Source organism: Candidatus Avoscillospira sp. LCP25S3_F1 (assembly GCF_052117125.1).
Taxonomy (GTDB): Bacteria; Bacillota; Clostridia; order Oscillospirales; family Oscillospiraceae; genus Avoscillospira_A.
Genome location: NZ_JBQKJT010000010.1, coordinates 1 through 57,671 on the forward strand (window position 1 = coordinate 1; position 57,671 = coordinate 57,671).

General features: G+C 56.8%; 54 protein-coding genes, 1 tRNA gene, 1 rRNA gene and 1 riboswitch (1 of these 57 running past the window's edge). Of the genes, 23 read left to right on the top strand and 33 right to left on the bottom strand.

The genetic code is table 11. The features are described 5' to 3' along the window. A 16S ribosomal RNA gene (locus tag ACTQ33_RS10150) occupies positions 1–214 on the bottom strand; the annotation flags it as partial. A 625-nt stretch (positions 215–839) separates the two neighbouring features. On the opposite strand from ACTQ33_RS10150, the gene ACTQ33_RS10155 reads away from it, so the two are divergent. The 4 genes from ACTQ33_RS10155 (at position 840) to ACTQ33_RS10170 (ending at position 5,821) form a co-directional block, all read left to right on the top strand. Continuing rightward, positions 840–1,772 (top strand): copper amine oxidase N-terminal domain-containing protein, encoded by a 933-nt coding sequence (locus ACTQ33_RS10155; protein ID WP_441464436.1) that lies wholly within the window; start codon positions 840–842, stop codon positions 1,770–1,772. Between the two features lie 184 nt (positions 1,773–1,956). Continuing rightward, positions 1,957–3,234: a hypothetical protein gene (locus tag ACTQ33_RS10160; RefSeq protein WP_441464438.1), complete on the top strand. Its 1,278-nt coding sequence runs from the start codon at positions 1,957–1,959 to the stop codon at positions 3,232–3,234. Between the two features lie 80 nt (positions 3,235–3,314). Then, positions 3,315–4,709 (top strand): MBOAT family O-acyltransferase, encoded by a 1,395-nt coding sequence (locus tag ACTQ33_RS10165; protein ID WP_441464440.1) that lies wholly within the window; start codon positions 3,315–3,317, stop codon positions 4,707–4,709. Positions 4,710–4,720: 11 nt separating this feature from the next. Then, positions 4,721–5,821, top strand: coding sequence for a DHHW family protein (locus ACTQ33_RS10170; RefSeq protein ID WP_441464442.1), 1,101 nt, complete (start codon positions 4,721–4,723; stop codon positions 5,819–5,821). Between the two features lie 83 nt (positions 5,822–5,904). Here the strand turns inward: ACTQ33_RS10170 and sepF are convergent, their stop codons facing one another. After that, positions 5,905–6,225, bottom strand: a complete 321-nt coding sequence (sepF, locus tag ACTQ33_RS10175; protein WP_441464443.1) for a cell division protein SepF — start codon at positions 6,223–6,225, stop codon at positions 5,905–5,907. Between the two features lie 565 nt (positions 6,226–6,790). Further along, positions 6,791–6,921: riboswitch (cyclic di-AMP (ydaO/yuaA leader) on the top strand. 132 nt (positions 6,922–7,053) lie between these two features. Between sepF and ACTQ33_RS10180 the strand changes: the two genes are divergently transcribed. After that, positions 7,054–8,526 carry a sodium:solute symporter family protein gene (locus ACTQ33_RS10180; protein WP_441464445.1) on the top strand — a complete coding sequence of 491 codons (1,473 nt, stop codon included), beginning with the start codon at positions 7,054–7,056 and terminating at the stop codon, positions 8,524–8,526. 45 nt (positions 8,527–8,571) lie between these two features. Here the strand turns inward: ACTQ33_RS10180 and rny are convergent, their stop codons facing one another. After that, positions 8,572–10,122 carry a ribonuclease Y gene (gene rny, locus ACTQ33_RS10185; RefSeq protein WP_441464447.1) on the bottom strand — a complete coding sequence of 517 codons (1,551 nt, stop codon included), beginning with the start codon at positions 10,120–10,122 and terminating at the stop codon, positions 8,572–8,574. Between the two features lie 690 nt (positions 10,123–10,812). Between rny and ACTQ33_RS10190 the strand changes: the two genes are divergently transcribed. From ACTQ33_RS10190 to ACTQ33_RS10200, 3 genes are all read left to right on the top strand, one after another. After that, positions 10,813–10,897: transfer RNA gene (locus ACTQ33_RS10190), tRNA-Leu, on the top strand. 165 nt (positions 10,898–11,062) lie between these two features. After that, positions 11,063–11,758 (top strand): DUF5986 family protein, encoded by a 696-nt coding sequence (locus tag ACTQ33_RS10195; RefSeq protein WP_441464449.1) that lies wholly within the window; start codon positions 11,063–11,065, stop codon positions 11,756–11,758. 17 nt (positions 11,759–11,775) lie between these two features. Continuing rightward, entirely contained in the window at positions 11,776–12,942 is a 1,167-nt protein-coding gene (locus tag ACTQ33_RS10200) for an ImmA/IrrE family metallo-endopeptidase (protein WP_441464451.1), read from the top strand. 45 nt (positions 12,943–12,987) lie between these two features. Here the strand turns inward: ACTQ33_RS10200 and ACTQ33_RS10205 are convergent, their stop codons facing one another. The 4 genes from ACTQ33_RS10205 to ACTQ33_RS10220 form a co-directional block, all read right to left on the bottom strand. Further along, the gene (locus ACTQ33_RS10205) at positions 12,988–14,283 is read right to left on the bottom strand and encodes a recombinase family protein (RefSeq protein ID WP_441464453.1); all 1,296 of its coding nucleotides are present in this window, start codon (positions 14,281–14,283) and stop codon (positions 12,988–12,990) included. Next, the gene (locus ACTQ33_RS10210) at positions 14,252–15,619 is read right to left on the bottom strand and encodes a recombinase family protein (protein WP_441464455.1); all 1,368 of its coding nucleotides are present in this window, start codon (positions 15,617–15,619) and stop codon (positions 14,252–14,254) included. The genes ACTQ33_RS10205 and ACTQ33_RS10210 overlap by 32 nt, the downstream gene beginning before the upstream one ends. A gap of 92 nt (positions 15,620–15,711) precedes the next feature. Then, a complete protein-coding gene (locus ACTQ33_RS10215; RefSeq protein WP_441464457.1) occupies positions 15,712–16,044 on the bottom strand; it encodes a plasmid mobilization protein in 333 nt (110 codons plus the stop codon). 2 nt (positions 16,045–16,046) lie between these two features. Next, positions 16,047–17,219 carry an AAA family ATPase gene (locus ACTQ33_RS10220; protein ID WP_441464458.1) on the bottom strand — a complete coding sequence of 391 codons (1,173 nt, stop codon included), beginning with the start codon at positions 17,217–17,219 and terminating at the stop codon, positions 16,047–16,049. Between the two features lie 148 nt (positions 17,220–17,367). Here ACTQ33_RS10220 and ACTQ33_RS10225 point away from each other — a divergent pair, with 148 nt between their 5' ends. Then, positions 17,368–18,444: a DUF6076 domain-containing protein gene (locus tag ACTQ33_RS10225; protein ID WP_441464460.1), complete on the top strand. Its 1,077-nt coding sequence runs from the start codon at positions 17,368–17,370 to the stop codon at positions 18,442–18,444. Positions 18,445–18,596: 152 nt separating this feature from the next. Here the strand turns inward: ACTQ33_RS10225 and ACTQ33_RS10230 are convergent, their stop codons facing one another. The 12 genes from ACTQ33_RS10230 to ACTQ33_RS10285 form a co-directional block, all read right to left on the bottom strand. After that, positions 18,597–19,562, bottom strand: a complete 966-nt coding sequence (locus tag ACTQ33_RS10230; protein ID WP_441464462.1) for a substrate-binding domain-containing protein — start codon at positions 19,560–19,562, stop codon at positions 18,597–18,599. Continuing rightward, on the bottom strand, positions 19,559–20,749 hold the full coding sequence (locus tag ACTQ33_RS10235) for a response regulator transcription factor (RefSeq protein ID WP_441464464.1): 1,191 nt from the start codon (positions 20,747–20,749) through the stop codon (positions 19,559–19,561). The genes ACTQ33_RS10230 and ACTQ33_RS10235 overlap by 4 nt, the downstream gene beginning before the upstream one ends. Then, complete coding sequence (locus tag ACTQ33_RS10240; RefSeq protein WP_441464466.1) at positions 20,742–22,529, bottom strand: cache domain-containing sensor histidine kinase; 1,788 nt, start codon at positions 22,527–22,529, stop codon at positions 20,742–20,744. The genes ACTQ33_RS10235 and ACTQ33_RS10240 overlap by 8 nt, the downstream gene beginning before the upstream one ends. 142 nt (positions 22,530–22,671) lie before the next feature. After that, positions 22,672–23,718 (bottom strand): substrate-binding domain-containing protein, encoded by a 1,047-nt coding sequence (locus ACTQ33_RS10245; RefSeq protein WP_441464468.1) that lies wholly within the window; start codon positions 23,716–23,718, stop codon positions 22,672–22,674. Positions 23,719–23,779: 61 nt separating this feature from the next. Further along, on the bottom strand, positions 23,780–24,784 hold the full coding sequence (locus ACTQ33_RS10250) for an ABC transporter permease (protein ID WP_441464470.1): 1,005 nt from the start codon (positions 24,782–24,784) through the stop codon (positions 23,780–23,782). After that, complete coding sequence (locus ACTQ33_RS10255) at positions 24,781–26,304, bottom strand: sugar ABC transporter ATP-binding protein (protein WP_441464472.1); 1,524 nt, start codon at positions 26,302–26,304, stop codon at positions 24,781–24,783. The genes ACTQ33_RS10250 and ACTQ33_RS10255 overlap by 4 nt, the downstream gene beginning before the upstream one ends. 365 nt (positions 26,305–26,669) lie before the next feature. Then, complete coding sequence (locus ACTQ33_RS10260) at positions 26,670–27,302, bottom strand: hypothetical protein (protein WP_441464474.1); 633 nt, start codon at positions 27,300–27,302, stop codon at positions 26,670–26,672. 105 nt (positions 27,303–27,407) lie between these two features. Then, on the bottom strand, positions 27,408–27,710 hold the full coding sequence (locus ACTQ33_RS10265) for a PadR family transcriptional regulator (protein ID WP_441464476.1): 303 nt from the start codon (positions 27,708–27,710) through the stop codon (positions 27,408–27,410). Continuing rightward, positions 27,704–28,468 (bottom strand): hypothetical protein, encoded by a 765-nt coding sequence (locus ACTQ33_RS10270; RefSeq protein WP_441464478.1) that lies wholly within the window; start codon positions 28,466–28,468, stop codon positions 27,704–27,706. The genes ACTQ33_RS10265 and ACTQ33_RS10270 overlap by 7 nt, the downstream gene beginning before the upstream one ends. Positions 28,469–28,604: 136 nt before the next feature. After that, positions 28,605–29,510, bottom strand: a complete 906-nt coding sequence (locus tag ACTQ33_RS10275) for a diacylglycerol/lipid kinase family protein (protein WP_441464480.1) — start codon at positions 29,508–29,510, stop codon at positions 28,605–28,607. A 188-nt stretch (positions 29,511–29,698) separates the two neighbouring features. Then, positions 29,699–31,366: a peptidylprolyl isomerase gene (locus ACTQ33_RS10280; protein ID WP_441464482.1), complete on the bottom strand. Its 1,668-nt coding sequence runs from the start codon at positions 31,364–31,366 to the stop codon at positions 29,699–29,701. A gap of 111 nt (positions 31,367–31,477) precedes the next feature. Beyond that, positions 31,478–32,623, bottom strand: coding sequence for a peptidylprolyl isomerase (locus ACTQ33_RS10285; protein ID WP_441464484.1), 1,146 nt, complete (start codon positions 32,621–32,623; stop codon positions 31,478–31,480). 180 nt (positions 32,624–32,803) lie between these two features. Between ACTQ33_RS10285 and ACTQ33_RS10290 the strand changes: the two genes are divergently transcribed. From ACTQ33_RS10290 to ACTQ33_RS10350, 13 genes are all read left to right on the top strand, one after another. Beyond that, positions 32,804–34,027, top strand: a complete 1,224-nt coding sequence (locus ACTQ33_RS10290; protein WP_441464486.1) for an aminopeptidase — start codon at positions 32,804–32,806, stop codon at positions 34,025–34,027. Positions 34,028–34,193: 166 nt separating this feature from the next. Next, entirely contained in the window at positions 34,194–34,988 is a 795-nt protein-coding gene (locus ACTQ33_RS10295) for a sulfite exporter TauE/SafE family protein (RefSeq protein ID WP_441464488.1), read from the top strand. 187 nt (positions 34,989–35,175) lie between these two features. Then, a complete protein-coding gene (gene recJ, locus ACTQ33_RS10300; protein ID WP_441464490.1) occupies positions 35,176–37,206 on the top strand; it encodes a single-stranded-DNA-specific exonuclease RecJ in 2,031 nt (676 codons plus the stop codon). Between the two features lie 2 nt (positions 37,207–37,208). Then, entirely contained in the window at positions 37,209–39,383 is a 2,175-nt protein-coding gene (locus ACTQ33_RS10305; protein WP_441464492.1) for a RelA/SpoT family protein, read from the top strand. Positions 39,384–39,405: 22 nt separating this feature from the next. Further along, complete coding sequence (dtd, locus tag ACTQ33_RS10310) at positions 39,406–39,855, top strand: D-aminoacyl-tRNA deacylase (RefSeq protein WP_441464494.1); 450 nt, start codon at positions 39,406–39,408, stop codon at positions 39,853–39,855. Positions 39,856–39,869: 14 nt separating this feature from the next. Further along, positions 39,870–40,484, top strand: a complete 615-nt coding sequence (locus tag ACTQ33_RS10315; RefSeq protein ID WP_441464496.1) for an MBL fold metallo-hydrolase — start codon at positions 39,870–39,872, stop codon at positions 40,482–40,484. Positions 40,485–40,487: 3 nt separating this feature from the next. Then, positions 40,488–41,954, top strand: a complete 1,467-nt coding sequence (gene hemZ, locus ACTQ33_RS10320; protein ID WP_441464498.1) for a coproporphyrinogen dehydrogenase HemZ — start codon at positions 40,488–40,490, stop codon at positions 41,952–41,954. Continuing rightward, complete coding sequence (locus ACTQ33_RS10325) at positions 41,951–42,874, top strand: uridine kinase family protein (RefSeq protein WP_441464500.1); 924 nt, start codon at positions 41,951–41,953, stop codon at positions 42,872–42,874. The genes hemZ and ACTQ33_RS10325 overlap by 4 nt, the downstream gene beginning before the upstream one ends. 33 nt (positions 42,875–42,907) lie before the next feature. Continuing rightward, a complete protein-coding gene (locus ACTQ33_RS10330) occupies positions 42,908–44,248 on the top strand; it encodes an amidohydrolase family protein (protein WP_441464502.1) in 1,341 nt (446 codons plus the stop codon). A 24-nt stretch (positions 44,249–44,272) separates the two neighbouring features. After that, positions 44,273–45,877 (top strand): putative polysaccharide biosynthesis protein, encoded by a 1,605-nt coding sequence (locus ACTQ33_RS10335; RefSeq protein ID WP_441464504.1) that lies wholly within the window; start codon positions 44,273–44,275, stop codon positions 45,875–45,877. A 35-nt stretch (positions 45,878–45,912) separates the two neighbouring features. Beyond that, positions 45,913–46,692, top strand: a complete 780-nt coding sequence (mazG, locus tag ACTQ33_RS10340; RefSeq protein ID WP_441464506.1) for a nucleoside triphosphate pyrophosphohydrolase — start codon at positions 45,913–45,915, stop codon at positions 46,690–46,692. A 40-nt stretch (positions 46,693–46,732) separates the two neighbouring features. Beyond that, positions 46,733–47,008: an HU family DNA-binding protein gene (locus ACTQ33_RS10345; RefSeq protein ID WP_441464508.1), complete on the top strand. Its 276-nt coding sequence runs from the start codon at positions 46,733–46,735 to the stop codon at positions 47,006–47,008. A gap of 1 nt (position 47,009) precedes the next feature. Beyond that, complete coding sequence (locus ACTQ33_RS10350) at positions 47,010–47,255, top strand: RNA-binding S4 domain-containing protein (RefSeq protein ID WP_441464510.1); 246 nt, start codon at positions 47,010–47,012, stop codon at positions 47,253–47,255. A 60-nt stretch (positions 47,256–47,315) separates the two neighbouring features. On the opposite strand, the gene ACTQ33_RS10355 is transcribed toward ACTQ33_RS10350, so the two are convergent. From ACTQ33_RS10355 to ACTQ33_RS10390, 8 genes are all read right to left on the bottom strand, one after another. Further along, positions 47,316–48,776: a hypothetical protein gene (locus tag ACTQ33_RS10355; RefSeq protein ID WP_441464512.1), complete on the bottom strand. Its 1,461-nt coding sequence runs from the start codon at positions 48,774–48,776 to the stop codon at positions 47,316–47,318. Between the two features lie 2 nt (positions 48,777–48,778). Further along, a complete protein-coding gene (locus ACTQ33_RS10360) occupies positions 48,779–49,516 on the bottom strand; it encodes an ABC transporter ATP-binding protein (protein WP_441464514.1) in 738 nt (245 codons plus the stop codon). 14 nt (positions 49,517–49,530) lie between these two features. Then, positions 49,531–50,037 (bottom strand): hypothetical protein, encoded by a 507-nt coding sequence (locus tag ACTQ33_RS10365; RefSeq protein ID WP_441464516.1) that lies wholly within the window; start codon positions 50,035–50,037, stop codon positions 49,531–49,533. Further along, positions 50,034–50,765 carry a hypothetical protein gene (locus tag ACTQ33_RS10370; protein WP_441464518.1) on the bottom strand — a complete coding sequence of 244 codons (732 nt, stop codon included), beginning with the start codon at positions 50,763–50,765 and terminating at the stop codon, positions 50,034–50,036. Before ACTQ33_RS10370 ends, ACTQ33_RS10365 begins: the two co-directional genes overlap by 4 nt. Next, positions 50,762–51,148, bottom strand: a complete 387-nt coding sequence (locus tag ACTQ33_RS10375; RefSeq protein ID WP_441464520.1) for a GntR family transcriptional regulator — start codon at positions 51,146–51,148, stop codon at positions 50,762–50,764. Before ACTQ33_RS10375 ends, ACTQ33_RS10370 begins: the two co-directional genes overlap by 4 nt. Before the next feature lie 167 nt (positions 51,149–51,315). Then, positions 51,316–51,486, bottom strand: coding sequence for a hypothetical protein (locus tag ACTQ33_RS10380; protein WP_441464522.1), 171 nt, complete (start codon positions 51,484–51,486; stop codon positions 51,316–51,318). A 72-nt stretch (positions 51,487–51,558) separates the two neighbouring features. After that, positions 51,559–52,077, bottom strand: a complete 519-nt coding sequence (locus ACTQ33_RS10385; RefSeq protein ID WP_441464524.1) for a nitroreductase family protein — start codon at positions 52,075–52,077, stop codon at positions 51,559–51,561. 13 nt (positions 52,078–52,090) lie between these two features. Further along, entirely contained in the window at positions 52,091–53,080 is a 990-nt protein-coding gene (locus ACTQ33_RS10390) for a biotin--[acetyl-CoA-carboxylase] ligase (protein ID WP_441464526.1), read from the bottom strand. Positions 53,081–53,172: 92 nt separating this feature from the next. Between ACTQ33_RS10390 and ACTQ33_RS10395 the strand changes: the two genes are divergently transcribed. Continuing rightward, a complete protein-coding gene (locus ACTQ33_RS10395) occupies positions 53,173–53,769 on the top strand; it encodes a biotin transporter BioY (protein ID WP_441464528.1) in 597 nt (198 codons plus the stop codon). On the opposite strand, the gene ACTQ33_RS10400 is transcribed toward ACTQ33_RS10395, so the two are convergent. From ACTQ33_RS10400 to ACTQ33_RS10425, 6 genes are all read right to left on the bottom strand, one after another. Next, positions 53,703–54,113, bottom strand: a complete 411-nt coding sequence (locus ACTQ33_RS10400) for a hypothetical protein (protein ID WP_441464530.1) — start codon at positions 54,111–54,113, stop codon at positions 53,703–53,705. The two genes, ACTQ33_RS10395 and ACTQ33_RS10400, sit on opposite strands and share 67 nt — an antisense overlap. 114 nt (positions 54,114–54,227) lie before the next feature. Next, positions 54,228–54,599 (bottom strand): hypothetical protein, encoded by a 372-nt coding sequence (locus tag ACTQ33_RS10405; RefSeq protein WP_441464532.1) that lies wholly within the window; start codon positions 54,597–54,599, stop codon positions 54,228–54,230. A gap of 74 nt (positions 54,600–54,673) precedes the next feature. Further along, positions 54,674–55,528 carry a metallophosphoesterase gene (locus ACTQ33_RS10410; RefSeq protein WP_441464534.1) on the bottom strand — a complete coding sequence of 285 codons (855 nt, stop codon included), beginning with the start codon at positions 55,526–55,528 and terminating at the stop codon, positions 54,674–54,676. Positions 55,529–55,586: 58 nt separating this feature from the next. Next, the gene (locus ACTQ33_RS10415; protein WP_441464536.1) at positions 55,587–56,309 is read right to left on the bottom strand and encodes a tyrosine-protein phosphatase; all 723 of its coding nucleotides are present in this window, start codon (positions 56,307–56,309) and stop codon (positions 55,587–55,589) included. A 75-nt stretch (positions 56,310–56,384) separates the two neighbouring features. Beyond that, on the bottom strand, positions 56,385–56,636 hold the full coding sequence (locus ACTQ33_RS10420; protein ID WP_441464538.1) for a hypothetical protein: 252 nt from the start codon (positions 56,634–56,636) through the stop codon (positions 56,385–56,387). Positions 56,637–56,730: 94 nt separating this feature from the next. Beyond that, a protein-coding gene (locus ACTQ33_RS10425) for an L-fucose/L-arabinose isomerase family protein (RefSeq protein WP_441464540.1) crosses the window boundary here: on the bottom strand, positions 56,731–57,671 show its 3' portion. 532 nt of this gene lie beyond the right edge of the window; the window shows 941 of its 1,473 coding nt (coding positions 533–1,473); the start codon falls outside the window, past its right edge; it ends in the stop codon at positions 56,731–56,733.

Consider the following 57,671-nt stretch of genomic DNA (forward strand, 5'->3'; position numbering starts at 1 on the left):
AGGAGATGCCTCCCCGGCACATTATGCGGTATTAGCAGAAGTTTCCCTCTGTTGTCCCCCACTGAAAGGCAGGTTGCTCACGCGTTACTCACCCGTCCGCCACTGTCCTCTGAATCAGTTGTCCGAAAACTCCGTCATCAGATTCTCGTTCGACTTGCATGTGTTAGGCACGCCGCCAGCGTTCGTCCTGAGCCAGGATCAAACTCTCAATAAAATGGTATCAAAACGACTCTTTCAAGCCGATTCAATCAATCATTCCATCAAGTATTTGCTCTAGCAATTACTCAAGAAATTTCGTTGGCTAAATCTTGTACTTTGAACAAAATTTATCCGCCAGTTTTACGAAACTGGCAAAATCAATTGTCCAAGGTGCTTCGTCATGTTTTCGCGTTGTTTAATTTACAAGGTACACACACCGCTGAGCGGTCGTTCGTGAGATTCATTTTATCACAACTTTTTACGTTTGTCAAGAACTTTTTTCAAAGTTTTTTCAAACTTTCAAGCCGTTTTCCAGTGAACTTCTCACTTTTTGTCGTTCGCGCCGTCCGGCGGAACTCGTTTATCTTACCACAGAGGAACTCGTTTGTCAAGAACTTTTTTCAAAGTTTTTTCGGAGTTCTTACTGGCCGCTTTCATCGGAACCGCTGTCCCTCAAGCGCTTGCATATAACATCAGACCGTCCATCATTTGTCAACAACTTTTTTTAAAATTCGACGTTTTTATTTGCTGCTTTCTTTTTTTATATTGTAACCGTGGTCATTTTGGCGGTTGCGCCTGTTTTAAAAGTGTGTTATTCTAAATTGGTAACAAATCGTAACCTTTTAAACTGGAGGGATTTTATGAGGCGATTGGCTGCACGGCTTTGTCTTTTGCTGCTCTCTCTGGCGCTTCTTGCTTGTTCAGCTGCGGCGGCCTCGATCAAGGTGACGGTTCGCGGCGTTCCTGTGATATGGAACGGCGCGGCGCCTTACATCAACGATCAAAACATTACACTGACGCCGGTACGGGATGTGGCGGAAGCCATGGGGCTGACGGTACGCTGGGTACAAGCACAACAGATGGTAGAACTGTCCCGTACCTATACGCCCGACAATTCCGTATATCAGGCAGAGCTGCAATCAGGACAAAAGGAATTCATTGCTTCCCGCACCGTTTCCCTATGGATTGGCCGCAACACCTTTTCAGTCGCCAATCAGTACGCCCTCTATGATGGCCGTACCATCGTCAACACTCGCACAGGCCAGACGAACAGTACATTTATTGCCGCCCCGGTGGTGCGCGACGGTCAGACCTTTGTGGCCATTCGGCCGGTGGCTGAACAGTTTGGTTTTGATGTGCTGTGGGACCAGACCTCCCAAACGGTCCGTATTGTCAACGGTCTGGCTTCGGACTGGGGCTATGCCTGGACCGTCACGCAGGATGGAACCGGCGGGCTGCTGGTTGGCATCCACTCCCCGGTGAATCTGGTGAACGCCACCATTACAGGCATCACAGTGAAAAGCACCACGGCTCGCAGCGGTTCCGACGGCAATCGCTCCATTCGGCCCGCCACGGCTCAGGAACTCGCCACCCTACAGACTGCTGCCGGCGTGGCTCTGTTGGATGCCGTCCGGGTGGAGTATCCCTTTGCCGCCGGGGAATCCTACACCATCACCGTATCGCTACAAGTAACCAAAACCAACGGTGCTTCGGCTGCTGCCAACGGTTCCTTTCAGATCAATCTTCCCGCTTCTGACGAGGCTGCCGACTCGGACATGGCCGGGGTTTCCTGAACAGACATTCCAAATAAATCAAGAGACGCCTTCGCGGCGTCTCTTGATTTATTTGGAATACATCTCTCATATTTTTTCGCATATACGGGAACAAATAGGGAAAGGCGGCGTCTAACCAATCAGAAACCACGCGGCACCGCCGCTCCCGCTTCTGGGAAACGATACACGAAAGGAATCGAGAACTATGAAAAAGCTGATTGCTCTGCTGCTGGCGCTGACCCTGGTATTCTCCATGGCTGCCTGCGGCTCTAAGGAGGAGACCCCCGCCCCCGACAATAACGCCTCCAACACCGAGACCAACGACACCACCTCCGATGATACCAGTAAGGATGATGAGACAAATCCCATCGATGAGATGAATTTGACCACCGTCATGGAAGACATTCTCAAGGGTGTGGAGAACCTGCCCATGTATGAGATCATGGAACTGACGGAGGAGAACTTTGAGTTTATGACCTTTATTCCCTATGCGGACGGCTACGAAGCGGTCTCCGCCGATGCGCTGATTGGCTCCATTGCCCACAGCGTCGTTCTGATCCGCGTTCCCGACGGCACAGACGCCGCCCAGGTAGCCGCTGATATGGAGGCCAATGCCAACCCTGCTAAATGGGTCTGCGTTACCGCCGAAGCCACCCATGTGCGTCAGCACGGCAACACCATTTTGCTGGTCATGTCCACTGTGGACACAGCCAACGCCATTCTGGTAAACTTTGATTCCCTGGCCGGTGAAGCCACACCGGAGAGCGATCTGGCTGAGGTCGTTGTTCCCGAGGAGGAGGAAGTGCCTGAGAACCTTGACGATCCCGTTGCCGCTCCTGTGGGCGGCAATGCTGAGACGCCTGTAGCCTCCAAGCCTGACAACACCGTCAACACCAGCACCGGTTCCAACACCAACAACAGCTCCTCCAACACGAGCAGCGGTTCCAGTAACGGCTCTGGTACTGGTGCCGGCAATGGCACTGGCGGCGGCACCGGTAACGGTTCCGGCAGCGGCTCCAACACCAGCAGCAAGCCTGAAACGCCCACGCAGCCCGAAACCCCTGCCACGCCGGAGGAAAAGCCCACGGAGCCCGAGACTCCCACTACCTCTGGGACCGATCTGTCCGCTGTCCTGTCCACCGTCACCGCCGGTATTGCGGATTTGCCCATGTGCGCCAGCGACATGCTGACGGCCGACAATTTTGAAGCCTTTACCTTTATTCCCTATGCCGACGGCTACCGGGCCATCACCGGCGACTCCCTGATCGGCTCCATTGCCCACAGTGTCGTCATTGTGGAGGTTCCCGAGGGCACCGACGCCGCCACTGTGGCCGCCGACATGAAGGCCAACGCCAACCCCCGCAAGTGGATCTGCGTGGAAGCCGAAAGCGTCCAAACCGCTTCCAAGGGCAACCTGGCCATTTTGGTCATGGCGACCCAAGACCGGGCCGACGCCATTATTGCCAACTTCAACGCCATGTAATCGACCCTTTGACCGGGCGCACCGAACCGGTGCGCCCGGTTTTTGCGTCCAAAATGAATTTGCAATCGAGGTGACTGCCCATGCTGTTTTCCAGCATAACCTTTCTATACGGCTTTCTGCCCCTGACGCTGGCCCTGTATTTTCTGGCGCCCAAGTCGTGGCGCAACGGCGTACTGTTGGCGGCCAGCCTGTTGTTTTACTTTTTTGGAGAGCCCGTTTACGTCTCTTTGCTGCTGATTTCCTCCATCAGTGATTACTGCTGGTCCCTGCTCATTGAAAAGCACCGGGACCAACCCAAGCGGACGCGCCTCTATCTGATCGCTTCCATCGTCATCAATTTGGGCCTTTTGGGATTCTTCAAGTATACCGACTTCCTGATCGGCACGGTCAATGATCTGCTGGGTACCGCCATTCCCCTGACCGGCATACCTCTGCCCATCGGAATCAGCTTTTTTACCTTCCAGACCATGTCCTATACCATCGACGTGTACCGGGGCCGGGCCTCGGCACAACGGAATCTTGCCACCTTTGCCACGTTTGTCTGTCTGTTTCCCCAGCTGATTGCCGGTCCCATTGTTCGGTACACAGATGTGGCCGCCGAACTGGAACACCGTAAAAGCACGCTGGAGGGCGTCGCCCTGGGTCTGCGGCGCTTTGCCTTTGGCCTGGGCAAAAAAGTTTTACTGGCTAACGCCATGGGTGAGCTATGCACCGCTTTCCGAGACGCCCAAAGCCAGAGCGTTCTGTTCTTCTGGCTGTATGCCGTGGCCTTTTCCCTGCAAATCTACTTCGATTTCTCCGGCTATTCCGACATGGCCATCGGCCTGGGCCGCATATTCGGTTTCCAGTTCCCGGAGAATTTCAATTACCCCTTTATTTCCAAATCCATCACGGAGTTTTGGCGCCGCTGGCATATGACCCTGGGCAGCTGGTTCCGCGACTACGTCTATATTCCCCTGGGCGGCAACCGTTGCTCCAAAGCGAAATGGCTGCGGAATTTGGCGGTCGTCTGGCTGCTGACCGGTTTGTGGCACGGCGCAAGCTGGAACTTTGTCCTCTGGGGCGCGCTGTTTGGCGTGCTGCTGATGATTGAAAAGCTGTGGTTGGGGAACCTTCTGGAAAAACTGCCCGCTGTGGTACGCCATCTCTATGTGGTATTCCTGGTAATCATCAGTTTTGTGATTTTCAACGCCGACGGTCTGGCCGGTGTGCTGACCGATGTGGGCGGACTGTTTGGTGCGGGCGGACTGCCGCTCTATACCAGCGAGGCCCTCTACTATCTGCGCAGCTACGGTGTACTGCTGGTGGTCTGCCTGATTGCCGCCCTGCCTCTGGGCAAGCGCTGCTATGAGCGCGTCCAGAACAGCAAGATTATGACCGTTTTGGAGCCTGCGGCCGTTGCCGCTTTGCTGGTGGCCGTAACGGCCAGTCTGGTGGACGGTTCCTTTAACCCCTTCCTCTATTTCCGTTTCTAAGGAGGTACGCCATGCAGAAAGTCAAATATATTGCCATTGCGGCCGTCTCCTTTGTGATGCTCTTCGGCATTGCCGTCTGGCATCTGATTTTGCCCGATCAGGAAACCTCCCGGTCGGAACGGCGCACTCTGGCCCAGGCGCCGGCCCTGACGGCGGAGGGCATTTTCTCCGGCGACTATATGAAAGCGCTGGAAACGTATCTGTTGGACCAGTTTCCCGGCCGGGACGGCTGGCGGACCATCAAAGCTGTGACTCGTTTTGATCTGTTCCGGCAGCTGGACAACAACGACGTCTATCTGGTAGGCGACAGCGTCTTTAAGATGGAATACCCGCTGAAAGAAGAGCAGGTGGCTTACGCCGCCAACAAGATCAATGAGGTGGTCTCCACCTATGTGCCCAGCGACCGGATTTACTATTCCATTGTGCCCGACAAGAATTACTTTGTAGCCGAGGCACACGGCTATCCCCATTTGGACTATGACCGTCTGGTGGAGATCATGACCTCCACCGTCAACGGCCAGTATCTGGACATCCTGGATCTGCTTTCGGTGGACGATTACTACCGCACCGACACCCATTGGAATCAGCCCGACATTGTAGGCATCGCCCAGTTCCTGGCCGACGGCATGGGGTTGGGCGTCAGCCTGACGCCGGAGGGCGGCTATACAGAGAATACCCTCTCCCCCTTTTACGGCGTCTACTGCGGCCAGTCGGCCTTGCCGGTAGAACCGGATGTGCTGACGTACCTGACCTCCGATGCCACCAACGCCGCCTCCATGACCGGTGTGGAATTCGAGGGCAAATGGCCCGTATACACCACCACCAAGTTTGACGGAATGGACGGCTATGACGTCTTTGCCGGCGGCGCCCAGGCGGTACTGACAATTGAAAGTCCCCTGGCCAAGACTGACCGGGAATTGGTGATTTTCCGGGACTCCTACGGCAGCAGCATCTCTCCCCTGTTTCTGGAGGGCTACGCCAAGGTGACCCTCATCGACTTGCGGTATATTGCCGCCAAGCTGCTGCCGGACTTCGTGGAGCTGAACGAAAATCAGGACGTCTTGTTCCTCTACTCCACCAGTCTGCTGAACTCCGGTATGCTTTTGAAATAATGCAATTTGCTATAGCTTCCAGCAGATAGGATACCAAAAAATTACGGGATCGCCCACAGTCCAATGTGGGTGATCCCGTTTTTTTATGGATTTTGTGGGTCTTGGTCGTCCAGATCGGCTGTGGTGTCGAGAATCGCGATGATCTGCCAGCGTCCAGACCGCTGCACCATGCCGCCCAGAGCAAACACCACGCCGGAGAGAAAATAGAGAATCCGGTTGGCCGCCATGGTATCCAGTCGCTCCAACCGCACCTCCACCGCACCGTAACGCATCAGCTCCTGGGCAATGTGCGCGACTTCTTCATAACGCTTCGGACAGCTTTTAATCGGGTGCTTTCTGGTCCAGCGTCTCATGGATATGACGTTATCTCGCTCCAACGGTCTGGCCGCTGTCTCTCGCTCCATACCCAACCTCCTTCTCCCGGCTCTGAGACTAGACTCATTATACCATTGCCATAAAACACCTGGGCCGATTCTGCAAAATCTGTCGATTTTTGCGCAGAATCAGCCCGCATATAAAAGAAGTAATTCCCTGTCAACATCTGTTTTGCAGGATTGCATCTTTACCTCTCTGGTTCACTGGTGTATACTCAAAAAAAGAGGTGATTAACATGGCGACAAGTAGACCCAGATATACGGTGTCTGTGGACAACGACCTTTTTCAAAAAATTGAGGACTTTCGGTATGAGCGGCGATACCAAACCCGTTCCGAAGCAACGGTAGAGTTAATCCGATTGGGTCTTGCGTCCCTGGAAAAAGAACGCAGCGCGGAAAAACAGTCCCAGAACACAAACGCCGACACGATGGATTCCTCCAAAGCATAAGCGCTTTTCCTGGAGGATTGGGCAATTTTACCCGCATGAAATCGGAGGCAGCATTTGCTCCTCAATCTTTTGTATAAATTTTACAAAATACACTGGAAATCCAACCACGTTTATGCTATACTAATACCAATCAAATATCTGAAACTGGATGCAATGCGCTGAGTGCCGCCAGAGGCGGCAGCGGGAGAACCAATTTTGGGGTGAATCGGCTGTAGCCGACGGGAACTTCCTTTTCCGAACCCGACAGCTAATCTCGTAAGCGGAGGAAGGTCGATCATTGCCAGGTCAGGAGTTCTATTCTGTGATTGGAAATTATTGGCTATTTTTCGCCGCCTATGCTTTGCGTAGGCGGCGATTCCTGTTTTTGCATCCGCCGGGGCCGGTAGCGGCGGAAAGGAGCATGCAAACTATGACCATGGGTACCTTGTTCTGGATTTTGACGGTAATCGTCTGCGGCGTGTTTCTCGTGATCTCCTGGAAAGTGCAGGGGCAGGCCAATGAAAGTTTCTCCCACTATGCCATCGGCGGCAGCAGTTTTCCCATGTACCTGATCTTTTTCACCCAGTTTGCCACCATCATGGGCGCAGGCAATTTCATCGGCCATGCCGGCAGCGGCTACGAAAACGGCATCGGTTGGCTGGCGTTTATCCTGGGGGAACAGGGTTCCAAAATCGTCTTTGCCCTGGTTTTTGCCGGTCTGGCGGGCCGCTTCACCTATAACACCATGCCGGAAATGATCGATGATCTCATTGTCCGCGATAAGCTGACACGGATTCTCTGCGGCATTCTCAGCGCCTGTATCATGGTGGCCTGGGTCGGCGGTCAGGGCAAAGCCTTCGGCGAGATTTTCCAGGTGTTCACCGGTGCGGACCCGCTGCCCATTATCCTGCTGTTCTCCGCGATTTTCATCGTTTACACCTTTATGGGCGGCGTCTACAGCGTCGTTTGGACCGATTTGTTCCAGGGCATTTTGTGCGTGATCTTCGGCATTATTTTCTATCTCTTTGCGTTCAGCAAGGTGGATTTCAGTCTGGTGGAGCTGGGCAACCGTCTGGAAGCCGTGGGCAAGGGCGAGATGTGGACCTTTGCCAACCTGGATTTCCTGGGCACCCTGAACACGTTCCTGACGGGTCTCGTGGGCGTTCTGGTGGCGCAGACCTATTGGCAGCGCTGCTACGCCTGTAAAACCTCCAAAACCGCCCGCAACGGCCTGCTCTACAGCGGTATAATCTGCGTCATTATGACCATGCTGACGGCTTTGGTGGGCCTGATTATCCTCACCATAAATCAGGACCTCGACGCCGGTTCGGCCATGCCCTGGTTTATGATGTACTGCACCCCCATGCTGGTGGGTGCGGGTATTTTCGTGCTGATTCTCTGTGCCGGTATGTCCTCGGCAGACTCCTGCCTCAACTCGGCGGCGGTGCTGGTGGTCAACGATCTGGTGCGGCCTTTCGGCAAACACAATGACCGACAGCTGGTAAAGCTGGCCAAGTGGGCTACCTTGTTGATCGGTGTGGCATCCTCTGTGGCGGCTATCTATGCCAGTTCCATCATCTCCCTGTTCTCCCGGGCCTACTCTATGGCAGGCGCCGGTGTGGCGCCGCTGCTGTGCATTGGCTTCCTCTGGAAAGAGCACAAGGGCCAGCGGCCGGAAATGAGCCGCTGTAACAGCAAGGTCACCGCCTGGGGCGCCCGGGTGGGCATTGTGGTCGGTGCGGTGGTGTCGCAGCTGCCCATTCCCAACGCCGTCCTGGTGGGTCTGGTGGCCTCCTCCATTGCCATCGTTGTGGTATCCCTGCTGACCCGGAACGTTCCCGTGGAACGCTGCTTCCGCAGTGAGGGCGACGCCCACCCCATTCCCAAGGATACCGCCGGATGATCAGACAAAAACCCGTCGGATTGGCTCCGACGGGTTTTACTGCAATTATTTGGCGTAATCCACCGCTTTGGTCTCACGGATGACGTTGATCTTGATCTGTCCGGGATATTTCAGCTCGCTCTGAATCTTGGTGGCAATATCATGGGCCAGAAGAATCATGTTGTCCTCGCTGACCTCCTCGGGCTTGACCATGATGCGGACTTCGCGGCCGGCCTGGATGGCGTAAGCCTTGTCGACGCCGGGATAGGAGCCGGTGAGTTCCTCCAGCTTTTCCAGACGGCGAATGTAATTTTCCACATTCTCACGGCGGGCACCGGGACGGGAAGCAGAGATGGCGTCGGCGGCCTGTACCAGGCAGGCGATGACCGACTGGGGCTCCACGTCGCCGTGGTGGGCTTCGATGGCGTTGATGACGATGGGGCTTTCCTTGTACTTTCGAGCCAGTTCCACGCCCAGCTGCACGTGGCTGCCCTCTACCTCATGGGTGACGGACTTGCCCAGATCGTGGAGCAGACCGGCCCGCTTGGCCAACGTCACATCGACGCCCAGCTCGCTGGCCATAAGACCGGCAATGTGGGCCACCTCGATGGAGTGGCGCAGGACGTTCTGGCTGTAGCTGGTGCGGTAGCGCTGACGGCCCAGGAGTTTCACCAGCTCCGGGTGCAGGTTGTGGATGCCGGTCTCGTAGGTGGCGCGTTCGCCTTCCACCTTGATGGTGTGCTCCACCTCGCGGCGGGCCTTCTCCACCATGTCCTCAATGCGGGTGGGATGGATGCGGCCATCGACGATGAGTTTTTCCAGCGCCATACGGGCCACTTCGCGGCGGATGGGGTCAAAGCTGGAAACAGTAATGGCTTCGGGGGTATCGTCGATGATGAGATCGACGCCGGTAATGGTCTCCAGGGTGCGGATATTGCGGCCCTCGCGGCCGATGATGCGGCCCTTCATATCGTCATTGGGCAGGGGGACCACGGAAACGGTGGCTTCGGCCGTGTGATCGGCGGCACAGCGCTGAATGGCGGTGGCGATGATCTCACGGGCCCGCTGATCGGCCTCCTCCTTGAGCTGGGTCTCCACCTCGTTAATCTTCATGGCCGTCTCATGACGGATTTGGGATTCCACATTCTCCAGCAGATAGGTTTTGGCCTCCTCCTGGCTGAGACCGGATATCTTTTCCAGGACCTCCATCTGACTGCGCTTGAGCTGGTCCGTCTCCTCCTGGGCGGCGGCCACCTTTTGCAGTTTGTGGTTCAACTCCTCCTCCCGCTTTTCGTGGGCGTCCAGCTTGCGGTCGAGGGTTTCCTCCTTCTGTTGCAGGCGGCGCTCCTGCTTTTGCAGGTCGGCGCGGCGTTCCTTTACTTCTTTTTCGTATTCGGTACGAGATTTATGGATTTCTTCCTTGGCCTCCAGCAGCAGCTCTCGGTTCTTGTTCTCCGCCGCCTTGATGGCTTCATTGATCAGGCGTTTTGCCTCCTCTTCGGCGCTGCCGATCTCTTTTTCGGCAACCTTTTTCCGATAGGTTACGCCGACAAAAAAGAACACCACCGCACAGACAATGCCGACGATGACCGGAAGAATGATTTGTATCGGTTCCATAATTCTGCGAACACACCTCCTTGATCTAAGATCTGAAAAAATCGGGTATGCGCGGAAACAGCAGCGGCGGCGCAGGCCCCCCAAGCAGCTGCACCGGTCGCACTATAATCCAGAATCTATTGTACCGATGGATGGTCAATGTGTCAAGACAAGTTTCATCCGGTGTCGTTTGGTACGGGACCATCTCTGTGTAAACCTTACAAAAGCCCGTCTTTTGCTATTGACCCATCGGACCGGGTATGGTATTATTATATAGTATCTGCGGATACAACCAACCGGTAAAAACAGGTCCATTTTGTTTTTACCGTTGCGGATGCAGCGATTGGCTCCGCCTCGGGTCCCCTCCCCGTGTAAAAATAGAGGGTTTCTTCCTGATACGGGCATAGTGGAAGCGGTAGACCTATGAGATACAGGTGCTGTCGTCTCCCGGAAGAGTTCCCGGTCCAGTCCCGGCTCCCGTATCCTGTCAAGTGAATGTGCGCCTGTGATGGAATTGGTAGACATGCGAGATTTAGGTGCTGTCACCTCAGTGAATCTTTTTGAGTTAGCGCAGCTTCCTTCTTGGCTGACCAGATCATCGGCGTGCTCAATCAGGTAAGAACAGGGTTACCTGTTTTTATAGTTGCGGACTAGGCTGTGTGCCCCGCCTCGGCTTCCTCGCCGTGTAAAAACAGAGGACAAATCGAATATGCGGGCGTGGTGGAACTGGTAGACTCGAAGGATTTAGGTTCCTTTGTCGAAAGGCGTGCGGGTTCGAGTCCCGCCGCCCGCACCAGACTAATGTAATCCGAATTTGTTTCCGATGGGAGATAAGTTCGGATTATATTTATTTCCTTCCATTAATCCGAGATTGCATAATCTAAAAGAGATTGTAATTTCACTTGACTTTTATTATGCAATATGTAAAAATAGAAGACATACAAGAAAGGATGTGTATATTATGATTGGTTCCCAGAAGAATTTCAGCTTTAATTTGGCGCTGATTGACCATGCTATCGTCAGTGCGCTGCAAGAAGCGTTAGAATATATCATGCCTGAAATCATGAGTGACCACCATTTGTCAGAACGCAATGGCTATGGTCAGTTCCGTTGGAATCCAATCATAGCTCAACTTCGTGACAAATGTCAGCACTTGGGATGGCTGGAATTGAATATCTGCCCACGAGGCGGCTGGAAAACCCCCGTATTATTCCACCATGCCTCTGGTTATATTTTTACCCTAATGACCGAGGATACATTTAAGGGTATTCAGCAGCGCAAAGACAAAGGGAAACATTACCTGTGTGGAGCTGCTTATTTTAACGAAGAACTGGAAGCTCAGTACGAACAGTTGGAGTTAGCGCTACCCGGTGTATCTGCTGACTTAGAAGAGTGTGTCTACCGTTCGCAAGAGCAGCTTGCACAGGCCGTTCATGCTGAGGTGGGTGAAATTAAAGGACATATCTTGGTGTTGTTCGATACTTATAGTGATCGGCTCTTAGGAGTCCGAGCAGTTCGTCTTACACATTCACTTGAAATCTCCAACGAGGAAGAAAACTGGTCTCATCTTATAGGTGTTCCTTACGCTGCTGCCTTGACCGTTATTCCCCAGCAGAATGATACCGAAGAAGAGGAAACTCTTGTTGAACTTTTGTAATTAAAGGATTGGTTATTGTGCAGAAAGGAAATAGGGTTAATAGTGAGCGGATAAAAGAAGCACGCTTATTTAGAAAAATGACCATGGCGGATTTGTCTGAATCCATCGGAATAAATAAGCAAGCTATTTCCCAATTTGAGAACAATAAAGCAACACCTGAACCTTTAACGCTTCGCAAAATATCAGAGGCATTGGATTTTCCGTATTCATTTTTCTTAGAATACGATAAGCAGTCAACCATAGGTAATACATATTTTCGAGCGTTGTACTCCAGCAAAAAGAAAGATTTGGTGGCGCAGAAAATTCGAGCCAAATATTTGGTGAAAATTCATTCTGTTCTATCAACGAAAGTTAGATTTAAGCCACTTAATCTTCCTGTGTTTACTGACGAAGAACAACTTTCAATTGAAGAAATTGCACAACGAGTCAGAACTCATTGGGATTTGGGGGATGCTCCAATTTCCAACATGGTCTCACTGTTGGAAAAGAACGGAATTATTGTGGGAGAATTTGCAACGGGTAGTAGAGACATTGATGCCTTTTATCAATATTATGAGGAAAATAATTGCCCGACATATTGCATTATACTAGGGGCAGATAAGAAGAGCTTTTTCCGAAGGCAGTTTAACTGTGCCCATGAATTAGGACATATCATTCTACACGAACGATATCCAGACTTAAACGAAATCGATAGAGAAGAGTTTCGAGAGCGTGAAAATGAAGCAAATGCCTTTGCTGCTGCACTGTTACTGCCTGCTGCTGCTTTTGGCGCTGATGTGTCTATATATCCTAACCGGCTCAGCCATTATATTGAATTAAAGCGGAAATGGCATGTATCTGCTATGGCAATGATAATGCGTGCATATTCATTAGAATATATAACTTCTAATCAGTATTCATACCTAATGCGACAAATGAGTATGAACGGTTATCGCCAGAAAGAGCCATTAGACGATGCGATTGAGTACAAGCATCCTGTTGCGCTCAAGCAAGCAATTAACCTCCTTATGGCTAAGGGAAACATGACCAGCCAAGATATTATGGCATTGTTTGCTGCAAATAAATTTTCTGTTTCACCCAATGTAGTAGAAGAACTATTGGATTTAGAAGTTGGAACACTAACCACGTATAAAGAACCTCCAAAAATAATTGAGTTTCCAGCAATTCAAAAAGGAGAAGAATAAAAATTTATAGATAGCAAGGGCTTGGCTCCATCGTATAAGATTTCTCTACTGCCAGCTAACAATACGAGAGATTTTTGTAGCTTCTATTTTTTCTATGATAAGCTCATCTATCTCCCTCTCTAGCTCCTGAATCCTTTTCTGCAACGATAAAATGTGGGCGTCGAGGACCGGTTTCCTCAACGCCCATATTTTTTGCTTCTGTTTCAATTCCTTTTGCTCCTCGGCCATCCTGATGCGCATGGTCTGGATAAACTCCTGTACCGCTGTATCCAGTACCTCCTCATGGATTCGGTGAGAACTGCAATAGCTTTTCCCATTCCGATGGTAGCCCCGACAGACATACTCCACACGCCGATTACCGTTCCAGTACCGTATCATCGGCACAAAGGGACTGCCGCACTCTTTGCAGAGAATCAGTCCAGCGTAGCGGTGTTTAGCCTTGTTTCCATTGGCTGGGCGGGCCTGCTCTTTTAACCTCTGCTGAACCTGCGCCCAGATACTTTGCTCCACGATGACCGGGAAGAAATGCTCGTGGCGAATCCATTCCGACTGCTCTACCCGTTTTGCCTTACCGCTGTTGGTTTCCGACCGGTGATTGATGAGAACGCCGGTATAGGCCTCCTCCGTCAGCACATTTTTTACACTGGCGTACGTCCAAATATAGTGGCCATCTCTGGTTTTATGTGCGGCCCGCACCTCCCGCCCACACTGTTCAGCTCGTAGTTGCGCCGGCGTCTTTCGCCCCAGCTCGTTGAGCCTGCGGGCGATTTCTTTCTGCCCACAGCCTTGTAAGTACAGAGAATAGATGAGCTTCACCGTTTCCGCCGCCTCCGGGTTGACCACAATTTCATCGGTGTTTCGGTCCTTTCGGTATCCAAAGGGCGGTGTGATCACAATGCCCTCCCGCTGCTTCTGGCGGTACCCGGCCCGGATCTTTTTCCCGATATCTTTGGCGTAATAATCATTCATCAGGCCACGGATGCCAATGACCAGGTCATCCTCTTCCTGGGCCGTGTCCAGCCCTTCCGTGACGGAGATCACACGAACGCCGCATTCCCGCAGGTAGTCGATGAACAGGGCCGTCTGCGTCCTGTGACGCCCCAGGCGGGAGAGGTCTTTCACAAGGACGGCATCCAACTTTCCCGCATCCACGGCCGCCGTGAGCACCTCCAGCCCACGGCGGCTGAACTCCATGCCGCTGATGTTATCATCCGAAGATTGCCCAATCACCAAATCCCCCCGTCCGGCCGCAAATTCCCGGCAGATCCGCATCTGATTTTGCAGAGAATCCCGATTGGGATCGTCATCGTTAGACAGCCTGGTATAAATCCACACCCGCATGGTTTTCTTCCTCCACTTCCATTGTCTTCAGTGGTTCAAAGTCCCCATCCTGCAGTACCAGGCACTCTGTCCGCCGGCCGTTTTCGTAAATGTCCAGGTGATCCCGGAACGGTGCTTTCAAGTGGATATCCAGAGATAAGCGCCCTTCCTCTTCGTGGACATAAATTTTATCCACCAGCATCCGTAGATTGGCCTCTGACAGCGTCCCTTCCTTCAGAATGTCATCCATCATGCGGATGTCCTTCTTCAGCATGTTCTGCCGCTCCCGCAGGGTAGCTTCCATATTTTGCAGCTCCTCGATTTGCTTCCGGGCCGCTGCAATCTCCGTCTCCCGCTTTTGAATCATCCGGTCGTATCGCTCGGCGTTGGCTTTGTCGTGAATCCGTTCCATTAGAATCGCCTCCAGCTCTTCCTCCAGCAGCGCAATCCGCTCCTGTTGTTTTTTGATTTGACCGGCAGCAGCACTGGCTCTGGGCCGCCACTGGTCAATCAGGCCCTCCATGGCCTGAAAGTTCGCTTCATACATCTGCTTTGTTCGCAGCAGTTCCTTGGTGATGAGCTGATCCAGGACACGCTCCTCCACGGTATGGGAGGAGCAATACTCCTTCCCGTACCTGTGGTAGGTGTCACAGTGATATTCCACCCGCTCTCCCCTTTTTAAATGGATGCGTTTTCCCACAAAGGTTCGGCCGCAGTCCTCACAGCGTAGGAGACCGCCATACCGCAGAATGTTCTGATTGGTGCCAGCACGGACATTCCGTTCCTTCCGCTCCGCCAGCAGTACCTTAACCTGTTCCCAGATTTCTCTGGATAGGATGGGCGGGAAGAAATTCTCGTGCCGGAATTGCTCCTCAGGCTCAGTGAAGCGGAAGGTTTTATTGATCTTGTTGCGCTCGCTTTTGTGGCAGATCAGTGTACCGATGTAACTCTCGTCCTGTAAAATGCGGCTCACCATTCTTCCATCCCAGAGGTATTTTTTCAAGATGCCCGTCTGAGTGTTGGGCAGGCGCTTGCGCAGGAGCCCCAGCTGCGTCAGCGCCGGTGTTTTCCGTCCCTGCTCGTTGAGCATTCTGGCAATGGACTTCAGGCCATGACCGCTGGTATCCTGCACACCAAAGGACTGAACAAAGTGATAGTACTGGCGGCCGTCCGTCTTACAGAACCGTTCCTTGGTAAGCTGCATTTCAGTGCAGGCACTTAGGGCAGTGCAGTTCCAGCCGGAAACCAGCCGCTGCTCTCCCCAGGTAGTTTTTTCCTTCTGCTGGACGTAGCGCAGCACACCGCCCAATGCACCTCGGCTGCCGCCGCGATTTTTAATCGCGGTGAAGGTTGCCATCTCGTCGACACCTCCTCCATATCATTCGCTTCCAGCCTTATCGGCTGAAAGCTCACTCATTCCAGGGTGTCTCCTCTCCCCACAAAAGCGGTTCACCGCTTTTGTGGGGCCCCATTTACCGTCTTTAACAATTCCCGAAGCTGCTCATAAATTTTTCCGTAACTTTCTACCAAGGTGTCACCGTTGAGTACGGTCAGTCTGCCCATATTGGCCAGCGTAGTGAGCTGATTCAGATTCCGCCCCTGGACTTTCAACTCAGATAGCATCTGCTCCAGACCCTCTACCCGTACAATCTCTTTTCCCAAACCGCTGTAACACAGGTAGTCGGTAATGGTCAGGTCCGCAGCTTTCGCCTTCTCCCGAATAGCTTCCTTGGTGTGTGGTGTTACCCGCAGGGTGATGATCTCCGTCTTTTTTATTCTCACGATTAGCGTCTCCTCCCGTTCTCTGCACAAACAACGGGGTACGGGGCAGCGCCCCGAATCTGTGCGCGGCGTATAGCCGGGCGCGATGCTTGCCCTCCCGAACGGGAGGAATCCGCCTCCCCGGCCCGCTCCACTTCCCTTTCAGCCGGTCTGTCATCGGAGGCAGGGTCGATAGGGTCAATTTCAGGGGTACCCTCCAGATCGGCACTTTCGGCACGGTGCAGCTCGATAATCCGTCTGCCATTGCTGCGGCGGCTGATCGCTGTAATCCCAGTTTTCCTTAGAGTATCAGCACTTTGCAAGATCATTCGGACTACTTTTTTCGGTGTTGCCCCCGCGCTTCCATCCGGGTCGATTTGCTGAGACAGCTCCGTAGGAGTGCCGATAAATGCTTCCCGGTCATCCATGAACGCCGTAAGCAGAGTGACAATCCGGTCCTCCCGCAGTGCCGGCTCCACTCTGCTGTCCGATACCAGTTCCCATACGTTCTCCGGACTGCGGCAGAGTTCCAATTCCCGGTATTCGATGTCCCGTCCAATGCAAGTCAGCCTAGCCCTGCCGCTGCCGCGTTTCTCCTCTACCAGAGTGAAGCTGGAATCCACCGCGCCGCTGATGGCCGTGGTGCCGGAGATCCGATGGAATACATCCTCCGCCTTTTCTTTCCGCAGATGGTGAATAAGCAGGATGGCAATGCCGTATTGATCCGCCAACCGTTTTAGCACAGACAGGTCCCGGTAATCGTTGGCGTAGGTGGCGTCGTGGACTGGACGGATCATCTGAAGCGTATCGATGATGACCAGCACCAAATCGGGATGGGCTGCCAGGAATGTGCGCAGTTGTTCTTCCAGTCCCTGGCCAATAGGAGCGCACTCCGTACAGAAGTGGACACAGTTGGGCGCATCCTCCGTGATTTCGAATAGCCGATTCTGAATACGGAGAACAGAGTCCTCCAGGCAGAGATAGAGCGTGGCGCCTTGTTTGGTGGCCAAATTCCAGACCGATTCTCCCTTGGCCACCGTCACAGCCAGCCACAGGGCCAGCCAGGACTTCCCCACTTTGGGGGAGCCTGCCAGGATGTGTAATCCCTGGCCGAGCAGCGTGTCCACCACAAAATTCGGTGGACGGAGCGGCTGGTTCATCAAAGTCGCACCATCTACGGTTTCCAATTTTCGCATTGCAGCCCTCTCCTTTCGATATTGTTTTTATCTTATTTATTATCTAATTCTACTCTAGCATGCACGTTGACTTTCTGCAATAGTTAATGTATAGTTTAAATACATACACTATATTGATTGGGTTAGATTCTCTATTGGAGGCATTGCCATGGGTGTTCTGGGAAAAGACATATTTGATCTGCATCGGCCGCATACGCATACAAAGATTCAGTTTGGCGAGAAGGGCTATTGGGTGGAATGGGTTCCTGACTGTCTGCCCTATGGCACAACGCTGACCACTATTTTGAATTGCAACATTGAGGATTACTGCACCAAGTTGGATGCCATGGAACAGGCCGTTGCTACCGGTGATCGGGAGTTGGTAGCAACGCAGCTGAACGCACTGCAGTGCGGATTTATGGCGCTTCCACTTTATCGACTGTATATTCTGGAGCCGGAAAGCGTGGAATCCGATCGGTTTTGGAATCTGGTAGAAGCCGGAGAGAACCCGGACATAGCGGCCGAAGTATTAAAAAATCCGGATGCATTTCTTTTGAAATACATCCGGGCTAAAGAGGATATTCTCTATATTCAAGAACGCTACACTTGGTTTCTGGACTCTCTGCTGGAAGGACAGCCCTTTGAAAAGAAAAAGGGCCAGAGGAAACTTCCTCTGGCCGCGCAGATTACAAAACGATTTTTGGAGCCGTTTGTCAGCGGCGTCAGTCTTGGTGAGGACGATCATGTGGATGCTCCCCAGGTGAATGTGCAGTATGCGGTGATGCAGCAGGCAGGGCGGGAACCGGAACTGGTGGAAAAGATGTACTTTGACCGTCTCCTGGACTTTGTCTATGTAGAGCTGATGCGTGGGATGCAGAAGGGGTTTGTCCCAAAACGGTGTGCAAACTGCGGCAGATGGTTCCTGCAACACCCAGGGGCCACCTTTGCGTATTGCGATGAACCGGCACCCGGCCAGGAAGATAAGACTTGCCGGGAGATTGGCGCAACTGCCAGTTTTCAGGACAAGGTACGCAACAATGAGATTTGGAAACTGCACCAGCGGGCCTATAAAAAATACTTTGCCCGCACCCGTAAGGGTACTATGAGCAAGTCGGAGTTTGAAGCCTGGGCACGGGAAGCCGAGCAGTTGCGGGATGCGGCCCTCGCAAAAGATCAGAAGGCAGCTACCCCCGAGGAGAAAGAGCAGATTCTGAAAAAATTGCAATCAGAATTAAATCGAGCGTGAGCAAATATAAAACCTGGGCTGAGAAATTGCTTTCTGCTGAAGCACCGGCGGATTGCAAAACAAAAATATAATGCGGGTTTACCTGACCACGGCAGATGCCGCGGTTCTTCTGCTATGCTGGGTTTGACGTTACATTCAAATGTAAGTGTTCCTTACTTTCCTTTGTCTGATGCCGACGTTCTGTTGTCTGGAAACGGTTCACACGGCAAAATAACCTCCCGCGGTAAATTCGGTTCCTGTTTTAAAATCCGAAGCGCATAGGATACCGCTTCTGTACCCCCTGTCGGACACAGAATGGTACCTGCCAGCACGCCGTCATGAACGGCCTGAAGGCCGCCGGCATTTCCTGTGGCACCGCCAGCACCAACTATGGGAATTCCCGTCAAACTACGCATTTTTTCACAGGCCAGAGCAGCTCCCTGCGCCATACTGTCTGTCTGCGCCACGATTGCATCCAGCTGTGGCTGCTGCTGCACAAGAAATTCCTTGAGTTTGTCTTCTGCGCTGTCCTGTGTCCACTTGGCCGTTACGGTCTGCACAATCTCCAGATTCTGCTTCCCTTGGAGAATGGCTTCATACAGACCTTGCTGGCGTTGTCGGGCCGCCGGTGAAACAGCCGTATCCGCCAACTCTAAAATGGTGCCCCCCGACGGCAATAGTTCCTGCAACAGCAGCCCCTGCATCTGTCCTACTGCATAATGGTCCGGCATAATTGACATGGTGTAGTCCTCGCCAAACACCCCCGGCGAAAGAACAATTACCGGGATTTGCGCGTACACCTCTTTCAGCAGCTCTGTCATGGCCTGTCCATCCTGGGGAGACAATATCAGCAAGTCAATGCCATAGTCTAACAGGCGATCAATGTCCTCTTGCTGGCGCTGGACGCTGTTGGCGGCATCCGTAAAAATTACTCGCAGCTCACTATGCGCCCGCGCCTCCTGTTCCACGGCCTTCTGCATAGCAATATTCCAGGGATCAATCAGATTACCCTGGCTCATACCCACCAAGTATTTCACTTCCGGCACCACCTCAGTCGGTGACAGAAAAAACAGGCCGTTACCCAGCAGCAGCAGAATCAGCAGCACCGCAGCAGCCGGTCCAATGATTCGTCGTTTCATCTGCCCTCCATCTCCCTGATAAAGTTTGCTGGAGAGCGCCCCATGGCGTTTTTAAACGCAGTACTAAAATAAAACTGATTGCTGTAGCCAACCATGGATGCGATCTCTTTGATCCGTGTATTGCCTGATTGCATCAGCTCCACTGCCCGCCGAATACGGGTGCTGGTCAAATACTCCATAAACGCTGTACCAAGTTCCTGTTTCATCAGGCGGCTCAAGTAGGCTGCATTGACCCCCACAGCCCCTGCCACATCCGGTAAACTCAGGTCTGAACGGCTCAAATGGGCCGTGATATACTGTAAGGCCTGCTGAACTGGTTCCGAACGCTGCATCTGCTGCGTCGTCTGTTGAACCAACTGCCGGTAACATTCCGGAAGCGCCATGGGCTCCGTGAGTTCCATGCAGCCCGTCAGAAAATGGCGCTGCAAACTCTGTTCCAACGTTGCCGCCATTTGTTCCATCTCTTGCTCTCCCACAGTATCCTGGTCCACCAGAGCCAGAATCTTGCCATGGCTGTCATGGAACAGGCATAGTGGGCGTGGCGCCATCAGTTCTTCCAGGATATTGCCTACGGCATACCGCAGCAGCTCCGGCGCCCAGCGGGACAGCTCACTGCTTTGCTGCATTGGTACCAACATCCAAAGCGTGGGACGGTGCCCCAATTCAACGGCAAACTGTCCCAATCCCCGCTCCAGGTCTGCCGGCGGCAATTTACCTTCCAGCCACTCCTGTAAAAACTGTTCCCGCAGGATGTCCATGCGCTTTTCCAATTGGCTCTGAACCCAGTGATACTGTCCCCGCTTTTCCTGCTCCGTCGTGCATTCTGTCAGTATCGTCTCCAGCACCCGGTACAGTTCCTCCGTATCCACCGGCTTGAGCAGATATTCCCGTACCTGCAGCCGCAGGGATCTCTGTGCATACTGAAACTCGTCATATCCCGAAAGAATGATAATCCGAGGATGGCATCCGCGTTTTTGCAGCTGTTCGACAAAATCCAGTCCGTTCAAAAACGGCATACAGATGTCGGCAATGATCACATCTGGCTCCATAGCCACCGCCAATTCATAGGCCATTTCGCCATCCTCCGCTTCTCCGCAGATCTCCAGCGGTAACCCCATGGATTCAATCTGTTTCCGCAAGCCCCGGCGGATTTTCGGTTCATCGTCTGCCAGCAACAGCTTAAACATAAGTACCTCCTTTTTCTGTAGGGTCGTAGAGCATGGGATGCCGGATTTCCGCCAGCACACCACCCGGATCATTGGGCGCAAAACGTAAGCCGTATTCTGCGCCATAGGACAACGCAATGCGGTCATTCACATTGAATACACCATAGCCCCCCTCTTCGGGGCGTGTCTTGGCTGCCAGCAGGTCGTTGAGCCGCTGCATCTGCTCGGCTTCCATGCCAATCCCATCATCTTCCACTTGCAGCAGCAAATCCGTGCTGCATCGCTGAACCTTGACGATAATACGGCCCGGCCCTCGCTTTTGCTTGATTCCATGATAGATGGCATTTTCGACCAGCGGTTGCAGAATCAGCTTTTTGACACAGCAGCCTTGCAGGGCCTCCTGGCATTGAATCTCATAGGTAAGCTTATCCTCATATCGTACTTTCTGAATATAGAGATAACTCTCCACATGGGCCAGTTCTTCTTTCAGCGCTATGGTGTCCCTTCCCCGGCTCAGCGAAATACGGAACAGTTTAGTCAAGGCACCTACCAGCTGTACAATCTGCTCCTGCTCCGCCTCTACCGCCATCCAGCGGATGGTATCCAACGTATTATAGAGAAAATGCGGCTTAATCTGGGCCTGCAAGGTTTTCAATTCCGCTTCTCTCTTGCTACGCTGTTCCCGATATACCATCTGTAATAAATGCCGCATGTTCTCAATCATGCGGTTAAAACTCCTGCCCAGCTGGGCAAATTCTCCCACATACTCGCCGGTAAACGCCACGTCGAGATTGCCGTTCTCTGCCTCCAGCATCAGGGCGCGCAGTTGGCTGATGGGGTCGGTAAACAGTTTGGAATATTGCAGCACCAACAGCGTAGCCACAGCCAACATCACCACCAGCACCATAGCAGTAATGGTACGGACCTGATGTGTAGGCTCCATCAGCTCTGTGTAGGAGAAAGCCGCCATAACCGTCCAGCCCGTTTGTTCCGATGGCATTCCCAACAGTTGGTATGTCGTACCGCCAACCCGATACAACTTGCCATTCACCTCCGGCGTATACTGGTGCGGCAGTCTGTACACCGTATTGTTGGCCGGGGCATAGACCACACTCCCCGTTTCATCCACCACATAGAGAAAACCAGCATTGCCCAGTTTGACGGGCCGGAACATGGTTTCCAGGGCAGACAGCTTTAAATCCACTGCCACCACTCCCAGGACCTGCTCCCCGGCTTCATCCGTAATGGCACGGGCCAGCATAACGATGTCGTTGGTACTGAGACCATGGCCGATGGTAACGTTTCGCCCAATGGGCTGGGAGATCATTTGCAGGGCACCCGCCGCCTCTGCTGCTTGTTGATACCACGCATCTCTCGTCAATGAGGTCCGGGACATTCGGTAAATCTCGTTAGATGCATACAGATCGTGGGCGTTGGCTACGATAATGCCGTTGATGGTTTCATTGCCCTGGCTGTACATCTGCATCCGCTGACGCACTGCCGTTTCCAAGTCCAACCGCCGTGCATCATAAAAGCTCTCAAGCTGTAAATATTCCTGTACCACCGGGTCCTGAATCAGATAGCGAAGAATGTCGTCTGTCCGTTCAATGGTCAAATCCAGGTTGGTCTGTGTCTGGCGAAGGAGCTGCTGATTATATGCGTCTGCCTGCCCATGGGCCGTATAGGTAAAAATCACATTAAACACCAGCAGCAGCGTCAGCATAGCCAGGGAAATGGACAGCAGTTCGTGGGCCAGCAGCTTTCCGCGAAGACTGCCGTGCCGAAAACGTTGCCACATCATGGCAGTTCCCTCCTAATTCAGGATGGTAGTACAGATATTATATCGGTTTGGCAGGCCGGATGCAATTCTCACGTCCAGGAATACCGAAAACGTTCAAAAGCGGATGCCGCACTTTGGCGGCACCCGCAGAAAAACAGACCTTTTATTCGCCGCCGTACTTGACCAGCAGATCGGGCGCCGTCTCCGGCGTGATGACTTCGCTTTCCAGTGTGATGGTCTTTTCCAGCTCTTTGCCTTCCACCAACAGCTGGTAGGCACTCTCGATGGCCTCACGGCCGCCGGTGGGATAGACCATGGACATGCTCAAGCGACCGTCGATGACGCTTTTAATGCCGCCGTCGGGCGTGGGCAGACCATCAACGCCCACAAACAGGATATCCTCTTCCCGCCCAGCATTCTGGGCAGCGATGAATGCGCCTTCGGCCATGGGGTCATTCAGAGCAAAGAACAGGTCGATGTCATCGTGGCGCTGGAGCATTTCCTCGGCTACGGTGATGGCCTTTTCACGGAGCCAGTCGGCGTTGTTGGCGTCGATGATCTCCACCTTGGGGTTAACCTTGATGCCTTCGCGGAAGCCGTTGTCACGGTCCACGCCGCCGGAGGTGCCTTCCAGACCCTTGATCTCGCAGACCTTGCCGCCGTCGGGCAGCAGCGTCTCCGCTACATACTTGCCGCACTCGTAGCCGATCTGCACATTGTCGGCGCCGATAAACTGCGTATAGGTATCGCCTTCGATCTTACGGTCCAGCAGGATGACGGGGATACCTGCATCATAGGCCTCTTTGATGACGTTGGTCAAAGGCTTTGCCTCATTGGGAGAGGCGATGATCAGATCCACACCCATCTGGATGAAGTTCTGAATATCAGCAATCTGCTTGGAGTTGTCCTGGGCAGCGTCGGAGTAAATGACCTCAAACATGGGGTACTCCTCTGCGGCGGCAGCAATCTGGTTGTTCATGGCCACACGCCAAGGCTCGCCCAAGTTACACTGGCTCATACCGATGATGTATTTTTCTTCTGTCGTGCCGGAGTCTTCGGTGGATTCGCCTTCTGTCGTGGTATCTGGAGTGGTAGTTTCTTCCTGTTCCTGGTTGTTCGCGGTATCCGACGGGGTATCCGAGGTCGTGCCGCAAGCCACCATGGTCAGGGTCATGGTCAGAGCCAGAAGCCAGGTAATCCATTTTTTCATAGCGTATTCCTCCCGTAATTGTTTAGTTTCAGGAACATTCTATTTATTTGTCAGACTGCCGTCAGTCCCGCTTCCGGCCAGCCTGTGCAAATACTGCAATGATGATCAGCAGGCCCTTGATGACCAGCTGCAAGTTGGAGTCCAGTCCTTTCAGACCCATGACATTGTCCAGCAAACCCAGAATCAGTGCGCCCACGAAGGTGCCGAACACGGTGCCTTTGCCGCCTGCCAGGCTGGTGCCGCCGATAGCCACTGCCGCCACAGCGTTCAGCTCGTAGCCGATGCCTTCATTTGGACCGCCCTGGCTGATCTGTGCACTGTGGATCAAGCCAGCCAAAGCTGCCAGCGTACTGCATATCATAAAAGCTGCAATTTTTACCCAGTCCGTATTGATACCGGACAAATGGGCCGCCTGCTGATTGCCGCCCACAGCGTAGATATGCCGTCCGAAGCGGGTTGTCTTCATCAGAACCACAAACACCAGCATCAGCACTACCATAATCAGCGCCGGTGATGGAACCACATCGCCAATGCGGGTATAGAAGATGCGATACAGAGGTGGTGCATATCCCTCTCCCTCGCCATACGTCAGGGGAATGCCGATACCGCCAGACCAGAACCGTGCCAGGCCACGGGCAATGTTCATAGAAGCCAGCGTCACAATAAACGCCTGCATCTTTAGTTTGGTAATGACCAAGCCATTAAAAAGGCCATATGCCGCACCGATCAAAAGGCTGATGAGAACCGTTGGGAAAAACCCCAGTCCGTTTTTCACCATCAAGGCCGCCGAGCCGGTGGACACCAGGCCCAGAACCGAACCCACAGACAAATCGATGTCTCCCAGCAGAATGACCAGCGTCATTCCCAGGGCGATGATGCCGTTTTCCGACACCGCCCGCAGTACATTCATCAAGTTATTGGGCGTCAGAAAGATGTTTTTTCCGTCTTTCACACAGATAACCGACGCGATTAGCACAATGGCGATGAGTGCGATATAACTTTGGAACTGCCGCAGAATTGAGCCTATGGACCGACGGTTTTCCAAGGTTGGCGCCTGGACTTTCATGCAATTCCCTCCCTCATTGTTGCAGCTGCAAGCAGCTTTTCCTGAGTAGCCTCTTCTCTGGAGAACTCACCAGTCAGCCGGCCTTCGCAGAATGTGACAATCCGATCACTGATACCAATGACCTCCGGCAATTCCGAAGAAATTACCAGAATCCCCATGCCGCTCTGGGCCAGCTGGTTGATCATCTGGTAGATCTCTGCCTTGGCGCCCACATCGATGCCCCGGGTGGGTTCGTCCAGCAGCAGGACCTTGGGCTTGGACATTAGCCAGCGGCCCAATACCACCTTCTGCTGATTGCCGCCGGAGAGGTTTCCTGCCATGGTAGCATAGCTGGGCGCTTTGATCCGCATGGCCTGCATCTGCTGCCGCCACTCCACCTTTTCTGCCGATTGGCGCATAAAAAAGTGAGGACTGAATTTCCGCAGCAGCGGCAAAGACATATTTTCTCCAATGGAGCGCTGGAGCACCAGACCGGTGCCTTTCCGGTCTTCTGTAGCAAACGCCAGGCCAGCAGCAATCGCATCTGCCGGTCGCTGGATGTGTACTTCCTTGCCATCCACATAGATGGAGCCGGTGGTGGCACCGGGATGCATGCCAAACAGGCATTCGAAAAATTCGCTGCGTCCCGCTCCCATCAGTCCCGCAATCCCCAGGACCTCGCCCCGGCGTACTTGCAGACTGATACGCTCAATGGGCCGTTTGTAACTTCCTGCAAACGGCCGGAAGGACAGATCCTCAACCCGCAGTACCTCCTCGCCCATGGTGGCTGTCACCTTTGGAAACTGATCCTCCAGCTTCCGGCCCACCATCAGCGCAATGATCTCGTCACGGCTGGTGGTTTTGGCATCACAGGTGGCGACATAGGTGCCGTCCCGGAACACCGTGAGCCGGTCCGCCAGACGGGAAACCTCCTCCATGCGGTGTGTGATATAGATAATTCCCACACCATCGGCTGTAAGACGTTCAATCACGCGGAACAATACCTCCGATTCCGCCTTGCTGATCGCAGAAGTGGGTTCATCCATAATCAGAATTCTGGCATTCAGAGACAGAGCCTTGGCAATCTCCACCAGCTGTTGTTCACCCACCCGAAGGTCCTTGAGTTTGCGGGAAGGCGGTACGGACAGCTCCAGCATTTGCAGATATTCCGCTGCTTTCGCCTCCATGGCCCGCCGGTCCACCGCGCCGAAACGGTTGCAGATCTCCCGTCCCAGGAAGATATTCTCTGCCACTGTCATCTCGCTCACCAATTGCAATTCCTGGTGAATCTTGGCAATCCCGTGCTTTCTGGCGGAAAGCGGTCCTTGCAGCTGCACTGGGGTGCCGTTGAGCCGGATCTCTCCGGAATAGTTCTGTATGGCGCCGCACAGTATGTTCATTAGTGTGGACTTGCCCGCACCGTTTTCTCCCATCAGCGCCAGTACTTCTCCGGGATACAGGTCCAGCTGTACGCCTTTCAACGCCTGCACCGGGCCAAAGTATTTCACAATGTCCCTCATTTCCAGCAGTGGTTGTGCCATGGGTCTCCACCCCTTTCCATCGGTGTGTTGTTGGCTTCATTATAGAAACTCGTCGCCGGAAAGTACATACAGAAATCGTATATGTATTTATAAAAAAGTAACCGATGACATCCATTTCTAGACACTCCACTGAGGTGACATCACCTTTAGGTTCTCGTGCAGTGATGCGTGTGGGTTCGAGTCCCTTCAGGCGCACCAATGGAAAGGCCCCGCCCGGCCGAAACAACTGTCAACCGGGCGGGGTCATGTTATACCCGAAACCCTTTTGATCACAAGGGTTTCGGGTTTTTTCATATTTGCAGCTGCTGTCAACCAACGATAGTGCAGTTGATCGGCGTACACTACCCACGCAGCCACACCGTATCTTACTCAGATTCCGGCATCGTTTCCTCTGCGGGTTCCTCTGCTGCCTCTCCGTAGCCTTCCATGGAGCCATGGGTCTCCCAATAATCCAGACGTTTCATGGTTTCCTGGTAGGTGTCCTGACAGATCTGGGGAAGACTTTCCAGGTCGCCCACGGCTTCAAAGCCTTTGCGGATTGCTTCCCGCATCTCGCCCACCATCTCGGGGTCGCCATTGGTCAGCGACATGGCCATATCAATCAAGCGGGTAGAGACCGCGTCAACACCCCACATACCGTTTTCACCGATTGCCTCGGCTGCGGCTTCCGGCGTGGTGCCAATCCCCAACTGCTGTGCCAGTGCGTCAAAATCAACGGAGCCGTCGGGCAGTTTGGCAATTTGGGCCTGCGTGCCCAGCATATCCTCCACCAAAGCGAGCATGCTCTCCTGGACCTGCTGCTTGAGAGTGTCCACCTGCTCTGCCGACAGTTTGGTGGGGCGCTGGTATGTCACTTCCTCCGTAGTATCGGTGGGCGTACTGCGGGTAAACGTATCCTGTTTGCGAGTGGGCGTACTGTCTTGGGCCGCCCGGTTCTGTTGCGCCGGCTGGTACTGATTCTGGGGAATCCCTACCCCACTGATCGTAGAAATGCTCATAATAGGACCCTCCTTATCAACAGTTTTTTCCTATATTTACAATATCGGCAAAAGTATGGAAAAATTAAGGAAATTCCGCCGTTAATCAGGCTTGCACGCTATTTTTTATTCGATGCCCAGAGCCGTCAGGCCGTCCCGGAGGCAGCGCCATTCTTCCAGCAGCTGCCCGTGCCGCTCCCGGCCCGCCACCGTAATCCGGTAGTATTTCCGCGTGGGGCCGTCGGAGTTCCGACCCTCGTACTGCTCTGTACACCCGGCCTTGCACAGTCCCCGCAGCAGGGCGTAAACGGCGCTTTCCTGAGTCCCCGGAAAACTGCGATGGATTTGGCTCAAAATCACATAGCCGTATTGGTCCTCTGCCTTCAGCAGCTGTAACAAGCACAGCTCGATCAAGTCTTTTTTCAGCACAGTGCCACCCCGGTCCCCACCAGACCGATGCCACCCACCACGGCCCAGCGGACGAAGTAATGCGTCAGCCAACCCTGCGCATCCAGAGATAGCCCATCCAAGCTGTAAAGGGCAGCAAGAATTTGCAGACAGAGCACCACCATTGAAAGCCCTAACACATAGAGGGCACTCCATCGCCGGTCGTTCATTCTGGCCCGTACCGCACCGAACAGCCCTGCCGCTGTCGCCACGGTGCTGGACACACATAGAATCCACCGCGCAGTCGGGCCGTAGGAATCCAGCGGCCCGTCCCATGCTCCGGTGAACAGACCGGCAAGCATTGCGCCCGCTGTTATGCAGCACACCGCAAGCCCGGCCAAAGCCCACAGTACGCCCCGCGGCAGGGGCATTTTTTGGCCATGAAACTGCGGCCGAAACCAGACCAGTGCCAGCACCAGTCCCACCACAAAGGGTCCATAACCCACCAGCAGGTACCGATTGTACATGTGTTGTGCTCCCAACACCAGAACTTCGGACAGCAGCAGGCAATCCGCCAGAATCGCAAACACCCACAGCCAGCGGCGGTAGGACTTTGGTTCCGTCAGTAGTCGGGCCGCTGCACCGGGCCTTCCCAGGTCCTCTACCAGGGTATCGTCCCGGTCCGGCGGCCGCTGGTCCAGCAATTCCGCATAATCGGCCACCACCTCCACCGCCTCCGGCCCACCCAACTGCCAACGGGCCGCCCTGGAAAAGTGTTTTAAATACATCTGCTTGTCCATACTGTTCCTCCTCTATTGTAAAATTATCTATTGTAATTATATCAGTAGTTTTATAGTCATACTACCACAGGTGTGTAAAGCTGTCAAGGCAAACGCCGGGACCCGCTGCGGTTCTCTGGCAGCGGGTCCCGGTGGGTCACGGTATGAAGCTGTCGTTGGGCACCATGATCTGCAATGCCTGTCGGTGGTTATGGATTTCCGCCCGACGGATATTGCCGCCGAATTCGCCGTCCAGGGTCCAGGCCACCGGGTCCTCAAAGGAGATCACGGCCTCGGACGCCTTGAAGGAGTGGAAATACTCCCCCGTAAAGTCCTGGCGCAGAATGGCGGCAGCCACGGCGTTCAGGTCCACCAGATTTTTGATGCGGCGCACCAGAATAATCTCCGAAAGGCCATCCGTCAGGGAGATTTCCAGCTCCCGACGGGCCTTGAAGCCGCCGACGCTGGTGGTGCTGCCCACCAGGCCCAGGATGACCTCATCCCGGATGGTCTGTCCGTTGACCTCCACAGTGACGGGGATGGGCCGGATTTCCGTAATGGCCTGGACGCCCCGCAGCAGATAAGCCATTCGGCCCAGAATGCGCTTGTCGTTCTGGGCCGTCCGGTAGGACACATCGGTAAACGCGCCGAAAGCCGCCACATAGGCAAACCACCGGTCGTTGATGCTGCCCACATCAATGGACACCGGCCGCCCCGACACAACGATTTGAGCCGCTTCCAGACAGTTTTTCGGCAGTTGGAGGGTGGACGCCACATCGTTGACGGTACCGCCGGGCAGATAGCCCAGCACCGGCGGCTGGCTCAGCTGCATCAGGCCCGTCACCGACTCGTTGAGCGTACCGTCTCCGCCGGCGGACACAATCCTGTCATATCGGTGTCCCTCTGCGGCAATAACCTGGGGGATCTCTCCGGGCCGGGACGTGGGATGGACCGTCACATCATAGCCGCCTCGGGTGAAAATAGCCACCACATCCATCAGATGGGTGCGAATTTCTGCGTGACCGGCGTTTGGGTTGACAAAAAAGAGCATTTGCTTCTGCATCCAATTCCCTCCTGTTCGAAATGATTCAGATTCGTTCTTGATAAAACGCCATGGGACGACTTTTACGGTTTTTCCCGCAAAAGGGCAATGCCACAAGGCGGCGTCTATCTCATAAAAAATTTTATGAGATCATAGTATCAAAAAGGAGCCCCGGCGGGGCTCCTTTTTGCTGGGTTGCATGGTTAGACTCAAAGGAGTCCATTCTCTGTCAGTTTGGCCTTGCTGTAGTCCACTTCCACAGTGGTGGCGTTGACGATGTCGGCCAGGGCCTGCTGCTGGCGGGCGGCCAGGCAGTCCTTCTGGGCCACCTTATACCAATAGGGGTGATCGCAGACGCCGGAGAAGTACATGATATGATAGCCGTAAGAGGTCTTGACCACCGCCGTATCGCCCACCTGGCGGGCTTCGTCAAAGCACCAGTCGTTGAATTCCTGCACCATCTGACCGGGATAGACCTCTTCATAGAGGCCGCCGGTGGACATGGAGCCGGGGTCTTCAGTATACTCGGTGGCCAGGGCGGCAAAGGTATCTTCCGTGGCGTCGCCATCCTGCCACATCTTGTAGATCTCGTCGGCTTTCATCTGGGCGTTGGTCCAGTTCTGTTCCGTCAGCACCGGCTGGCCGTTTTCGTCCGTCTCGGCATTCTCATCGGCCTGGGGCGTGATGAGGATATGGCGGACGTTGACCATATTGGGATCATCCTTGGCAATATTACTCGCCGCATATTTGGCGGCATTCTCGTCAAAATAGGCGCTGATCTCCTCGTCGGTCAGCTCAATGGAGCCGTAGACGGTGTTCAGGTAACCGCTGGCCGTCATCATTTCCCGGGCAAAGCTCGTATAGCTTTCCATGGTGGAATGGGGGCCGTAGGCCGCCTGGATATATTCATCCACCGACGCGTATTCGTTGGCCTCAGCCTCCTGGGTCATGGCATCGGTGAGACTTGCCAGATAGTCCTCCGTCTCGCTGTCCAGGACATAGCCGGCTTCCTTGGCAGCGGCGTTGATGGCCTCCGTCTGCCAGAAGGTGCGGACAGCGGACTGGAGGAGAAAGTCCTCCCAGGTGTGGGTATCATCGTACATCTGCTCCGACAAAGGCTGCGTGGTGTCCAGACCCATCATGGCGGCGTAGGAGCCATACAGGCTCATAAAGTTATAGTACTGCTGCCAGTAATAGTAGGACAACCGGCTGTTGGTTAGTTCGGCGTCGCCGCAGGTGGCCACCACGGCGGCGGCGTCCTCAGCGGTAAAGGCGTCGTTTGCCACGGTGTAGCTGTGCTCAATGAAATTGCCCGCCTCGTCCACGTTGTTCATGGCCGTGGGGTCCGTCTCGTCGGTGGTGTTGAGGGCGGCGTTTTCGCTGGTGGTCTGCGTGGAGGCATCGGCGGGATTCTCCGCGCCGCCGTCCTTCTTGCCCAGAGAGGTGACCGCAAACACCAGCACCGCCACGGCCAGCACTACCACGGCGGCAAAAAGAGCCACCCGGCCCGTCTGCTTCTTGGCGGGGGGTTCCTCGGCGGTTGCTTCCGTGGTCTTCTCAAAGGACTCCCCGGTAAGCCCCTCCACCGGCTGGGCGACCGGTGCTTCGTCTGCCGGTTCCGCCGGCTGGGCGGAGGTCTCTTCGACCGCTTCCTTCACCGGCTCTTCCGGCGTCTCTTCCGCGGGTTCCTCCACAGCCTGCGCGGCGGGCTCGGTTGTCTGCTCCTCCGCAGGCGTTCCGACGGCGGTTTCTTCCACAGATGCCTCCACGGCGGTGTGCTCCGACGCATCCCCAGCCGCGCCCTCCACAGGCGCGCCGCACAGGGGGCAGCGCTCCATTTCCGGTTCCAGCTGCGCGCCGCATTTGGTACAATTCATGGCATTTTTCTCCTTTGTCCATCGTATCCCGTTCCGGGCAAACCGCCGCAGAATGGGAGTATTTGCATATCTTTCCGCTATTTTATCACGTTTGGCACGTGGTTGCAATCGTTATCCGTCGGACGGCGTCAGGGCCTGGGGCGTCACCAAAGTGACGGCGTCCCGGTCGATGAGAAATTCGTACTGCTCTCGAATGGTACGGGCTTCGGTTTCATACGTCTCCTTCCGCAGGTCCTGTTGGGCCTGCTTCTGCCAGACGGTGCGCTCCGACGGTTCCAGCGCATAGACCACATTCCACCCCTCGTCGGACCGCAGCACCGCCGTGTCGCCCGGGCTCCGCTCCGGATCAAACAGCCAGTCGGCCAGTTCCCCGCTGCAATCCGACGGCGACACGTCCTGCCGCAGTCCCGGCGTGGCAGAATGGCTGTCGGCCAGGGTGGCAAAATCCGCCTCCGCGCCCGATTCGGCCTGCCAGGTGGCGTAGAGCGTGCGGGCCGCGGTCTCGGCTTCGTCCCAGGCCTCTTCGGTGTTCCCGGCGGGCTTACAGAGCAGAACGTAGGCGTTTTGCAGCCGGGTCTCGCCGCCGTTCTCGTTGAGCCGTGCGTAATCTGCCTGATGAAGCGTACAGTACGCAGCGATCTCCTCCTCAGTGAACTGGGGACGGTTGTACAGCTCGTCGGTATAGGCTGCCGCCAGATAGGTGTCGGTCAGATAGGCCCGGAAGGATTCCTCTGTAGCGCCGGGACCATAGGACGCCTGCAAATAAGCCGTCACGCCGTCATAGCCCCGGGATTCGGCATCGGCCGCCAAGCCGTCCACGACCGTCTCCATGGAGGCCGCGTAGGTGTCGCCCATGGTAAATCCGGCCTCCTCCGCCGCAAACACCATGGACATGGTATCCCGGATGGTGATCATGGTCTGGTCCAGCAGATAGTCCTGCCAGGTACGGTCCTCGTCGTATTGTTGCTCATCCAGAGGTTGGGTCGGGTCCAGGCTCTCGGGGAGGTTCTCTCCGGCGCTGCCCACCAGATAAAAATATTCGCTCCAGTAATAATAGTTGAGGGTGGTGTTGTCCATGGACCAGTCGCCGCAGACCACCACTGCCTGGTCCATGGCGCCGGCCGTGGCCCCTTCGCCCGCTTCGTGCCGGCCCGGCCACAGGGCCAGAGCCGCGCCCAGAACCACCACAGTTGCCAGGGTCGCCGCAATCACTCGTTTATGAGGTAAAGTTTTCAATTTGTCGGAAAATGTCTTCAAATCTGCACTTCCTTTTCGTTGGAACCGTATGGAATTACAGTGAAACAGTTTAGCACAGCCCCCGGGGCAATGCAATGAACAAATCGTGAATTTCTCACCTTATACCATCTACGGTTTGATTTTGCCCCGGATTCTGTGGTATGCTATGGGCACCGTTACAAAAGAAAGGACGCGATCATCGTGAATCAGACGATTTTACAGGAATATGCCAAGCTCATCGCCACCGTGGGCGTCAACGTCCAGCCCGGCCAGGAAGTGGTGATTGAAGCCGAGCTGGATCAGCCGGCGTTTGTCACGGAGCTGGTCAAGGCCTGCTATGAAGCCGGCGCCCGGACCGTTCGGGTGGACTGGCAGCACCAGCCCGTTGCCCTGCTCCACGCCCTGTACCGCTCCCCGGAGGCCCTGGGCGAGATGCGGGAGTGGGAAAAGGCCCGCCTTCAGGACATGGTGGACACGCTTCCCTGCCGTATTTATCTGGAGAGCGAGGACCCCGACGGCATGAAGGACGCCGACCCGGCCAAAATCTCCGCCGCCGCCCAGAACCGCCAGCGCATTGCGAAACCCTACCGGGATCAGATAGAGAACCGCATCCAGTGGTGTATTGCCGCCGTGCCCGGCAAAACCTGGGCCGCCAAGCTGTTCCCTGAGCTGCCGGTGGAGGAAGCCATGGAAAAGCTGTGGGAAGCCATTCTGGAGGCGTCCCGGGCCAAGGGCGACGGCCCCGCCAACTGGCGCGCGCACAATGAAGACCTAAAGGCCCGCTGCAAGTATCTCAACGATCTGGGCATCCGCTCCCTCCACTATACCGCCTCCAACGGCACCGATTTGACCGTGGGCATGATGAAAGAAGGCCGGTTCCACGGCGGCGCCGACAAGACCCTGTCCGGCATCACCTTTGACCCCAACATTCCCTCCGAGGAGGTTTATATTTCTCCCAAACGGGGCGAGGCCGAAGGCATCGTGTACAGCGCCCTGCCCCTGTGCTACCAGGGTCAGCTGATTGAGAACTTCTCCCTGCGGTTTGAAAAGGGCCGCGTGGTGGAAGCCAAGGCGGAGAAGAACGAGGCGCTGCTGAAAGAGCTGGTGTCCATGGACGAGGGCGCAGCCTATCTGGGCGAGTGCGCCTTGGTTCCCTTTGAGTCTCCCATCAATCAGACGGGCATCCTGTTCTATAACACCCTGTTTGATGAAAACGCCGTGTGCCATCTGGCCTTGGGCAAGGGCTTCTGCGATACGGTGGACGACTTTGAAAACCGTTCCCTGGCCGAGTGCCAGGCGTTGGGCGTCAACGATTCCATTGTCCACGAGGACTTCATGATCGGCACCCGGGACCTGAACATCGACGCCGAAACCTTTGACGGCCGCACGGTACCCATCTTCCGAAACGGCACCTGGGCATTTTAAAAGCACTTTCCTATGGGGCGCGCTGCCGAGGCAGTGCGCCCCATTTTGTCTGGCAGCAGCTTTGAATAACCATTGACCTATCATTGACCTATGGGGATTCGTACTTTTGTTTTTCCTCTGTTTCTCGTACAATAATGGCAGAAAACACGAAATTGGAGTGGAAACTATGTCGATTGGTCAATCTTTGTTGTTTATGCTCGTCAGCCTCGCGGCCTCTCTGGCGGGCGGTTTGTGCGGCGTCGGCGGAGGCGTCGTCATCAAGCCGGCCCTGGATGCCTTTGGCTGGGCCAGCGTCAGTACCATCGGCTTTCTGTCCACCTGCACTGTTTTAGCGATGACCGTCTATTCCGTGGGCAAATCTCTGACCGCCGGAGACTCGGTCATTGACCTGCGCATCGGCACGCCCCTGGCCCTGGGCTCCGCCATCGGCGGTGTGGCCGGGAAAGCCGCTTACAGCGCTTTGGCCGGTCTCTTTGCCAATCCCAACCGCATCGGCGCCATCCAGGCCGTAATCCTGGGCATTCTGACCGTAGGCTGCCTGCTCTACACAGTAAAAAAAGACGGCATCCGCACCCATCAATTCCACGGTACACTGCTCTGTTTTTTCCTGGGCCTGATTCTGGGATTTTTCTCCAGTTTTCTGGGCATTGGCGGCGGTCCTTTCAATCTGGTGGTGCTCTATTACTTCTTCAGCATGGACACCAAAACCGCTGTTGCCAACAGTATCTATATGATTCTCTTCTGTCAGGGCGCCAACCTGCTGACCACCGTGGCCGACGGCATTCCCCCTTTCTCCTGGTCCGCCTTGCTGCTGATGATGCTGGGCGGCGTCCTGGGCGGCGTCTTCGGTCGCAAGATCAACAAGCGCATCGACAATCCCACGGTCGAAAAACTGTTCCTTTCCATGATGGTGCTGATCATTCTGATCTGCATCTACAATGCTTGGCAGTACAGTGCATGACCGCAACCCCTCCACCGGCGGCGGACTCTTTTCGGGTCCGCCGCCGGTTTTGTCGTTTCCCAAGGGACATTTCACAGGAAATCCCCATTGTTTACGCTTTTTTCATTGAGTCAGCGGTAAATCTTTGGTATAATACTTAGAAACTGTATTTGGATGTGTATTTGTTTTGAAGTATGGAAGCTGGAATGTGGCGGGTTATGACGCCACAGCGGCCCATGACCTCTGGGAAGCCGGTTTCTCTCCCCTGACGGCGGCGGTTCTGTGCAGCCGGGGCTGTTCCACGCCCCGGGAGGCCGCCGACCTCCTTGCGGTGGACGGCCCATTGCCGCCCCCGGAGGCCATGACCGATTTGTCTGCCGCCGCCCGCCGGGTGCGGCAGGCCCTGGAAAGCGGCGAACGAATTGCCGTTTTCGGCGATTACGATGTGGACGGCATCACGTCCACCTGTCTTTTGACCCAGTTCCTGCGGGAGCAGGGCGGCGATTGTCTGTTCTATATCCCCGGCCGCATGGAGGAGGGCTACGGCCTTAATACTGCGGCCATCGACGCGCTTCACCAGCAGGGGGTGACACTGCTCATTACTGTGGACTGCGGCATCACTGCCCATCGGGAGGCGGCCTACTGCCGGGAACTGGGACTGGACCTCATCATTACCGATCACCACGAGTGCAAGGACGCCCTCCCCGACGCCATGGCCGTGGTGGACCCCCACCGCTGCGATGAACACTACCCCCACTGTGAGCTGGCCGGTGTGGGCGTGGCCTTCAAGCTGGCCGCCGCCATCGCCGGGGACCAGGAAGCGGTCCTGGAGCGGTACGCCGATCTGGTGTGCCTCGGCACCGTGGCCGACGTCATGCCCCTGACGGGGGAAAACCGCGTCTTTGTCAGCCGGGGCCTGGAACTGCTGCACACGCGCCCCCGGTTGGGTCTGGCGGCCTTGATGGACCAGTGCAGCTGCGCCGGGTCGCCGCCCACCGCCTCCACCATTGGTTATACCCTGGCCCCCCGCATCAATGCCGCCGGACGGCTGGGCCAGGTGGAGCTGGCCGTGGAGCTGTTTCTCACCGACGATCCCCAGCGGGCCCAGTATCTGGCACGGGAGCTGTGCGAGCTGAACCGGCAGCGGCAGGCTGTGGAATCGGAGATCTACGAGCAGGCGGTCGCTATGCTGCGGGGCCGGCCCCAACCTGCGGCCATCGTGCTGGCCGACGAACGGTGGCATCAGGGCGTGGTGGGCATTGTGGCCTCCCGTCTGGCCGAGGAGTATCGCTGCCCCACCTTCCTCATCTGTCTCGATGGGGAACACGGCAAGGCGTCCTCCCGCTCCTACGGCGGCTTTAACCTCTTTGCGGCCCTGGAAGCCTTGGGCGACCATCTGGAGAGCTACGGCGGCCATGAGTTGGCCGCGGGATTCACCATTCACCGGGACGCCATTGACGGTTTCCGACAAGCCATGGAACAGCGGGCCGCCGCCTTCCGGGACTCGGCCGACTACCGCTGCGCCCTGGAAATCGACTGCATGGTGGAACCCTCCCTGCTGACGCTGCAAACGGTGGCGGCTCTGGACCAGCTGGAGCCCTGCGGGGCCGGTTGTCCAAAACCGGTGCTTGCCATGGGCGGTCTGACGGTGGACCAGTGCGGCGAAGTGGGCGGCGGCCGCCATCTGCGGCTGCGGCTGCGCAAGGGCAGTATCTGTCTCAGCGCCATCTATTTTTCGGCCACCCAGGCCCGCTGCGGCATCCATGTGGGGGACGTGGTGGAGGTGGCCTTTACCCCGCAGATCAATGAGTATCGGGGCGTCCGATCTGTACAGCTCAACGTGGTGGACATCCGTCCCATGACGGCGGACACGCAGCAAAGCTATGAGCAGGCGCTCTATGAGCGGTGCCTGGCGGGCTTTGTCTCGCCGCCGGAGGCCGATTGGTTTTTGCCCCAGCGGCCGGACTTTGTGGCCCTGTGGCGGTATCTGTCGGCACAGACCGGCGAAATCTGCGACGAATGCGCCGCGCTGCGGGAAAAGCTGTCCCGTTATGCCGGCGTCCCGGCCAGTATGATTCGGATGAAGCTCTGCCTCGACGTGTTCGCCGAGCAGGGATTGATCGCGCTGGAGCATCAGGCCCAGCGCCTCTCCATCACCCTGACGGCCCAGGGCCGCAAGGTGAATCTGGAGGAAAGCCGCATTCTGCGGCGCTTGAAAGAGAAGAAGGCAGGTGACTAAGTATGGAATCCGTACAGGAACATTATTCGGCTATGATGGTAGCCATCCGGCGCTACGCGCCGTACGTGGATATTGAAAAAGTGGACGCGGCGTATCAATACGCCGAGGAGAAGCACGCCAACCAGAAGCGCAAGGACGGCTCTCCTTACGTCATTCACCCCCTGGCTGTGGCCGAGATCATTGCGGAGATCGGTCTGGACACCGATGCGGTGGTGGGCGCGCTGCTCCACGACTGCATCGAGGACACCGACTCCTCCTTTGACGACATCGCCAAACGGTTTGGCCGCACAGTGGCCGAGCTGGTGGAGGGTGTCACCAAGCTGACCCGGGTGCAGTATTCCACCACCGAGGAACAGCAGATGGAGAATCTGCGCAAGATGTTCATGGCCATGAGCAAGGACATCCGCGTCATCCTCATCAAAATTGCCGACCGGCTCCACAACACCCGGACCCTGCAATATCAGACGCCGGCCAAGAAGATCAGCAAGTCCCTGGAAACCATGGAGATCTATGCCCCCCTGGCCCACCGGCTTGGTATGCAGAAGATCAAGTGGGAACTGGAGGACGAGTCCCTCAAGTATCTGGAGCCGGAGGCCTACAACGAAATCATGGCCTATCTGGACGCCCACGAGGAACAGGCCAATCAATTTATGCGGGGCGTCCAGTCCAAGATCACCACGCGCCTTTCCAGCGTGGGCATCCACGGCAAAATCTACGGCCGCATCAAGCACGTCTACTCCATCTTCCGCAAGATGAAGTCCCAGCACAAGACCATTGACGAGCTGTACGACCTCTACGCGTTCCGCATCATTGTGGACACCATCCCCGACTGCTACAACGTCTTAGGTCACATTCACGACCTGTTCAATCTGGTGCCGGGCCGGTTCAAGGACTATATCTCCACCCCCAAGCCCAACATGTACCAGTCCCTGCATACCACGGTCATCGGCTCCGACGGCATCCCCTTTGAGGTGCAAATTCGCACCTGGGAAATGCACCAGACGGCGGAATACGGCGTGGCCGCCCACTGGAAGTACAAGCAGGGCGTCAACAAGACCGGCGACGAGAAGGACTTTGAGTGGATTCGCCGCCTGCTGGAGAGTCAGCAGGACACCGATGCCGAGGAGTACGTCCACTCTTTGAAAGTGGATATGTTCGATGACGAGGTGTTCGTCTTCACCCCCAAGGGCAAGGTCATTTCCCTGCCCCAGGGCTCTACGCCCATTGACTTTGCCTACGCCATTCACTCCGCGGTGGGCAACTCCATGGTCGGGGCAAAGATCGCGGGCCGTATCGCCAAAATCGACGAACCCCTGAAAAACGGCGACATTGTGGAGATCATCACCTCCAAAACCGCCAAGGGCCCCAGCCGCGACTGGCTGAAAATCTGCAAATCCAATCAGGCCCGCAACAAAATCCGCCAGTGGTTCAAGAAGGAGTGCCGGGAGGAGAACATCGTCCACGGCAAGGCCAGCTTCGAGTCGGAGCTGCGCCACTTCAATATCAACCCCAATGTGCTGAACAACACCGAGATTCTTCCCACGGTGCTGAAAAAGGTCTGCTTTGACTCTCTGGACGATATGTACGCCGCCATCGGCTACGGCGGCATTACCGCCCAGAAGTGCGTGGGCCGCATCAAGGACGAACTGGTCCAGGCGGCCAAGCCTGTCAAGGACCCCAAGGATACGGGGTTGAATCTCAACAAGGCCCCCACGCACAACGAAAGCGGCGTCATCGTCGGCGGTGACATCGGCTCCTGCATGGTGAAGTTCTCCCGGTGCTGCACACCGGTGCCCGGCGACGACATTGTCGGCTTTATCACCAAGGGCTACGGCGTGTCCATCCACCGCAAGGACTGCCCCAACGCCAAGGCCGCCAACGATCCGGCCCAGTCGGACCGCTGGGTCCAGGTGTCCTGGGCCAACACCGAATCGGAGCCTTTCTCCACCACACTGGAGATCGACTCCACCGCCCGCCAGGGCGTCTTCCTGGACGTGGCCACCATTCTGGCCTCTGCCAAGGTCCGGGTCACGGAGATTTCCGCCCGGGACCTGCCCAACGACCGGGCGCTGACATTGGCCACCTTCGATGTGAAGAATATCGACGAGCTCAACGCCATCAAGCAGAAAATCCGCGGCCTGTCCGGCGTCACTGACGTCCGCCGCGGCAGACATTGATTTTACAAGGAGCACCCGAACCATGAGAGCAGTTTTGACCCGCGTCTCCTCGGCTTCCGTCACCATCGACGGCACGGTGCGCGGTTCCATTGGCAGAGGATTTCTCATCCTCCTGGGCATCGGCCCCAACGACACCCCGGCCCTGTGCAGAAAACTGGCGGAAAAATGTGTAGGACTGCGCATTTTTACCGACGATCAGTACAAGATGAATTTAGGGCTCAGTGATGTGGGCGGTCAGGTGCTGGTCGTCAGCCAGTTTACCCTGTACGGTGACTGCAAAAAGGGCCGCCGGCCCAATTTCATCAACGCCGCTTCGCCGGACGTTGCCATTCCCCTCTATGAGCAGTTTCTGGACGAGTGCCGCGCCCTGGGCTATGCGCCCCAGCACGGCGAGTTCGGCGCCCGCATGGAGGTGGCCTCCGTCAACGACGGCCCCGTGACGCTGATTCTGGACACCGACGACTGGGTATAAGGAGGTTTTTCTCTATGACCATCACTACCCTGCCCCTGGGTCCGCTGGGGGCCAACTGTTATATTGTCTCCGACGGCGCCTGCTGCGCCGTCATTGACCCCGGCGACAACGGTCCCGCCCTCCACGACGCCCTCCGTGGCCTCACCGTGTCGGCCATCCTGCTGACCCACGGCCACTTCGACCATGTGGGCGGCGTCCGGGACCTCCAGGCGGAGACCGGCGCGCCGGTGTACCTCAGCAGCAATGACCTGAGCTTGCCCACGGAACTCAGCGGCGGCCTGCCTGCCGAGTTTATTGACCTGTCCCTGGAATCGGAATCCACCGTCACTGTGGGTTCCATCACCTTTACAGTTCTCGAAACGCCGGGGCACTGTCCCGGTTCCGTGTGTTTTTGGGCCAAGGACGGCAGCCAGGAAGCGCTGTTCACCGGCGATACCCTGTTCCAGGGTTCCATGGGCCGCACGGATTTCCCCGGCGGCGATCTGACCGCCATGCAGCGGTCTTTGCAGCGGCTCAGCCAGCTGCCCCCGTCCCTGGCCGTCTATCCCGGCCACGGCCCCGCTTCCACCATCGGCGACGAGCGCCGCTGGAATCCGTTCCTGCGGCCCTTTGCAGGCCGGGAGGATTGACCCATGCGGCTCTATCTCGACGGCCATACGGAACGGTACGCGTTGGAGCAGCTGCAAATGGCCCTGTTTCCCGGGGAGCCCATGGAATACAGGGAGACGCCTTTTGACGGCGACGGAGCAGTTTCCACCCTGCGCCGGGAAAACGGTGTTCTGCTGGCCCGCGCCGTCATCTGCAAGGATGGCCGCACGGTGACGGGAGAGCAGACCCTGCCCGAAGCGGAAGAAACCGTCTCCACCCGCCGCCGGACGTTGCAGCAAAGCTATTACAAGGCCGCCGTGCAGCTGTTGGACGCGCCGCCGCCCTGGGGCGCCCTGGCCGGCGTCCGCCCCACCAAGCTGACCACCCGGTGTCTGATGCACGGCGGCTCTGCCGCCGACTGCGACGCCCTGATGCGGGACGTGTACTACGTCCAGCCGGAACGGCGCAGACTGTGCATCGACGCCAGCCTTGCCACGGTGGAAGCGGCATCCCTGCTGCGGCCCAAAGACCTCTCCCTGTATATCGGCATTCCCTTCTGCCCCACCCGCTGCTTTTATTGCAGCTTTGTCAGCCAGTCCATCGAGAAGCAGGCCCATCTGTTGGAGCCGTTTCTCCAAGCCCTGCTGGTGGAGATTGAGACGGTGGGACAGCTGTTGGCCCAGTCGGGCCGGACGGTGCGCACAGTCTATCTGGGCGGCGGCACCCCCACCACCCTGTCCGCAGAACAGCTTTCCCGGCTGCTTGCTGCGATTTCCAGTCATGTAGACCTGTCCCAGTGCCTAGAATATACGGTGGAGGGCGGGCGGCCCGACACGTTGGACCGGGAAAAGCTGGACGTTCTGCGTCAGGGCGGCGTAGACCGCATCAGCATCAATCCCCAGACCATGCAGGATGCGGTGCTGCGCCGCATGGGACGCCGCCACACGGCGGCGGATGTGGTAAGGGCCTACGAGGACGCCGTGGCGGCGGGCTTCACAGCCATCAATATGGACCTCATCGCCGGTCTGCCCGGCGACAGTCCCGCAGGCTTTGCCGATTCTCTTTCCCGGTGTCTGGCCCTGGACCCCTCCAATATTACGGTCCACACCCTGGCCATCAAGCGCAGTTCCGATCTGAATCTGGACCGGACGGGCCTGCTGCCCGCCGAAGCCGTGGCCTCCATGCTGGAGACGGCGGAAACGGCTCTGCGGGGCCGGAGCTACGCACCCTATTACCTGTACCGACAGAAATACATGTCCGGCAGCTTTGAAAATGTCGGTTGGAGCAAGGCCGGTTCGGCCTGTCTTTACAATATTTATATGATGGAGGAACTCCACAGCATCCTGTCCCTGGGCGGCGGCGGCGTCAGCAAGGTCAACCTGCCCGGCGGCAAGCTGGAGCGACTCAGCAACCCCAAATATCCCCGGGAGTACCTGGAACGGTTGAACGACACCCTGGACGCACACCGTACCTTCTTCCGGATGCTCAGTGAAACGGAGGGAAGTATATGAAGCGTTTTCAATTACACGCACTGAATGACGACATCCGCAGCGACCCGGCTGATTTCATCGCCCGTTGTGACGGCCGCTATGACCGCATGGTAGTCGAAACGGCACAGGCCGCCGCCAAAAACATCAAGAACAGCCCCATTATCCTGCTGGCCGGTCCGTCCGGCTCCGGCAAGACCACCACGGCCACCCGCATTCGGCAGGAGCTGGAACGCCACGGCATCGGCACCCACGCCGTCAGTCTGGATGACTACTACCGCAGTCCTCTGGAACCCGACTACCCCAAGACCGAGGACGGAGAGCCGGACCTGGAATCGCCCCTGGGTCTGGACATTCCCCTGTTGGAGCAGCATCTGACGGACCTGGCTGCCGGACGAGAGATCACCGTCCCCCATTTCGACTTTAAAGTCCACGACCGGGACCCGAAAAAGTCGTGGCAGTTACAGTTGAAGCCCGATGAAATGGTGGTCTTCGAGGGCCTCCACGCCCTCAATCCCCTGTTTACCCAGCGCCATCCCCATGCGTTCCGCATTGCCATTTCCGCCGCCAGCGACCTCTATGACGGGGATACAATGCTCCTGCACCACGACCAGTTCCGGTTGCTGCGGCGGTCGGTGCGGGACCTGTACCACCGCAATGCACCGGCGCTGGAGACGCTGAGCCTGTGGGCCAACGTGGAACGGGGTGAACGGCTGTACATCAATCCCTATCGGGACCAGGCCAATGTGGTCCTCAACACCTCTCTGGGCTATGAGCTGTCGGTGCTGTACCCCATCGCCGCGCCCCATTACGCCGCCCTGCCCGCCGACGCGCCCGAAATGGAGAGCGTAAAGGCCATTGCCCGGGCCGCCCAGCTGGTGGAACCCATCGATGGCGGTCTGGTGCCCAAATCCTCCCTCATGCGCCAGGAGTTCATGCAGTAACCCAAATTTTTACGAGATACGAAAGGAACGACTATGGATACACTGTTTTCCAATGCCACTGTGGTGACCATGGATGAGTCCATGCACCTCTACACCGGCGGTTTTGTCGGTGTCACCGACAGTAAAATCTCCTATGTGGGTAAAAACCCGCCCCCCGAGGATGTGAAACCGCAGAAAATCATCGACGGCACCGGCATGGTGCTGATGCCCGGCCTCATCAACTGCCACACCCACCTGCCCATGACCCTTCTGCGGGGCTACGCCGATGACTACGATCTGCAAACGTGGCTGACGGAATATATTTTCCCCAAGGAAGCCCATTTGGATGACCGGTGCGTCAAGGCTGCCACGCTGCTGGGCATTGCTGAGTGTCTCCAGTTCGGCGTCACCTCCGTGACGGACATGTATGACCACATTGACGCCATTGCCGAGGCTGTGGCCGAGAGCGGCATCAAGGCCAATCTGTCCCGCGGCACCACCCTCTTTGACCCCGAGGGCTTCGAGTTCGACAAGTATCCGGCCTGTCAGGAGCTGGTGGCCGCCCGGGAGAAGTGGCACAACTACGACAACGGCCGCATCCGCATCGAGGCCTCCATCCACGGCGAGTACACCTCCAGCCATGAGCTGTGGGACGCCATGGCCGAATACTGCATCAATGAGGGCGTGCGCATGCACATCCACCTGTCGGAGACTGAGAGCGAGCACAACAGCTGTGTGGAAAAGTACGGTCTGACCCCGGCCCAGCTGCTGGACTGCCACCATGTCTTTGACGTGCCCACCACCGCCGCCCACTGCGTGTGGCTGACGGAGGAGGATCGGAAGCTCCTGGCTAAGCGCGGCGTCTCCGCCGCCCACAACCCCATCTCCAACCTGAAGCTGGCCAGCGGCGTGGCCGATGTCATGGCCATGGTCAAGGACGGCATGAATGTGTGTTTGGGTACCGACGGCACCGCCTCCAACAACAACTTGGACCTCTTTGAGGAGATCAAGGCCGCGGCCCTCCTGGCTAAGGAGAAGCACCGCGACCCCACCGCCGTGTCCGCCACCGCCGCCCTGATGATGGCCACGGTCTGCGGCGCACGGGCTCAGGGCCGCGATACCGAATGCGGCATGATCAAGGAGGGCATGGACGCCGACCTGATTCTGGTGGACTTCACCCGGCCCCACCTGATGCCCTGCCACAACGTCATCTCCAGCCTGGCCTATTCGGCCCGCGGCGGCGATGTGTGCCTGACCATGGTCCGGGGCAAGGTTCTCTATGCCGGCGGCAAGTTCCCCACCATCGACCTCAGCGCCGTGGTCAAGGAGTTGGCCGAGTATGCCATGCCTCGGGTGTTCCAGCCCACAGGCGGCGACGAATCTTCCGCCTCTTGAATTTGGTAAAGGACTGATTGCATTTTGAATCCACAACCCATGAAGAAGCAGAGCTTCCTCCACGGCGCGGCCATTCTGGCTCTGGCCACCTTCATCGTCAAGATCATCGGCGCCTGCTATAAAATTCCCCTGGTGGGCATCATCGACAATGCCGGTTACGGCTATTTCACCACGGCCTACGACATCTATTCGGTGCTGCTGACCATCTCCACGGCGGGCCTGCCCGTGGCCATGTCCCGGATGATCTCCGAAAGCCAGGCATTGGGCCATCATGCCCAGATCAAGCGCATTTACCGGGCGTCGCTGTACGTCTTCCTGACCATCGGCATTGTGGGCAGCGGCGGTATGCTGCTGCTGTGCCGCCAGCTGGCCGAGTTTATGGAGTCGCCCAACTCCTGGGCGGCCATCGCCGCATTGGCCCCGGCTGTGCTCTTCGTCTGCGTCATTTCGTCCTACCGCGGCTTCTTCCAGGGCCAGAGCAACATGACCCCCACCTCCATCTCCCAGGTCTATGAGGCGCTGTGCAAGCTGTTCATCGGCCTGGGCGCTGCCTGGTTCGTCATGGACACCACCCAGGACGTTGTTCTGGCCGCCGGCGGCGCCATTCTGGGCGTCACCGTGGGTACCATTGTCTCCATGGTCTATCTGGGCATCAAGTACCGTAAGGCCGCCGCGTTCCTGGACACCCAGGGCGGCCCCGTCAAGCCTCTGGGCGTGACGATAAAGCAGCTGCTGTCTATCGCCATTCCCATCACCCTGGGCGCGGCGGGTCTCCAGCTGATCAATCTGATGGACGCCAAAATCGTCATGGGCCGTCTGCTGGGGGCCGTGGGCTTCACCCAGGCCCACGCTGACGAGGTCAAAGGAATTTACAACTTCTGTCAGACCATGTTCAATCTGCCCGCCGCTTTCATCGTCCCCATCACCGTGTCCATCATCCCCTCCATTACGGGCTACCTCACGGTGAAAGATTACAAATCCACCCTGATGGTGGAGGAATCCGCTGTCCGCATCACGGCCCTGCTGGGTCTGCCCTGCGGCGTGGGTCTGGCGGTGTTGTCCGGCCCCATTCTCACCATGCTGGCCAAATATGGTCCCACGGAACTGGCCACCGGCAATCCTATTCTGCGGGTCTTCGGCGCCGCCGTCATCCTCAACTGTCTGGTATTGCTGACCAACGCCATGATGCAGGCTCACGGCAATGTGACCACACCCCTGATCGATATGCTCATCGGCGGCATTGTCAAAGTGGTCGTCAATTTTGTGCTGGTGGGTATGCCCCAGTTCAACATCATCGGCGCCCCCATCGGTACGTTCTGCTGCTACTTCACCATTATCTCTCTGAACCTGCTGGCCATGAAGCGGATGCAGAAAGAGCACAGCCCCCGGATTATCCGCACGCTTCTCAAGCCTCTGATCGCGTCCCTGATTATGGGCGCCGCCGCCTGGGCGGCCTACGGGCTTCTGAGCCGGTTTATCTCCTCCAACAGCATCGCCTGCCTGGGCGCCATCGCCATTGCGGGCTGTGTGTATCTGGTGCTGGTGGTGGCCCTGCGGATCATCACCAAGGAGGACTGCATGCTCCTGCCTAAGGGTGAAAAAATTGCCAAATTGTTAAAAATCAACTGATTTTACGGAAGAAATGTTGCAAAAGGGGAAAAACTATGGTAGAGTTTCAAAAGAAAGACCGCTACGGCTATGACGATCTCGTGAAGATTGTCCACCTCCTCCGCTCCCCCGGCGGCTGTCCCTGGGACCAGGAACAGACCCATCAATCCATTGCCCGGAATTTTCTGGAGGAGACGTATGAGGTGCTGGAAGCCATCGACCAGGATGACCCGGTACACATGTGCGAGGAACTGGGCGACGTGCTGACCCAGGTGGTATTCCATGGCGACATGGAGCAGGATGCCGGGCGGTTCACTCTGGAGGACGTCTATGACGGCATCTGCAAGAAGCTGATCCTGCGCCATCCCCACGTCTTCGGCTCCACGGTGGTAGGCAGCACCGGCGAGGTGCTCAACAACTGGGACGCCATCAAGCGGGTGGAGAAGGACCAGAAGACCTTCACCGACACCCTGGAAGCGGTGCCCAAGAATCTCCCTGCCAACTGGCGGGCCGAAAAGCTGATGAAAAAGGCTTCCAAGGCGGGCTTTGCCTGGGACAACGGGTTCCAGGCCATCGACAAGCTGGCTGAGGAGACCGTCGAGCTGGGGCAGGCCATGGTGGACGGGTCCAACGTGGCCGAAGAGCTGGGCGACACCCTCTTTGCGGCCGTGGGCGTCTGCTACACCCTGGGATTGGACCCGGAGGCGGTACTCCACAAGGCCTGTGAAAAATACACCCGCCGGTTTGCCGCTATGGAGCAGCGGGCCGGCAGTACCCCGCTGGATACGCTGTCCAAGGAGCAGCTTCTGTCCCTGTGGAACGACTGCAAACTCTGATTACACCACTTCAACACCAAAGAAAGAGGTCAAACACGCTATGAATAAGACTGAATTGATCGCTGCTGTGGCCGAGAAGGCCGGTATTGCCAAGAAGGACGCCGAAAAGGCCGTCAACGCCACCCTGGACGCCATCACCGAGACCATGGTTGCCGGCGACAAGGTGCAGCTGGTGGGCTTCGGTACCTTTGAGACCCGCCGCCGGGAGGCTCGCACGGGCCGCAACCCCCAGACCAAGGAAGCCTTTGAAATCCCCGCCTCCACCGTACCCGCCTTCAAGCCCGGCAAAGCCCTGAAAGATCAGGTTAATAAGTAAGATGCGGCTGGACAAATATTTGAAGGTGTCGCGGCTCATCAAGCGGCGCACCGTGGCCAACGAGGCCTGTGACAATGAGCGCATTACCGTCAACGGCCGCCCGGCCAAAGCCTCCTATGATGTGAAGGTGGGCGATGTGCTGGAAATCCGTTTCGGCGCCAAGACCGTAAAAATTGAAGTTCTGGCCGTGGCCGAGGCCGTCCGTAAGGATGACGCCGCCGCCATGTACCGGGAACTGACCGAGTAAAAACCCACCGGGTTTTCCGTAACAATCGGAAAACCCGGTGGGTTTTATCTGTATTGATTGTCATTCACTGACCGAGCCCGGTGTTGGGCGGTCGTTCTCCGTCTGGATAAGAAAGCCGCTGTCCCCCGGCTCTGTCAGGTTGCACGTCAGCAGGGCCGCGTACTGGAGCCCCTGGCTGTCACAGATCTGCACATGAATTCTGTTGTCCCAATACTGGTCCACATAGCCGACCCGCAGGAACCGCTCTCCATCGAAGAAGCTGTTGCTGTAGGACGCGCTCCACTCCGCGGCGTTGTCGTCGCTGACCTTGTAATAGCGACCATCCTCTGTCAGCTTCCAGGTGGAGATCCACTGTTTGTAGCTCTCCGCACCGGCGGTGGTGTCGCAGTCGATGACCTGATGATACAGGCCGTCTTCCCCCACCGCCCAGACGGTGATCCACTGGGAAGCGCTATCCGATTCCTCTTGGCGCAGGGTGGACACGGTAACCACATGGTCGTTTTCCATCTGAGACTGATACCATCCGCCCTCGTTGCCCATATAATGGCCGCTAATGGGAAAGGTCTGAATCTGCTCCATGGTGGCCCAGTCAAAGAGAATCGCGGTGCTGCCATCTTCCGTATCGGTTGTCAGCAGCAGCCGGGTATCGTCTTCCATACCATAGAGGGCGCTGCCGTCCTCCGTGGCATAGACCAGCTTCACCTCATTCTCCACCACCTGATCCAGAATGTCATCTTTATAATCCAGCTTCTGCACCGGGATGCGATAAATGCCCTGGGGAGCCGCTCCCGGAATGGGATTTCCGTCGCTGTCCCGGGCCGTAAACAACAGATACCAGCAGCCGTCCGGGCCTTGAATCCCATTGCTGTAGATATTGTCCACATTGGGCAGCAGATAGTTCAGGCTATAGACATTCCCCTGATCATCCTTACTGATGGTGATTTCCGCCACATCCCCCTCCCGAACCGGCACATGGAAAAATTCCGTGGCGGTTGGCCAGAATTGCGGACCATCCATAGTATGTCTGATGGGAAGGGAGGAATCATCGGCAATCTCGTAATAGTCCAGATGCGGAGCCAAGGGCACTGTAACGGCATACTCCTCCGCGCCGGCGGGCGTCTGCTCTGCCGCCGCTGTCAGCACGTCGGCCAGCCAGGCCGTCTCCGGCTGCTCCAGAAAGTCGATGGGACCGCTGCTGCTCATGCTCATATTGCTCTGGCAGTACAGACTGATGGTGTCGCGGCTGAGTTCCCGGTTTTCTTCATATTGCGCCGTGAAATAGAAGTCTGAGTCTGTTTCCACCGTTTTCCCCAGGGTGATGGTATTCCGCCAGTGGAGTTTGCCGTTGCTGGTCAGCAGGGATTCGATTTGCAGCCCCTCCCCTGCCGCCGGGTTGCCGTAACGCCACTGCTCCGTATAGGTGACGGTCTCCGCGTTCTGATTGACATAGGGCACTGCCGCCGCGAGGATGCCCACACTGACCACCGCCAGAGTCAGCAGCAGCATGAGACTTCTGCGCATGGTCACTCCTCCTCTCCCGTCAGCTCCGACAGGGCCTTGCTGACCCGGTCGGCCCGGTAGTGGTACGTCTCCTTGACAAAGTCCAGAACATTTTTGCCCTGTTCGTCCAGTTCCAGTGTGGTGGCATCGGCCACAACGCGGCCATTTCTCAATAGTACTGCCCGGCTGATAAAGCCGCTGACCTCTTCCAGCAGATGCGTCGATAAGAGCACCGTCTCCGTCGGCTCCAGGATGCCCAGGAGCACCTTATAAAAATCCTCCCGGTTGAACACGTCGTTCCCGGCAAAGGGTTCGTCCATCAAGATATAGTCGGCGCCCTGGCTCAACGCCAGAATGACCTCAAACTGGTTCTTCTGGCCCGTGGAGAAGCTGCGGATGGGTTTGTTTTGCGGCAGCTCGAAAAACTCCAACAGCGCTCCAAACCGTTTTTCCCGGAATTTAGGAAAGTGCTCCCGGTAAAATTCCCCATGGCCCTGGGCCGTCAAATTGGGGAAAAAGGAGTGTTCACAGGTGGCGAAGCTGAGCCGCTCAATATTTCGCGTGGTAATGGGTTCCCCGTCCAGGGTGATGTCTCCCTGATAGGACAGAAAGCCCAGGATGCATTTCATCAGTGTTGTCTTACCGGCGCCGTTTTCTCCAAACAGGCCCACGATTTCGCCGGGGCCAATGGTCAGGTCCACGCCGGTCAGCGCCTGTTTGCTCCGTCCATAGACCTTTTTGACTTCTTTCAGTTGCAGCATAGGAAACGCCCTCCTTACAGCAGATTCAGCAGTTCCAGCCAGGAATAGGGATGCAGACACTGTTCCGGCGTACACAGCATATAAATCACGAAATCCAGACACCGCAGCACAAAGGCCAGCAGCAGATAGCCCAGCGCCGCCAGGGCCGGTATGGTCAGCACCCGCCGCCACCGCTCCCAGCGGTCCGGCAGACGGCGCATGGTATAGATACTTTTGCTGCCCTGGTAGTAGCTGGAATACAGCTGCACGGCCACCACCACCATAGCCAGGGCCGCCACAAAGCAGCCATACAGACTGGTCCCCAAAATCTCAGAAAACGCCGGCATGATGGTGCCGTTGAGCTGCTTGAGATTGCCATGGTAATAGGTATATAGACCGTTGCGGGCCGATAGATACCGCAGGATGAATTGCAGATGGAACAGCAGGGCGGAGATCAGGCCGGTCAACAGTCCCATCTCAGATTTAGACGGGTCCACCCCCGGCGGCAGATAGCGGGCCATCCACACATGGCGTCGTTTCATAGCGTTTCCTCCTCTTCCTCCGGTTCCGCCCGTCCGGGCAGTTGTACGATAGCAATACAGAGCATAAACCACAGCACACCCAACACAATGGTATCCCACTCATAACTGCCCAAAGCACTGGTGATTATGGTCATGGCAATGAGGGATACAAAGGGATGAATGGTTCGTTTGCCCCGAACGCTGCGAATCATGGTGATACCGCCGTACAGACCCAGTCCCAAATAACGGAAGATCGTTACCGCCCATCGCCATCCGTCTTCCAGCGGCAGCAGGCCGTGGAAATAGCTGCTGCGGTAGGCGGCCAGGAACAGCGTCTGCTGGTGGTATCGCTCCGGTTGGAGCTGCCCGTAGAGGGACACCACGCTTACAGCTACCGCCAACTGGACAGCCCAGACGATGAGAAACACCAGGACGCCGAACACCATGGGCCAGACGTCCCTGGCAACGTTGGATATCGGCAGACGGTACCAGGTGTAATCCACCCGTCCGCCCCGGCGGCCCACGGCCCCCAGGCACACAAACAACCCCGCCATGGCCACCGCCGCCGTCCAGCGAACAGGCCACCAATCCAGTACCTTTTCCACAGCAACGCCTGCGTTAACATCGAGGTGCTGGATGCCCCACAGGGCCAGGCCCAGCTGAGCCGCCGCCATGGCCGCCAAAATCAGGATGGCCCGGTACAGCTGACTGCGGCTGCCCAACATCAAGAGGGAAAGCTGACGTTTCATTCCGGTTCTTCCTCCTTCCAAAGCGTTTCTACCAGGGCGACGGTCTCCGCACAGGTGGCGCCCAGAGCTTTCATGGACCGGACAAAGGCCCGAGCCTGGTAGTCCGGCAGATTTTTCCGCAGCGCCTCCACCTGTTCCGCCGTGGCGGAGACGAGACTTTTGGCCCCCGTATGGGACTGAAGCCACCCCTCCTCCTCCAAAAGCCGGAAGGCCTTCTGGATGGTATTGGGATTCACGCCCAGCAGCGCCGACAAGGCCCGGCGGGAGGGCAGCTCCTCGCCGTCGGCCACCGTCCCGGCGGCGATTCCGGCTTTGACATGGCGGATGATCTGCAAATAAATGGGGACGCCGTCCTCCAGCCGCAGCGTTGTAAAGTCTATCATGGCTGCCTCCTTTCACTGTATTATACGTGTAGTACACTTTCTAAGTGTATTATATCCATAGTACACTTTTCTGTCAAGGGGTTCTCTGTGCCGTTTTACGCGCCCCGGCGTCACAAGGGCATAAAAAAACCGCCGCCCCGCGAGGGGACGGCGATTTTTTCGATCACTCAATATTCATCCACATCGGCGTAGTCATCGTACTCCGAAGGACGTCTTCTGCACAGGGTGAAACGGTGGGGATCAGTGATCTTATCCCAATAGCCGATGAGCAGGCACACGCCGCCGGCCATAGCCAGGCTGGCACCCACGATCTTCAGAACAAATCTTGCAAGTTTCACAAGTCCGCCTCCTTACGTTGTCGGTGGTGATGGTATCAGTATACCCCTTTTTCTGCCGGATAGCAAGTATTTTTACAGACGAAGAATGGCGTCCTCCCGACGGGGCTTGTAGGCCGGAGCCGGTGCGGCGGCATATCCCAACGCACAGTGGCCCACGCCGCGGTACGTCTCAGGAATGCCCCATTCTTTCAGCAGCGCCTTACCCTCGTCGCTGTCAAACATTTCTCTGGCCCGATGAATCCAGCAGGAGCCCACGCCCAGAGACTCGGCGGCCAGCATCAGATTGCCGATAACGAGACTGCCGTCTTCCACCCAAGTATGTACCGTGGAATCGGCCAGAACCAGCACAATCGTGGGCGCACCGTAGAAGGGGTCACCATCCCGGCCCTGAATCGCCGCGTTCATGCGGCGGAACGTCTCCCGCAGCTTCGCGTCCTGAATCACCACCATCCGTGCCGACTGCTTGCCCATGCCGCTGGCAGCCCAGGTACCGGCCTCCAGAATGGGGTTGAGGATTTCGTCTTCCAACTGACGGCCCATAAAGTTGCGGCAGCTGCGGCGGCTGAGGATGGTCTTAATGGTTTCATTCATACAAAATTCCTCCTTACACGTATCCGTACATACCCCGGACGGAAACTTCCCCCGAGGTGATGGTTTCCTTGGTACCGTCGGGCCAGGTCACCAGCAGCCCGGCATCCTCGTCGATGCCGTCGGCGTGGGCCGGACGGACCTCTGTGCCCCGAATGACCTGAATGTCCTTGCCAATGGTGACGCAGTCGGCGGCGTATCGCGCCATCCAGGCCGCTTTCTCCGTCAGCAGTTCCCGATCCGTCCGGTACAGCTGGCGGATCAGCTCGGCGGCGTAGGCGTTGCGGTTGATGGTCCGTCCTGTGGCCTCCTTGAGGGACACGGCCATGGGCCGCACCTCCGGCGGAAAATCCCCGTCGCCGTGGTTGCAGTTGGTGCCGATACCAACCACCACATAGTCCACCAGGCCACTTTCCGCCTGAATGGACAACTCCGTGAGAATGCCCACGCATTTTCGCCCGTCAATGACCACATCATTGGTCCATTTGATACCGGGCCGCCGGCCGGTGGCCGCTTCGATGGCTTCCACCGTGGCCTCCGCCGACACAGCCGTCAAGTGCATCAGCTGATGGGGCTGCACGGCAGGCCGGAGAATCACAGTTAAATAGACGCCGACGCCCGACGGGGATTCAAACCGGCGGCCCATGCGGCCCCGGCCCCCCGTCTGTTGATTGGCCACCACCACGGTACCGTGGGGAGCCCCTTCGGCGGCCAGTTTTTTGGCCAGGGTGTTGGTGGAGTCCACGGCATCCAGAACCGTGACCTGATCGGCCCAGGGATGGTCCCCCAAGGCTCGCAGCACCTCATCCCGGCACAGGGGTGCGCCGTGTTCCACCAATTTATAGCCCCGGTTGGTCACCGACGCAATTTCATAGCCATCGTCCCGCAGGGCCTGGACCGCCTTCCAGACAGCGGCGCGACTCAGCCCCAGCTGTCGGCTCATTTCCTGGCCGGACAAATAATCGCCCTGCTGCCGCAGCAGGGCCAAAACGGATTCCTTGGTCATGGAATACCTCCCTTGACACCATGTGTGTTTTCTGGTATAACGTATATTGTCAACCCGCTTGTAGTATAATCGGTTTACAATTGGAGGTCAACATGAAACTGCGTAACTGGATTTTAGCCGCTATGTTCACGGCCCTGACGGCGGTGGGCTGTCTCATCAAGATTCCCACACCCATCTCGTCGTTCAGTCCCCTGTTTTTCTTCACCGCTCTGTCGGCGCTGCTGCTGGGACCGAAATTCGGCGCCCTGTCCCAGGGAATGTATGTGGCGTTGGGCCTGTTGGGGCTGCCCATCTTCACCACCGGCGGCGGCTTCGGCTCCATCTTCACCACCACCTTCGGCTTCCTCCTGGGGCTGATTCCGGCGGCGGCGGTCATCGGTCTTTTGGTGAAGCGGTGGGGAACCTCCTTCAAGGCCCTCTGCGCCGCCTCAACGGTGGGGCTGCTGGTGCTGTACGCCGTGGGTCTGCCCTATATGCATCTGATTCTGACGGTGTACATGGAAAAGACCTGGACCATTGGCCAGACCATTATGGGCGGTATGATCTTGTTCCTGCCCTGGGATGCCGTCAAAATCGTGGCAGCGGCAGCGCTGGCCCGGCGGGTACTGCCGGTCATGGGGCTCTATGAAAGCAGCCAGGCCGCCACGGCAAGGGCTGCAAAGATGGCCAAAAATACAAACAGCATTTGATAGCCGCTGGGGGATACCGGCTCCGCCGGGTCCTCCTCCTCGGCGGTGATGCCGTAAACCGTCTCAAACTCCTCCATGGCCGCCAGGAGTTCCGCATCGTCGAAGGGTTGTGACGGGGATTCCGTCGGCGCCTGAACCGGTACGCGGCGGCGTCCGGCCCGGCGGCGGCGTACCGGATAGGGCAGCTCTTCCGGTTCCGGCGCTTCCACCGCCTCCGGCTCCATCCCCTGAACCATGGACGGCGTCAGGCAGACGGTCACCAGCTGGTCCACCAGCCGGACGCCGCACTCATCGCAGCGAGTCGCGCCGTCGTCAAAGACACGCTTGCACTGGGGACACCACATGGCTCCACCTCCGTTCTCTTTTCCTAATAAAAGTGTGCCACATTCTTCCAAGGTTGTCAAGAGGTACACATAGGAGTGATGCCGCAGGAATGGCCTGCGGCATCACTGGTTTTGTCATGTCTTTTTGCTGAATCGCTCCCCACAGGATGGGCAGCGGATAATGATTTGTCCCTTGCCCTTGGGGACCCGCACCTTCTGACGGCAGCGGGGGCAGGCGAAGTAGCTGTGTTCCCGGTCCCGAAACCGGTGAATCACCTGTAAAAATTTCTGGTTTTCCCGCTGTCTCTTGGCAATGTTACGGGAATACATGCGAAAAATCGCATAAATCAGGGGGACATAGGCCAACAGTCCGAGGAAGTACAGCTTGGAAAAGCTGCTGAGCAGGCACAGAACCACGCCCACAATCAGCAGAAACTGCCCCAACTTGTCGGAGCCGTAACGGCCATACATAAAGTAGCGGAATTTTTGTCCCAATTTTTGAAACATTCTTACATCACCACTATCATTATAGCGGTTTTGGGCACAAAAACAACCGGTTTTGTCCATTGTTTACGGATTGTTTACGGTTGTGAAACGGTTTCCAGGGAAACCACCGGAAGATGGGGCCGGTTGAACAGCCGGAAGGGGACGCCGCTGTTGCCCAGTCCCCGGCTCACCACCATGGCTGTTCGGCTTTCGGTGTACAAACCTGCCGTAAACTCGGGAAATAGCTGCCGATCCGTCCCCAGGAGTCCCCCCACAAAGGGCAGGCGGATGACGCCGCCATGGGCATGGCCGCAGAGGACCACATCTACGCCCAGAGCCGCCCAGCGGTGCAGGTCCTCGTTGCGATGGGCCAGCAGCACCGTGTAAACATCGCCGTGGGCCGCCCGGATTTCCTCCAACAGCGTCTCCGGCGTCTTTTGGTCCCAGGGACCATTGGGGTCATCGACGCCCGCCAGAACGATCTGCTGGCCGTCCCGCTCCAACACCTCGTATTCGTTGTGGAGCACCCGGACACCGCCCGCTTCCAACCGCTGGTAGAAGTCCCAGGTGCTGTCCATGGCCCATTCATGATTTCCGGATATGTAGTAGGCCGGGGCAATGGTATTCAGCGATGCAGCCGTGTCCACCATGGTCGTCACCCGTTCCGCCGAACAAGTCTCGTCGGCTAGGTCGCCGGTGATGGCGATGAGGTCCGGTTCCGCCGCTTCCACCGCCGCCAGCAGCGTTTCGTTGCCGGAGCCGAAGGTCTTGCCGTGGAGGTCCGACACCACCACAAGGCGCAGTCCATCAAAGGCCGCGGGCAGCCGGTCAGATGCAACGGAGAACGGCTCCGCCGCAATGATATTGTTTTGATATTGCCAGAAACCGGCGGCGATGAGAATCACCGCCGCCCAGATAATCAGACTGTGGAGACAGCCGCGACGCCGCATCCCCTCACCTGCCCTTCTCTATGAGTATAGTCCATGGGAGCCTGCGAAGGGTGTCGTCTTATGGTTCCACGAATTTTTTTATGATGGTTTCCAGCGTTTCCTCCGCCACACCTGTGGTGGAAAGGTACTGCCGCACGGAGCCATAGGTCCGCTGTAAATAGTCCAGCAGCCCCTCCATGGCCGACGGCGGCGTGTGGAACATGGTCTCATGGTACCGGGTCCCGTCGCCCTGGAGCCGCAGACGGCCGCTCCGCATGGCGTGAAACACCGGCTGTAGATAGAGCTCGCTGACGGCGTAATCCGCCACAATATCCGCCTGCTCCACCCCCGCCAGGGACAGGAGAAAGCAGGCGCAAAGACCCGTCCGGTCCTTACCGGTGGTGCAGTGAAACAGCATACCGCCCCTGGCTCCGGCAGCCAATTCCAAAAAGCGGCGGACCCAGGGTCGATTGTCCTCACAGCGGGTGATGTAGATTTCCTGCCAGTCCACGGGCCGCTCGGTAGAAAAGCTCTCTGCATCACCGCCCTGGGGGCAACTGCAACACAGCATGGCCATACGCAGGTCGCTGGGACGCAAGGACGCTTCCGCCGGAGATCGGAGATCAATGGCCGTATGGATGCCGTAGCGGGTCAGTTCCGCCACAGTGACCGGCGGCAGAGCACAGGGGGCCTCGGACCGGACAAAGACGCCGAAGCGGGTGCGGCCGCCGGGAACGGCGTAGCCTCCCAAGTCCCGGGCGTTGTACAGGCCGTGCAGAGGCAATCGTCGAACAAATTCCATGGCCGAAGTCTCCTTTGGTACAAATTCAGATTGGTTTAGTATAGCATAAATTCGCCGCATGGTAAAGGGCCGCCGTCAGCAGAGGAAGAGTGCCAGCACCAGAAGCAGAAGCACTACAGACGCCGCAGCGATTCCGTAGAACAGCTTTTTGCCCCCGGGGCCTCGTTTCAGGCAATAGGGCTGGAGCAGGCCCAGGCCGGCAAAGAGAAGCGCCGCCAAAAACCGATAGCCCACCACGATCCAATTCTGCCGGGATACCAGATCCAGCACCGCCATCACGGCCTCGATGGCCGCCACAAGAAACCATATTATGTGTGTGTTTCTCATGAAGAGCGCCCCCTTTTTTGCTCAGCATACCATAAAAGTGGGCCCGCTGCAATGTCCTTGCAGAGGGCCCGTAGTGCATGGGGTTCCGGTTCTTTTATGCGAAGGGATTCTCGGTGGGATAGGGCAGGCTTTTGGGCTGGTTGTAGGCGATATCGGCCACGCCCATGTACTTGAAGACCTCGAAGAGGGCCTTGCCGTAGTTGCCGAAGGCCACAGCGCCATGGTGGGGATAACGCTTCTCGATGAGCACATGGCGGTAGAAACGGTCCATCTCCGGGATGCCAAAGACGCCGATGGAGCCGAAGCTGTTGGTGGGAACGTCCAGCACAGCGCCCTGGGCAATATAGGCATGCAGGGTGGTATCGGCAGCACTCTGGAGACGGTAGAAGGTGATATCGCCGGCCTTCAGGTCGCCTTCCATGGTGCCGCGGGTGATATCGGGCTCCGCCAGATCGGGCTCCAGGCTGCGCTTCATGATGCGCTGATATCCCATGGTGGGCTCCTTCAGCAGGCTCTTGCAGGTATTGCCGCAGTGGAAGCCCATGAAGGTCTCGGTCAGGCGCAGATCGTACTTACCCTTGATGCCCTCGTTATAGGCCTTGGCGGGAACGGTGTTGTTGATATCCAGCAGGGTCACGGGCTTGCCGGAGACGCAAATGCCGATGTACTCAGACAGGGTACCATAGATATCCACCTCACAGCTGACGGGGATGCCGCGCCCGGTGAGACGGCTGTTGACATAGCAGGGCACAAAGCCGAACTCCGTCTGGAACGCAGGCCAGCACTTGTTGGCAAAGGCCACATACTTGCGGGTACCCTTGTGTTCCTCCATCCAATCCAGCAGCGTCAGCTCATACTGGGCCAGGCGGGGCAGAACGCCGGCATACTGGTTCTCACCGATCTCGGCCTTCATCTCCTCCATAAGGGCGGGGATGCGGGGATCGTCCTTGTGGTGGTTGTAGGCCACCAGCAGATCCAGCTCGCTGTTCTCCTCCACGGCCACACCCAGGTCGTACAGGGCCTTGATGGGAGCGT

Coding starts and splice junctions, on each gene's coding strand:
- ACTQ33_RS10155 (WP_441464436.1), top strand. CDS start 840: ATGAGGCGATTGGCTGCACGGCTTTGTCTTTTGCTGCTCTCTCTGGCG.
- ACTQ33_RS10160 (WP_441464438.1), top strand. CDS start 1,957: ATGAAAAAGCTGATTGCTCTGCTGCTGGCGCTGACCCTGGTATTCTCC.
- ACTQ33_RS10165 (WP_441464440.1), top strand. CDS start 3,315: ATGCTGTTTTCCAGCATAACCTTTCTATACGGCTTTCTGCCCCTGACG.
- ACTQ33_RS10170 (WP_441464442.1), top strand. CDS start 4,721: ATGCAGAAAGTCAAATATATTGCCATTGCGGCCGTCTCCTTTGTGATG.
- sepF (WP_441464443.1), bottom strand. CDS start 6,225: ATGGAGCGAGAGACAGCGGCCAGACCGTTGGAGCGAGATAACGTCATA.
- ACTQ33_RS10180 (WP_441464445.1), top strand. CDS start 7,054: ATGACCATGGGTACCTTGTTCTGGATTTTGACGGTAATCGTCTGCGGC.
- rny (WP_441464447.1), bottom strand. CDS start 10,122: ATGGAACCGATACAAATCATTCTTCCGGTCATCGTCGGCATTGTCTGT.
- ACTQ33_RS10195 (WP_441464449.1), top strand. CDS start 11,063: ATGATTGGTTCCCAGAAGAATTTCAGCTTTAATTTGGCGCTGATTGAC.
- ACTQ33_RS10205 (WP_441464453.1), bottom strand. CDS start 14,283: ATGCGGGTGTGGATTTATACCAGGCTGTCTAACGATGACGATCCCAAT.
- ACTQ33_RS10210 (WP_441464455.1), bottom strand. CDS start 15,619: ATGGCAACCTTCACCGCGATTAAAAATCGCGGCGGCAGCCGAGGTGCA.
- ACTQ33_RS10220 (WP_441464458.1), bottom strand. CDS start 17,219: ATGCGAAAATTGGAAACCGTAGATGGTGCGACTTTGATGAACCAGCCG.
- ACTQ33_RS10225 (WP_441464460.1), top strand. CDS start 17,368: ATGGGTGTTCTGGGAAAAGACATATTTGATCTGCATCGGCCGCATACG.
- ACTQ33_RS10230 (WP_441464462.1), bottom strand. CDS start 19,562: ATGAAACGACGAATCATTGGACCGGCTGCTGCGGTGCTGCTGATTCTG.
- ACTQ33_RS10235 (WP_441464464.1), bottom strand. CDS start 20,749: ATGTTTAAGCTGTTGCTGGCAGACGATGAACCGAAAATCCGCCGGGGC.
- ACTQ33_RS10240 (WP_441464466.1), bottom strand. CDS start 22,529: ATGATGTGGCAACGTTTTCGGCACGGCAGTCTTCGCGGAAAGCTGCTG.
- ACTQ33_RS10245 (WP_441464468.1), bottom strand. CDS start 23,718: ATGAAAAAATGGATTACCTGGCTTCTGGCTCTGACCATGACCCTGACC.
- ACTQ33_RS10250 (WP_441464470.1), bottom strand. CDS start 24,784: ATGAAAGTCCAGGCGCCAACCTTGGAAAACCGTCGGTCCATAGGCTCA.
- ACTQ33_RS10255 (WP_441464472.1), bottom strand. CDS start 26,304: ATGGCACAACCACTGCTGGAAATGAGGGACATTGTGAAATACTTTGGC.
- ACTQ33_RS10260 (WP_441464474.1), bottom strand. CDS start 27,302: ATGAGCATTTCTACGATCAGTGGGGTAGGGATTCCCCAGAATCAGTAC.
- ACTQ33_RS10270 (WP_441464478.1), bottom strand. CDS start 28,468: ATGGACAAGCAGATGTATTTAAAACACTTTTCCAGGGCGGCCCGTTGG.
- ACTQ33_RS10275 (WP_441464480.1), bottom strand. CDS start 29,510: ATGCAGAAGCAAATGCTCTTTTTTGTCAACCCAAACGCCGGTCACGCA.
- ACTQ33_RS10280 (WP_441464482.1), bottom strand. CDS start 31,366: ATGAATTGTACCAAATGCGGCGCGCAGCTGGAACCGGAAATGGAGCGC.
- ACTQ33_RS10295 (WP_441464488.1), top strand. CDS start 34,194: ATGTCGATTGGTCAATCTTTGTTGTTTATGCTCGTCAGCCTCGCGGCC.
- ACTQ33_RS10305 (WP_441464492.1), top strand. CDS start 37,209: ATGGAATCCGTACAGGAACATTATTCGGCTATGATGGTAGCCATCCGG.
- dtd (WP_441464494.1), top strand. CDS start 39,406: ATGAGAGCAGTTTTGACCCGCGTCTCCTCGGCTTCCGTCACCATCGAC.
- ACTQ33_RS10315 (WP_441464496.1), top strand. CDS start 39,870: ATGACCATCACTACCCTGCCCCTGGGTCCGCTGGGGGCCAACTGTTAT.
- hemZ (WP_441464498.1), top strand. CDS start 40,488: ATGCGGCTCTATCTCGACGGCCATACGGAACGGTACGCGTTGGAGCAG.
- ACTQ33_RS10325 (WP_441464500.1), top strand. CDS start 41,951: ATGAAGCGTTTTCAATTACACGCACTGAATGACGACATCCGCAGCGAC.
- ACTQ33_RS10330 (WP_441464502.1), top strand. CDS start 42,908: ATGGATACACTGTTTTCCAATGCCACTGTGGTGACCATGGATGAGTCC.
- mazG (WP_441464506.1), top strand. CDS start 45,913: ATGGTAGAGTTTCAAAAGAAAGACCGCTACGGCTATGACGATCTCGTG.
- ACTQ33_RS10345 (WP_441464508.1), top strand. CDS start 46,733: ATGAATAAGACTGAATTGATCGCTGCTGTGGCCGAGAAGGCCGGTATT.
- ACTQ33_RS10350 (WP_441464510.1), top strand. CDS start 47,010: ATGCGGCTGGACAAATATTTGAAGGTGTCGCGGCTCATCAAGCGGCGC.
- ACTQ33_RS10355 (WP_441464512.1), bottom strand. CDS start 48,776: ATGCGCAGAAGTCTCATGCTGCTGCTGACTCTGGCGGTGGTCAGTGTG.
- ACTQ33_RS10360 (WP_441464514.1), bottom strand. CDS start 49,516: ATGCTGCAACTGAAAGAAGTCAAAAAGGTCTATGGACGGAGCAAACAG.
- ACTQ33_RS10365 (WP_441464516.1), bottom strand. CDS start 50,037: ATGAAACGACGCCATGTGTGGATGGCCCGCTATCTGCCGCCGGGGGTG.
- ACTQ33_RS10370 (WP_441464518.1), bottom strand. CDS start 50,765: ATGAAACGTCAGCTTTCCCTCTTGATGTTGGGCAGCCGCAGTCAGCTG.
- ACTQ33_RS10375 (WP_441464520.1), bottom strand. CDS start 51,148: ATGATAGACTTTACAACGCTGCGGCTGGAGGACGGCGTCCCCATTTAT.
- ACTQ33_RS10385 (WP_441464524.1), bottom strand. CDS start 52,077: ATGAATGAAACCATTAAGACCATCCTCAGCCGCCGCAGCTGCCGCAAC.
- ACTQ33_RS10390 (WP_441464526.1), bottom strand. CDS start 53,080: ATGACCAAGGAATCCGTTTTGGCCCTGCTGCGGCAGCAGGGCGATTAT.
- ACTQ33_RS10395 (WP_441464528.1), top strand. CDS start 53,173: ATGAAACTGCGTAACTGGATTTTAGCCGCTATGTTCACGGCCCTGACG.
- ACTQ33_RS10400 (WP_441464530.1), bottom strand. CDS start 54,113: ATGTGGTGTCCCCAGTGCAAGCGTGTCTTTGACGACGGCGCGACTCGC.
- ACTQ33_RS10405 (WP_441464532.1), bottom strand. CDS start 54,599: ATGTTTCAAAAATTGGGACAAAAATTCCGCTACTTTATGTATGGCCGT.
- ACTQ33_RS10410 (WP_441464534.1), bottom strand. CDS start 55,528: ATGCGGCGTCGCGGCTGTCTCCACAGTCTGATTATCTGGGCGGCGGTG.
- ACTQ33_RS10415 (WP_441464536.1), bottom strand. CDS start 56,309: ATGGAATTTGTTCGACGATTGCCTCTGCACGGCCTGTACAACGCCCGG.
- ACTQ33_RS10420 (WP_441464538.1), bottom strand. CDS start 56,636: ATGAGAAACACACACATAATATGGTTTCTTGTGGCGGCCATCGAGGCC.